Here is a 41,404-nt window from a genome sequence, read left to right on the forward strand (position 1 = left end):
CGGACGCTCCGCGTCCGCTTCGGCAGTGACGCAGAGCGTCACGGGCTGCATTCCCACGCAGAGCGTGGGAACGATCATTGGCGGATCTGACACCCAGTAATCAAAAAACAGGCGCCTCTGAGGTTGCCGGTTTTGTTTATGGTGCCATCTGCGCCCGTAGTCGCCGTCCGATCACGTTCAGCAGATCGCCGCCGTCGCGTAGCGGGATGGCGAGGACTCGGGCGAAGGAGTCGATCGTTCCCACGCTCTGCGTGGGAATGCCTCACTGGACGCTCCGCGTCCGCTTCGGCAGTGACGCAGAGCGTCACGGGCTGCATTCCCACGCAGAGCGTGGGAACGATCATTCGTAGCAGCTGCCGAAGGCTGCGTTCGAGTGCGCAGCACTCGTAAAATGGCAAACTTCGTCCTTTCAGAAGGACCGCATATCGCCTATTTGCGACCGCTTTGCAGCCGGACGCAGCCTTCGGCAGCTGCTACAGCAATAGGGCAAGCCTGCTCCAGCAACAAACCGCTATCCTTGGCCTCACCTCCCTCCAAACGAGTGTTCCCATGCTTGAGGTGCAAGGCGTGTTCAAGAGCTATGCAACACCGCAAGGTCCGTTGGCGGTGTTGCAGGGTGTCGACTTGCAGCTGCAACACGGCACCAGCCTGGCGCTGATGGGGGAGTCGGGCAGTGGCAAGAGCACATTGCTGCATCTGATTGCCGGGCTGGACAAGGTTGATCGCGGCAGTATTCGGATCGGCGAGCAGCGTCTCGATCAGATGAGCGAAGCGCAACTGGCGAACTGGCGCCGCACCGAGGTGGGCCTGGTGTTCCAGCAGTTCAACCTGATCAGCAGCCTGCGGGTCGAGGACAACCTGGCCTTTCAGGCGCGCCTGGCCGGGCGTTATGAGCCGGTCTGGCAAGGGCAGTTGATCGAGCGGTTGGGGTTGGGCGACTTGCTCAGGCGTTACCCGGAACAACTCTCTGGCGGTCAGCAACAACGGGTGGCGCTGGGACGTGCACTGGCTTCGCGCCCCGGTTTGCTGCTGGCGGATGAACCCACCGGCAGCCTCGACGAAACCACCAGTGATGAAGTGCTGAAGCTGCTCCTGGAGCTGCTCGACGACAGCCCGACCAGTCTGCTGATGGTCACCCACAGCCCAAGGGTCGCGGCCCGTCTGGCGCAAAGGGTGGTGCTGCATAACGGGCGTCTGGCCAGCGTGGGGGAGCGCTGAGGTGCGGGTTTTTTATGGAACATTGCGCGCGCTGCTGAGCCACTGGCGGCAGCACCCGGTGCAGTTTTTCAGTGTGCTGACCGGTCTGTGGCTGGCCACCGGCCTGTTGACCGGCGTGCAAGCGCTGAACAGTCAGGCCCGCGAAAGTTACGCGCGGGCCAGCCAGTTGATTGGTGGCGAACCCCAGGCCAGCCTGACTGCGCCCAATGGCGCGAGCTTTTCCCAAGCCTTGTTCATCAGCCTGCGCCGCGCCGGCTGGCCGGTGTCGCCGGTGTTGCAGGCGCGCCTGACGCTCAAGGGGCATGAAGATCAACGTCTGCAATTGATGGGGATCGAGCCGCTGTCGCTACCGGCCGGGTCTGCAGTGGCCGGGCAAGCGCTGCAGATGGCGCGGATTGTCGATTTCTTCAGCGCGCCGGGCAGCACCTGGATTGCTCCGCAAACCTTGCAGGTATTGGGCTATCGCGAAGGCGAACAACCGCTCGCGGCGAATGGGCAACGCTTGCCGCCGCTGCACAGCCAGGCCGACATGGCGCCCGGTGTGCTGCTGGTGGATATCGGTTTCGCACAACAGGTGTTGGGTATGCCGCAGCAGCTCTCGCGCCTGCTACTGCCCAAAGATTTCGCGGCGACGCAGCCGGTGTTGCCTGAAGACCTTGCCCGGCAGTTAGTGCTCAAACGCAGTGGCGAAGAAAACAACCTGTCGCGCCTCACCGAAAGCTTTCACCTGAACCTCGATGCCCTGGGCTTTTTGTCCTTCGTGGTGGGCCTGTTTATCGTGCATGCCGCCATCGGCCTGGCGCTGGAGCAACGTCGCGGATTGATGAGAACCCTGCGGGCCTGCGGAGTCAGTGCGCGCATGCTGATCTTCAGTCTGAGCATGGAGCTGGGTTGCCTGGCGTTGCTGGGCGGTATCGCCGGAGTTGCCAGCGGTTATCTGCTGGCCGGGATGCTGTTGCCGGATGTCGCTGCCAGCCTGCGCGGGTTGTACGGTGCCGAAGTGGCGGGGCAGTTGAGCCTGAGCCCGCTCTGGTGGTTGAGTGGTGTGGGCGTGAGTCTGCTCGGTGCGTTGCTGGCCGGCGCCAACAGTTTGCTGCGCGCGGCGCGTTTGCCATTGCTCGCACTGGCCAACCCGCAAGCCTGGCACCAGGCCTATGCCCGCTGGCTGCGACGCCAGGGCTGGGTGGCGGCGATGGCCGGTGGGGTCGCGGTACTGGCCTTGTTGCTGGGCGACAGTTTGACCAGCGGGTTTGTGCTGATGGCTTCTCTGTTCCTGGCGGCGGCATTGAGCTTGCCAGTGCTGCTCAATGCGCTGCTGAGTGTCGTGCTCAGGCGCAATCGCTCGGTGCTGGGCCAGTGGTTTATTGCCGATTGCCGCCAGCAATTGCCGGCCTTGAGTCTGGCGTTGATGGCGCTGTTGTTGGCGCTGGCCGCCAACATTGGCGCCGGCAGCATGACCGCAGGCTTTCGCCAGACCTTCAGTGACTGGCTCGAGCAACGTCTGACCGCCGAGCTGTACGTCAACCCGCAAAGTCCGGGGCAGGCGCGTGAGATTCAGGCGTGGCTGGGCCAGCAGCCGCAGGTCTCTGCGCTATTGCCCAGCTGGCAGGTGTCGATCCAGTTGCAGGGCTGGCCCGCGGATTTGTATGGCGTCATCGATCACCCGACGTATCGCCAGCACTGGCCATTGCTGCAAGTGCAGGGGGACAAACCCTGGGATCAGTTGGCCACAGACGACACGCTGATGCTCAGTGAACAATTGGCCCGTCGACTGAAGGTGCAATTAGGCGATCGGCTGACGATTCCAACGCCGCAAGGCCAATGGTCGCCGCGCATCGTCGGGATTTATGCCGACTATGGCAATCCCAAAGGCCATTTACTGGTCAACGCTGAACACCTGCAGCGCTTTTGGCCGCAACTGGCGCCGAGTCGTTTCAACGTGCGCATTGACCCTGCGTCCGCGCCGTCGTTGGTGCGCGCTCTGCAAGCGCGCTTTGCGCTGGACGACAACCGCATCGTCGAGCAGACGCAACTCAAGGGTTGGTCCACGCAGGTTTTCGAACGCACCTTTGCTGCCACCGCAGCGCTCAACAGTTTGACGCTGGGGGTTGCTGGCGTTGCGTTGTTTATCAGCCTGCTGACCCAGAGCCAGAGTCGTCTCGGGCAACTGGCGCCGTTATGGGCCTTGGGCGTAACCCGGCGTCAATTGATGCTGCTCAACCTGGGGCAGACCTGGTTATTGGCGGTGTTGACCTTGCTGCTGGCGTTGCCATTGGGGATGGTGTTGGCGTGGTGCCTGAACGCGGTAATCAACGTTCAGGCGTTTGGCTGGCGTCTGCCGCTGCGGATCTTCCCGTTGCAACTGTTGCAATTGATGGCCCTGGCGCTGTTGGCGACGTTGCTGGCATCGGCCTGGCCGCTGTTCAAGCTCTACCGCACTCGACCAGCCGATCTGCTCAGGACCTTTGCCCGTGAAGACTAAGTGGCTGCGGCTCAGTGTGCTGCTCTTGGCGCTGTGGCAATTGAGCGGCTGCGATGACGCGGCGCACAAAAACACCGACAGTTTTGCCGGGCTGGGCAATGAGGCGGCGGCTTTTACGCCCGTGATTCCCGGTAGACCGTTCATCTTTCCGGCAGATCACGGGCCTCACGATGGCTTTCGCATCGAGTGGTGGTACGTCACCGCCAACCTCAAGGACGATCAGGGACGCCGTTTCGGTGTGCAATGGACCTTGTTTCGCAATGCGCTGAACGCCGCGCCCGATCAACCCGGTTGGGGCAACCAGACCATCTGGCTGGGCCACGCAGCGGTGACTTCGGCCAGTCAGCATCACGCGGCCGAACGCTACGCTCGCGGCGGCGTCGGGCAAGCCGGAGTCAGTGCTGTGCCGTTCACTGCCTGGATCGATGACTGGAGTTTTGCCAGCCAGTCAGGCACCGAAAATCCATTGGCCGACCTGCAACTGCATGCCCGTGGGCAAGGCTTCAGCTATCAATTGCGCCTGATGTCGAGCAAACCCCTGGTGCTGCAAGGCGAGCAGGGTTTCAGCAAAAAGTCCGAACAAGGCCAGGCGTCGTATTACTACAGCCAGCCGTTTTTTCAGGCTGCGGGCAGCCTTGAAATCGACGGCAACGCCTATCAGGTCAGTGGCCCGGCCTGGCTGGACCGCGAGTGGAGCAGTCAACCGTTGACCGCCAGCCAAACCGGTTGGGACTGGTTTTCCCTGCACCTGGATAACGGCGAGCAGGTCATGCTGTTTCGGGTGCGCGAAAAGGACGGAACCTCGTATTTGACCGGGACCTGGATATTTGCCGATGGTCATGCGCAACCACTGCGCGGGGGCGACATCAGCCTCACGCCGCTGGTCACCTCTGATGTCGCGGGGCGCAAGATGCCGACCCGTTGGTCGGTGAAGATTCCCGGCAAAGGTCTGGACATCACCACTGTCGCGCTGAATCCCAACGCCTGGATGGCGCTGCGGATTCCTTACTGGGAGGGGCCGGTGCAGTTGAGTGGCAGTCATGCCGGCAGCGGTTATCTGGAAATGACCGGGTATTGAGCACGAGGGTTGAGGGTAGCTGCCTGACTGCCCATGGGCTCGACGCAATACGCTGACACAGTGCTTGTCAGAAATATTGTGACCAGATTTATTCAGATTTTGCTAACGGACAGATCGATCAGGTTCCATTAAAATCTACCCGTTCGCCCAGTGTAATGGCTCTTTACCGGTGCATGGATTGCCAGGCCAGTGCGCTGGGCGAACTCCCTTCTGATCGCTCAGCGACATTCAAGCGCACTCCAGATCCGGCACGCTTGATCCCATGGAACTCACTCACATCATGTCGATGACTGCACTGTCAGGCCAATGGCGGCAGATTCAGCGCGGCGCAGCACTCCAGGATCGAGCGCCGCTGGGTTTCGGCATACAGCGCCAGCTCATCGATGGTCGAACGGCCCAGGGCCTTCTCGAACTCTTGCCGGTTCGATTGTGAGGCGTAATGGCTTTGCGCGTCGTCCCCGAGGTTGGACTGGAAAATGCCCGCCGCACTGACCGGCAAAAAGTCCTCATACACCAGTGGCTCGACACGAAGGTAGTGCCCGCTGATCAAACCCTCCAACGTCGCCGGGTTCGACAGATCGCCTCCAGCAGCGAGGCCCTTTTCGGTGACGAAGTAGCGGAAGTACGCCAGGCCTTGTTGGCGCATGCCGGCGTAGGTGTCCGGGAATTCGCTGAAATGGGTTTGCAGCAGCGTGTTGTAGCGCTGAGCATTTTCTTCGTTGGGCAAATCCTTCAATTCATCGCGCGCGGCATTCAGCAAGCGGTCGTACAGCGCCCGGCCTGCCGGTGTCAGCGCCGCGCCACGTTGTTCGATTTCGCCGAAACGGGCGCTGTGGCTGCCGCTGGCCTGGCCCTGATCGACGAAGGCGATAGCTTCTTCCAGCGCCTTGAAGCTGGTCTGGCGCAGCAGAATCGGGCACTCACGGCGTGGCGGGCCTTCGATCACGGCTTTGGGGGTAATGCCGTGTCCGGGCATTTGCGCCTGGACCACATCGATGTCCAGGGTGCGCGGGGTCAGGTGATTGATGTGCGGCCCTTTGAAGGCCACCACGTCGGCCACCAAACGGTGCTGAGCGCTCAGTCGCTGGTACTGCTCGGCAGTGACGGTTGCGCTGTGATGCCAGCGAAACGTCTCCAGCGCCTGTTTGACGAATTCATCGGCGTCTTGTTCGTTGAGCCCGCCCTGGGTTTCGGACTTTTCGATCAGGGTCAGCGCGGTTGGGGTGAAGATCGAGCGCTTGGCCAGGACCGACTGGGCAAACTCGCGCAGCTCGGGATTTTCAATGAGTTCCAGCCTGAGCAACGAGGTGAACACCCGAAACGGGCTGATCTGCAACGACGCCTCATGCACTGCGCGGAACGCGGTGGAGTGCACCGGCACCCCGGCGGGCGTCAGGTCGTAATAGCCGACTGGCTGCATGCCCATGACCGCAAACAAGCGGCTGAGGGTCGCCAGTTCCTGGGCGGTACCGACGCGGATAGCGCCATGGCGCTCCAGGTCCAGGCGTTCGATTTCACCGGTGGTGCGCAGCTGTTGTGCAACGCTGCTGTCGGTGCTCAGCACCTGGGCGTTGGTCTGCGCTACCAGTTCCATCAGCGCGCCGTACAGCGGCACCTCTTCTCGATACATGTCCGACATCGCCCGTGAAAAGCGTTGGCGGATCAGGTCAGGGCTGACGAAGCTCTGGTTGCTCATAGACAGAATTCCCGGCGCAGTGAAATCGTGGGTTCAAGGAGGTATTTCGTTGCCCGATTCTGTTCGGGGCAGGGGGCACTGGCAAACGAAGTTTCTTCTGAACTTCATTCTGCAAATGACTGCACCCGCAATCCGCATTCCCCGTAGCAGCCTTCGGCAGCTGCTACGGTTCGCGTAACGGAAGCCCCCTCGCCACAAATTGACCACCGCGTATTGGCCAGCAAAACCGCTGCCGATGTCATGCCCAGAGCGCTCGCGGGTGCTTGCTCGAGGCGCTGACCGGTGATGGCTATTTGCCGTTCCCCTGATAGACTTCCAGCAAGCCCGCACGTAACAACCGGCGTCTCAGGATCCGTTCAGCAGCACAGAGGAGCTTTGGCCCCTATGCGACACACTGGAGGAAAGGGACTTTCACTGGCCAGGAGGCTGTACACCTCGCGAATGTTGGGCTTTGCCCTGGGCCTCCTTTGTGTGGGAGGCGCGATGTATCCGCTCAATCCATCGCGCTGGGTGTGGGGGCTCATGCTATTGAACGGCATTCTCTGGCCGCATCTGGGCTATCAATGGGCACGCCGGTCGAAAGTGCCCTACCACGCTGAACACCGCAATATACTGATCGACTCGTTTCTCGGCGGTTTCTGGGTCGCCGCCATGCACTTCAATCCCTTGCCCAGTGCGACCACGCTGTCGATGATGGCGATGAATAATGTCGCCATTGGCGGTATACGCTTTCTGCTGGCCGGTTGTGTCGCTCAGGTATTGGGTATCGCCACCGCGCTGCTGATTTTTTCACCGGCATTCATTCCCCAAACCAGCCCTGTGCAGCTGTATGCCTGCCTGCCGCTATTGATGCTTTACCCCTTGGTGCTGGGGTGGATCTGTTATCGGCAAGCCGACACGCTGGGGCGGCACAAGCGTGAGTTACTGGCGCTCAGCCGTACCGACAGCCTGACTGGCCTGCTGAACCACGGGGCCTGGAAGGACCAACTGGAGGTCGAGTTCCAGCGTTGTCAGCGCCAGCAGCAAGGCGGGGCCATCGCACTGATTGACATCGATCACTTCAAAGCCATCAATGACACTTACGGCCACGTCGCCGGAGACCTGGTGCTGCGTCAGTTGAGCAGAATTCTCAAGCAAAACCTGCGCGCCAGCGATCAGGCGGGGCGTTATGGTGGCGACGAGTTTTGCGTGATCCTGCCGGACGTGCCGCTGGCCAATGCCGCTCAGGCCATGGATGCCCTGCGTGATCGCTTCGCCTGCCTGGGCTATGAGCAAACCCCGGCGATGAAGGTCAGCCTGAGCATCGGGCTGGCCGCGTTCAACCCGGCGCACAGCGATGCAACCCTTTGGCTCAATGACGCCGACCAGGCGTTGTACGAAGCGAAAACCATGGGCCGTAATCGGGTCATTTGCTGCACGGATGGAGCGCTGCACCGGGTGTTGCTCAACCGGGTGTGAGGCGGGTTGAATGAAGCGAGTGCTACGGTACGCGGTGAGCCTCAGGCGGCGACGGCTTGTCGCTGATGCGCCGCCAGACGCACGGCGCGGACCGAGTTGCCCGGCTGCAGTTGCAGGCGCTTGGCGGTGAGGCGATCGATCACCAGGTGGCTGCCCACCAGCCGCGCCTTGGCGGCAGTGATGCGGCAGTTCTCAAGGCGGCGGTTGTGGATCAGCCAGACCGGTGCTTCGTCGTCCGGTGTGCCAATGGCCAAGGTCAGCGGCTTGCTGTCGCGCACTGTGCGGATATCTGCGATTTGCGCCTCAATGACTGGCCCGCCGTCAAAGATGTCGATATAGCCCTGATGGGAAAAGCCTTCGGCCTGCAGAATGTTCAGCGCCCGCTCGGTGTTCTTGTGCGCCTTGCCGATCACCGCCTGCGCTTGCTCGCTGAGCAGGCAGGTGTAGAGCGGTTGACGCGGCATCAGCTCGGCGATGAAAGACTTGTTGCCCAGCCCGGACAAGTGATCGGCCTGGCTGAAATCCATCTTGAAGAAGTGCCGGCCCACGCTGTCCCAGAACGGCGAGCAGCCGTATTCGTCGGCGCTGCCGCGCATTTCGGCGATCAGTTTGTCGCCGAACAGGTGCGGGAATTCAGCGACGAACAACAGGCGCGAAATGGACAACAGCCGACCGTTGCTGCCCTTGCGCTGATCGGGCCGCAGGAACAGCGAGCAGACTTCCGATTGACCGGTCATTTCGTTGTTGAGAAACAGCGTCGGTATCTGCCGTTGGATGCCGAGCTCTGGAGACGAATTGACGGTCAAGCCAACCCGGTAGTTGTACCAGGGCTCCCGCAGGCCGACGGCGCCGGCCAGCGCGCTGACACCCACCACTTGCTGATCGTCGTCTTCAAGCACGAACAGGTAGTCCGCGTCGGCGCGTTCGACCTGTTCGGCAAAGGTCCGCTGTGCCCAGCGCAGACGATGGGCCAGGCGCTCCTTGTTGGCCGGCAGGGTAGTGAACCCCGGGCCGGCACGTTGGACCAGGTCCAGCAGCGCGGGCAGGTCGGTGATACGAGCCGGGCGTACGATCATGGTGCAGCTCCTTCGTCGCGCCGAGTCCGGCACGGTGGTGTGGCGCGGTTCAAAGCGCAATCAGCCGGACCTGGCTGCCTTCAGCAAGCTTCAAGACGGCGAGCATTTCTGCGTTCAGGCTGACCGGCTGGCCCGGGGTCCAGTCCAGCTCGACAACAATCGCCCGATAGTTTTCCAGTGAGTCATTGCTCACCAGGTACGCAGCGCCGGTGCCAGCCTGTGGGCTGAGACGAGCACTCACCGTCTGGCTGTGAGCGATGGAGCGAATGCTCGAGGTCCGGGCAAAAAGCGTGGGACCGCCGTCGAAAATATCGACGTAGCTGTTGGCTTCGAAACCCTCGCGCAGAAGTATGTCCATTGCGTCCTGGCCCGCCGGATGGGCCTGGCCGATGCAGTCCTGGGCGGCCTGCGAAAGCATGGGGACATAGATCGGGTATTGCGGCATCAGCTCGGCCAGAAAGGTCCGGCTCTTCAAACCGCAGAGGCGTTCGGCCTCGGCATAGGGCAGGTCGAAAAAATGCTTGCCAAGCGCATCCCAGAACGGGGATTCGTCGTCTTCATTGCTGTAACCGACGATCTCGCTAATGGTCGCCTCGGCAAAGCGCCGGGAATGGGCGGCCATGAATAAAAGGCGCCCGCGTGAGCTCAACTCGGCGAAAGGCGTTTGCGCCAGCGTCGAATCAACATGAAAGCCACACAGCAAAGTCTGCCCGTTCAGGTCATGACACAGCGACAGGGCCGGTACCTCGTGCTGGATGTTCAGTTCATGCGAGGTGCTGGTGAACATCCGGTTGCGCAAGCTGTAAAACGGCTCTGACAAACCAGTGGTCGCGACGATTTCCGAGCAGCCCATCAGACGCTCGTTGGTCGTGTCCTCCAGAACGAACAGGTAGCTTTGGTCACCATGGGTCTGGACATCGCTGGCGAACGAGGTGCTGGACGCGAGAATTTTTCCGTGCAGGCGCCGGGTGTCGTCCGGCAAGGACGTCACGCCCACCAGGCTGTCACGGGCAAGGCGTTGCAAACCGGGCAGGTCGGTTAACTTGACTGGACGTAAGACCAGCATGGATGCACTCCTGTATCAAAGGGTTCAGCGCCGCCTCGCCCGAGGGCGATGAACTTCGATGAACTTGACTATCACTGTCGGTTTCCACGCGTTTCAACGCCTGCCGCTGGAACACTCTGCGGCTGCGTACTTTTTTGCGCTCTTGCTGGCGCTTGGTGATGGTTGCCCGAGACCTGTCCTGGTCTCGGATAACGGCTGGATCCGTGTTAAAGAGCCTCGGGCACTATTTTTCCTCCAGCAGATGAGTGGTGAATTCGGCCCGCAGCGCATCAATGCCCTCCAGACGATCACCGGGATTGGGGGTGTGCAATGACAGACAGGCGATCAGCGCCTCAACCTGGGCCAGCGCCGGGACCAGCGTATCGAATGCCGAAACCGACTCCACGGGAGAGCTGATCACCAGGTCGGCCATTTCACGTAGCGGTGAGGCGTAAATGTCGGTGAACAGCACCACCCGGGCATGCCGGCTCTTGGCCGCACTGGCAACGCGCAGCGCCAGGGACTGATAGCGGCGATAGTCGAAGAGCAGCACGATGTCCTGACGTTGCACCTCGAACAGGCGCTCGGGAAGCTGAGCATTGTCTTCCAGGGCGAAGCAACCGGAACGCAGCAGGCGCAGATGGTTGAGCAGGTAGTTGGCCAGAAAACTGCTGAAGCGTCCGCCAAAGCAATGCACTTGATGGCGCGGCTCGAGCAACCATTCAACCAGAATGCGCACGTCCTCGGGCTGGGTCAGTGCCTGGGTTTCGAGCAGGGCGCGATGGCTGTCCATCAGATAATGGGTCCAGGCATCGCCTTGTTTGATCTCTGAGCGGGGTTGTAACAGGGCGCTGGGGGAGCGCAGGCGATCATCCATGTCGCTGAGCAAGGCTTCGTGGAAATCGGCATAACCGTTGAAGCCCAGCTTCTTGACCAGGCGCACGATGGTGGGATCACTGACGCCGGCGCGTTCCGCCAGGCGTGACATCGGGCCCAGCCCATTACGCGGATACTGGTCCAGCAATGCGCGAATGACCTTGCGCTCCGAGGGCGTCAGATCAAGGGCGGGATCTGTGATCAGTTCTCTGAGAGAGGGCATCCAGGCTCCTGCAGGATGGATGTGTCGCTTTTATTTCATAGTCCGTTAAAACAGTATTTATGTAGCTTACGTTACATGTCTAGTGAATTTTTGTATGGGGCGAAAAGGCCAAAAATGGGGCGAAAGCCCTATCCGAAGGAGGCGGCGGACGTTTCGCTATCTGTTGTGGGCCAGTTCCCTGAAGGCCCACGAAAACCCCACGAGAGTCCTCACTTGATTCGACAAATTGGGAAAGTGCCTGCGACAAGTGATACAAACGCCCGGACAGCGTATCGATTGCCATAACCCGAGTGATTTCCCTTGCAAGCCACCCGCCTGACCCTGATCTGCCACGCCCGAACCGTCGCACAGAAACTGGCGCGTTTTGCGTTGGACGAGTCCCTGGAAATGGATTGGCAAGCGGCGCGGGGCTCGCGAGCCGGGAGCTTTAAACGCTTGCCACAATTGCTCAGCGCGCCGGAGACCCGGGCCAGGCAAACCGCCGAGCTGTTTGGGGCCCGGATGCAGATCGTACCTGCGCTGCGTGATTACGATGTCGGCCGTTGGCAAGGCCTGCGGATCGATGACCTGCAAAAGAATGAACCCGAGGCACTCCAGGCCTGGCTGACCGATACCACCTGCGCGCCCCACGGTGGCGAGTCAGTGGCGCAACTGTGCGAGCGGGTGGCTGATTGGCTCCAGACGTTGCGCAACACGCCGGGGCACGTGGTAGCGATCACTCATCCGTTCGTCATTCGCGCGGCGATTGTTCATGTCATGCAGTGCCCGCCCGCGGCCTTTAATGTGATCGATGTCGAGCCGTTGTCGGCGACCGAGTTGCGGTTTAATGGTCGGTGGCGGCTGCGTTTGCAGGAAAACGGCTCAGAGACGGAGACGATCACCCCATGAAGAAAATCCTGATCATCGGTATCGGTGCCGGTAACCCCGAATACATCACCGTTCAGGCCGTCAATGCGCTGAATCGGGTCGACGTGTTTTTCATCATGGACAAGGGCCAGAGCAAGGTAAAACTCACTGACCTGCGCCGTGACATCTGTGAGCGCTACATCACCGATCACGACTATCGCTTCGTCGAAGCCCACAGCCCCGAACGCGTCCGTGGCGACGTGGACTACAGCGCAAGCGTCCATGATCTGAATCGCGACAAGCAGCAGACTTTCGAGCGGTTGATCACCGGCGAAATGCAGGACAACGAATGTGCAGCGTTTCTGGTGTGGGGCGATCCGGCGCTGTACGACAGCACCATCAGAATTTTGCAGGCGATCCTCGCGAGTGGCCGTTGCACCTTCGATTTCGAGGTCATCCCCGGCATCACCAGCGTCCAGGCGCTGGCGGCACAACATAAAGTGCCGTTGAACAGTATTGGCCGATCAGTCGAAATCACCACCGGGCGCAGGCTTGCTGCCGGGTTGGTCAGCGATGCCGATAGCGTCGTGGTGATGCTCGATGCCGAAGATGCCTATCGGCAGGTTGCCGATCAGGATCTGGATATCTATTGGGGCGCCTATCTGGGTACGCCGGACGAAATCCTGATTGCCGGCAAACTGAAGAATGTTGCCGACGAGATCGAGCGGGTGCGTAAAGCGGCGCGCCAGGCCAATGGCTGGATTATGGATACCTACTTGTTACGCAAGCCTGAGGGTCCGCAGGACTGAAGGGGGTCACGGTCTTGCCGGTGGCGGTCACTGGCATTGCCCGGTGGCTGAACTATAAGAAGTACCAGGGAACGTTTCTGATGCGACGGACCCGCAGGCAGGCGGTGTATTCCTGACGCCGCTTAATCCAGCTCGAAACCCATCGCAGGTATCACCATGCAAACCCGTCTCGGATCCGCTCTCGCGCCGTTTCTGCTCGGTCTTTGCGCCGCTGCCATTCTGGGAGGCTGTGCCGGTTCCCAGGATCGATCCGCCGAAAACCGCCAGGCCTGTGTCAATGCCGGTTACAAGCCCGGCACCGACAGCTTCACTAACTGCATGATGCAATCGGACACCCAGCGCAGTAAGGCCACCGCCGACAGGCAAACCGACAAAAACCAGCCGCCTGACGCCGAGGTGGCGGTCCCGATCCCGGCCCCGGTCTCGAAAGGTTGCCAGACCACCGAAAGCACTGAAGTCAAAGGTGCTGCAACGCAGGCGGGGCAGACCACCAGCACGCGTACCTCATCGGTGTGTGGCGGTCAATGAAGAGACTGATCATCGCCAGGCCGATTTCTTCTGCGCCCCAACGTACCGCAGAGAGTCAGCCAGAGCTGGGGCCGACGTCGACCATTCAGCGCGCCGCCGAAGCCTTTATTCTGTTTAATCTTCTGGAGAACGGTTCATGGCTCGCGCATCAGAATTCATCGATATCCCGGCTTCGGCCGAACAGGTCTGGCGATTGATTGGCGGCTTCAATTCGCTGCCGGACTGGTTACCCTTCATCCCGAAAAGCGAACTCAGCGATGGCGGCCGCGTGCGCAGCCTGCAAACGCTGGACGGTCTGGTGATCGTCGAGCGCCTGGAGGCCTTCGACAATGCGGCGCGCTCCTACAGCTACTCGATCAGCCAGGCACCGTTTCCGGTCACTGATTACCTGGCCACATTGCGCGTCGAAAACCTGGAAAGCGGGCAGACCTCGCGAGTCACCTGGTCGGGCCGCTTCACACCGGTCGGCGTGAGCGACGAGGCGGCGGTGGAGCTGTTCACCGGCATCTACCGCGAGGGACTGGCGGCATTGCGGGCCAACTTTCCGGATTGAAGTGTGTTGTTTCAGATCGTTCCCACGCATGTCAGATCGTTCCCACGCTCCGCGTGGTAACGCATCCCGTGACGCTCTGCGTCACAGCCGAAGGCGGACGCGGAGCGTCCATGGCTGCATTCCCACGCGGAGCGTGGGAACGATCAACGACGCGGAGCGTGGGAACGATCTGACGATCAGAAGTCCTGCTTCAGGTCGCCGGAGTCGAGATGAACGCCTCGAGTTGCTCGGCATATGCCGTGAAACGACTGACCAGTGGGAACTGCGCAACATCGACCTGGTCGGCGATCACCAGTTGGGTAAAGCTCCAGGCGACGGCGAGGGTGATGCCGTCCTGAGCGATCGAGCCGTCCATTTTCAGCGGCTGTCTGAGCAGCTCTCGTTCCAGCTCGGAATACGCCGCCAGCAACTGCCCATGAACACGCTCCAGCCACGGTGCATGTTGTTTCTCGGCAGGTCGCAGGTTCCTCTCGTAATAGATCTGAACCGATTTCTCGTTGGCTGCCATTGCCAGCCCTATCAGCCGCAGGGAACGCAGGCGCTGCTTCAGGTCGGCGGGCATCAGGCTGTTGCCGGGGCCGGCCAACGCCTCCAGATACTCGATGATCAAGTTCGAGTCCATCAGCACTTCGCCGTCGCCCAGAACCAGCGTCGGAGCCTTGACCACCGGGTTGATCCGCTGGAATTCTTCGAACCCCCGGAACACCGAAATCGACGCATGTTCGAACGGGATATCCAGGCATTTCAGGGTAATGGCGACGCGTCGAACGTAAGGTGAATCCAGCATTCCGATCAGCTTCATGTACAGCTCCTTGTGATGAGCAACGGTGCGATGACGGGGGCTAATTTAGCGCTAAACCTTCCGGGTTGACCATCCTCTTGAACAGGGTGTTTATGCCCGGGTTGGGTGCCCATTCGCCAGCTATGCTTGCTAATCCAAAGGCTGAGCTGAAGCAGGAGACCTGATATGTCCGCCGTTAAAACTGCGCTGGTCCTGGCCGGTGGCGGCAGTCTGGGGGCTGTTCAGGTCGGCATGTTGCGGGCGCTGGTCGAGGCCGGTGTTTCTTTCGATCTGGTGATCGGCGCGTCGGTGGGGGCCATCAATGGCGCGTATTTCGCGGCCAAACCCAATGCCCGGGGCGTCGCCGAGCTGGCGGACTTCTGGCGAGGCTTGCACAAGGGGGATGTGTTTCCGTTCTCGCTGATCGATACCCTGGCCGCGATCCTGCGGCGTCGAGGTTTTTTGCTGCAGTCTTCGGCGCTGGAGCATTTGGTGCGCCGCGCGCTGCCGGTCACGTTGATCGAAGACACCGAGCTGCCCCTGTATATCGTCACCACCAACCTGCTCACTGGCGCCGAAGAACTGCTGTCGAGCGGCAGTGCCGAATCGACTTCAGCCAGACTGATCAATTGCTGCAACGGGCCTATCAGCAAACCCTGAGCTGGATCGAGAAGGGCGGGCTGGTGCGTACCGGGGTACCGGGTTCATTACAGGCCCACACTCACCACGCGAAGTAGTCAGCTTGCGCTAATCCTCAAACCCCACCTGCTCGTGAATCTCATCGACCTTCAATTCCAGTCGATAGGCCACGGCGATAAACAGCGCCTGGCACAAGCACAAGGTCGCACTCAGCGAGCGGAAGGCGAACGAGCTGCCCTCATTGACCAGCAGCACCGTATTGGCCCGCTTGGCCAGGGGCGAAAGGTTGCTGTCGGTGATGATCAGGGTTTTCGCCTGATGCAGCTGGGCGATACGCAGGCAGTGCTGGGTTTCCTTGCCGTACGGCGTGAAGCTGATGGCGATCACCAGGTCGTTGGCGCGCACGCTGCGCATCTGTTCGCGATAACTGCCGCCCAGCCCCGAGACCAGGTGAATACGTTTGTTGGTGTGTTGCAGGTTGTAGACCAGGTAATCGGCCACCGCGAATGAACGACGCACGCCGACGACGTAGATATTGTCCGCATTCACCACCAGATCCACGGCCTTGTCGAACGCCTGGTCGTCCAGTTCCAGGCCCAGACGCTCGATGCCCGACAGCGTGGCGTTGACGCATTCGCGCGCCAGATCGCCGCCGCTAGCTTTCTGCGACTTGTTGGCGATCATGCTGCGAATGCGCTGCTGGTAGTTCTGCACCGGCGTGGTTTTGTGGGTATAGGCCTCGCGAAACAGCGCCTGCATCTCACTGAAGCCACTGAAGCCGAAGCGCTGGGAGAAGCGCACGATGGCCGAGGGATGCACTTCGCATTCACGAGCAATGTCGCTGATGCGGTCGACCATGATCCGGTCGCTTTGCTGGCTCATGTAGCTGGCGATGCGTTTGAGCTGGCGCGGCAGGCTTTCGTATTCGTCGGTGATCAGCTGCAGCAGACGCTCGGCATTGATCGGGGGGCTGAGGAGGTCGCTCTCGGGCGGACTCTCGGGCGTAGCCGGCTGATCGGTGCGGGACATAAAAAATCCTTCTGGCTTGTTCTTATAGGGACGGCTAGTGAATGCCGGCCCTCGACAATAGGTTGGCTGTGCGCAGTCTACAGGGTAGGCGCAAATAAAATCTTGAGTGTGAAGTCAGGTGATGGATTGCTGAATCGATCCACTGTGTCTGGATCAGTCCTGGAAAAGTTTATTGGAAAAAATATTCCATGTAAAAAATTTATAGAATAAATATTGATTGGCGCCGCGAGACGTTTTAGTCTGGCCCCACACCAAGAGTGTTCGGCGCCTCCACAGCGGCGAACGCAGGCTGATAAAAATAACAGGAGCCAGCATGGGCCAGACTCGTTTTGCCAGTGGGCGTCAATTGGATCTGATCTGCCTCGGACGCCTTGGCGTCGACCTCTACGCACAGCAAGTGGGTGCGCGGCTGGAGGATGTCAGCAGTTTCGCCAAATACCTGGGTGGTTCATCGGCGAACATCGCCTTTGGTACCGCACGCCTGGGCCTTAAATCGGCGATGTTGAGCCGGGTAGGGGACGACCATATGGGCCGTTTTCTGCTCGAATCCCTGGCCCGCGAAGGCTGCGACATCAGCGCTATCAAAATCGATCCTGAACGCTTGACCGCCATGGTTTTGCTGGGGCTCAAGGACCGCGAAACCTTTCCCCTGGTTTTCTACCGTGAAAACTGCGCCGACATGGCGTTGCGCGCTGAAGACATCCAGGAATCCTTCATCGCTTCCAGCAAAGCCTTGCTGATCACTGGCACGCATTTCTCCACGGACGGCGTGTACAAGGCGAGCATCCAGGCGCTGGAATATGCCCGCAAGCACAACGTCAAGCGGGTGCTCGACATCGACTACCGCCCGGTGCTCTGGGGCCTGGCCGGCAAGGCTGACGGCGAAACCCGTTTCGTCGCCGATCAGAAGGTCAGCCAGCATGTGCAGAAAATTCTCCCCGGCTTTGACCTGATTGTCGGCACTGAAGAAGAGTTTCTGATTGCCGGCGGCAGCGAAGACCTGCTCACTGCGCTACGCACGGTGCGTTCGCTGACTGCCGCAACCCTGGTGGTCAAGCTTGGTCCGCAAGGTTGCACGGTGATTCACGGGGTGATCCCGGTGCGTCTCGAAGACGGCGCGATCTATCCCGGTGTGCGGGTCGAAGTACTCAACGTGCTTGGGGCCGGCGATGCCTTTATGTCGGGCTTCCTCAGCGGTTGGCTGGAGGATGCGAACGACGAGCGTTGCTGCCAGTTGGCCAATGCCTGCGGCGGTCTGGTGGTGTCGCGGCATGCCTGTGCCCCGGCGATGCCGACCCCTGCCGAACTGGATTACCTGTTCAACAGCCCGGTGCCGATTACCCGACCCGATCAGGACGTGGTGCTGCAACGCCTGCACCAGGTCAGTGTGCCGCGCAAAGCCTGGAAGCAACTGTTTATCTTTGCCTTCGACCATCGCGGGCAACTGGTCGAGCTGGCGCAAAAGGGCGGCCGTGACCTCAACAGCATTGGCCAACTCAAGCAGTTGTTCATCAAAGCCGTGGAGCGGGTCGAGGCCGATTTGCGCAAGCAAGGCATTGAAGCGGATGTCGGGCTGTTGGCCGATCAGCGCTTTGGTCAGGATTCGTTGAACGCCGCCACCGGTCGCGGCTGGTGGGTCGCGCGTCCGGTGGAAGTCCAGGGTTCGCGGCCATTGGCTTTCGAGCACGGTCGTTCGATCGGCAGCAACCTGATCGCCTGGCCTCAGGAGCAGATCATCAAATGCCTGGTGCAATTCCACCCCGACGACGAGCCGATGCTGCGTCTGGAACAGGAAGCGCAAATCAAGGGCCTGTACCAGGCGGCGCAAGTCAGCGGCCATGAATTGCTGCTGGAAATCATCCCGCCCAAAGATCATCCCTCGCCTCATCCGGACGTGCTCTATCGCGCCATCAAGCGCCTGTACAACCTCGGCATCTTCCCGGCCTGGTGGAAGATCGAAGCGCAAAGCGCTGCCGAATGGGAGCAACTCGATGCACTGATTCAAGAGCGCGACCCTTACTGCCGGGGCGTGGTGCTGCTGGGCCTGAATGCGCCGGCCGCAGCCCTTGCCGAAGGTTTTCAGCAGGCCAGTCAGAGCAAGACCTGCCGTGGCTTTGCTGTCGGCCGGACGATTTTTCAGGAACCCAGCCGGGCCTGGATGGCCGGTGAAATCGATGATGAAGCATTGATTCAGCGGGTGCAGGGCACCTTTGTCGAATTGATCGAGGCCTGGCGTGCTGCTCGCGCTTGAAACTGATTTGTGTGTGAACACTGGACCTGTGGGAGCGAGCTTGCTCGCGATGACGGCGGCACATTCAACATCAATGTGATCGTCATACCGCTATCGCGAGCAAGCTCGCTCCCACAGGGTTCTGCGCCACATTCAATGGTTAATGTAAAAACAATAAAAGGTGCAGCCATGCCCGCAATCCGAATTGGCATCAACCCGATCTCCTGGAGCAACGACGACCTGCCATCGCTGGGCGGTGAAACGCCGCTGAGCACTGCGTTGAGTGAGGGCAAGGAGATCGGCTACGAAGGTTTCGAGCTCAACGGCAAGTTTCCCAAAGACGCCAAGGGTGTCGGCGATGTGCTGCGGCCCTACGACCTGGCGCTGGTCTCCGGCTGGTACTCCAGCCGTCTGGCCCGGCGTTCGGTGGCCGAGGAAATCGACGCCATCGGCAGTCACGTCGAGCTATTGGCGAGGAACGGCGCGAAGGTGCTGGTCTATGGCGAAGTCGCCGATTCGATTCAGGGCCAGCGCATTCCACTGGTCGAGCGCCCGCGTTTGCATACCGAACAGGCCTGGCAGGAGTACGCCGACAAGCTCACGGAGCTGGCGCGTTTCACCTTGTCCCAGGGCGTGCGCCTGGCGTACCACCACCATATGGGCGCCTACGTCGAATCGCCGACGGACATCGACACGCTGATGAGCCTGACCGGCAGCGAAGTCGGCCTGCTGTTCGATTCGGGTCACTGCTACATGGGCGGCGGGGAACCCCTTGAGGTGCTGCGCAAACATATCGACCGCGTTTGCCATGTGCATTTCAAGGACGTGCGCAAACCGGTGGTGCAGCTGGCGCGCAACAACCTCTGGAGTTTCCCGGACTGCATCATCAACGGCACCTTTACCGTGCCCGGCGACGGCGATATCGACTTTGCCGCGCTGCTCGACGTGTTGCTGGCCGCCGATTATCACGGCTGGCTGGTGGTCGAGGCCGAGCAGGATCCGGCCGTTGCGCCGAGTTATGTCTACGCGAAAAAGGGTTACGACACGCTGCGTGGTCTGCTCAATGCCGCCGTATCTAACCGGAGCACTGGAAAATGAGTCTTTTGCTCAAAAGCAAGGCGCACGGCCAGACCATGGTCGAGCTGGGCGCCGGTGAGCTGGAGTACGTCGGGTTCGCCGCCTACCGCTTGAGCCTTGGCGAAACCCTGCCGGTCAGCGCTGGTGATAAAGAGCTATGTCTGGTACTGCTCAGTGGTCGGGTCACGATTCAGGGCGAAGCGCCGGGGCAGGGTGCGTTCAATTGGGACAACATCGGCGACCGGCAGTCGGTGTTCGAGGACAAGTCTCCGTTCGCCGCCTACTTGCCTCCGCAGAGTCAGGCGCAAGTGGTCGCCTTGAGCGATGTGCAGATCGCCGTCTGCGCTGCCCCCGGCTCGACCACCAACGGCCTCGGCCCACGGCTCATCAAACCGCAGAACATGAAGCGCAGCGTGCGCGGCAAAGGCGCCAACACCCGTTATGTCTGCGACATCCTGCCAGACACCGAGCCGGCCCATTCGCTGCTGGTGGTGGAGGTGCGTACGCCTTCCGGGCATTCGTCGAGCTACCCGCCGCACAAGCACGACACCGACGACTTGCCGCACCAGAGCTTTCTCGAAGAGGCCTATTACCACCAGATCAACCCGCCCCAGGGCTTTGTGTTTCAACGGGTCTACACCGATGACCGCAGCATCGACCAGGCCATGGCCGTGGAAAACAGTGATTTGGTGGTGGTACCCAAGGGCTATCACCCGGTCAGCGTGCCCTACGGTTACGAGTCGTATTACCTGAACGTGATGGCCGGGCCCAAACGCGTCTGGCAATTCCATAACGACCCGCAGCACAGCTGGCTGCTGGATCTGTAGGCCTGACTGCGCTTTCAACTTTCAGACGGAGAACAAGAACAATGAGTGACGCCCAGGTAATCGGTCATTACATCAACGGCCAGGTGCAGGACAGTGGCAGCGAACGCTTCAGCAATGTCTTCAACCCGGCCACCGGCAGCGTTCAGGCACGGGTCGGACTGGCGAGCCAGAAGACCATCGACGAAGCCGTCGCGTCGGCCTTGAAGGCGTTCCCGGCCTGGTCCGAACAATCGTCCCTGCGTCGCTCGCGAGTGATGTTCAAGTTCAAGGAACTGCTGGATCGTCATCACGACGAACTGGCGCAAATCATCAGCCGCGAACACGGCAAAGTCTTTTCCGACGCCAAAGGCGAGGTCACTCGCGGCATCGAGATCGTCGAGTACGCCTGCGGTGCGCCGAGCCTGCTCAAGACCGAGTTCAGCGACAACATCGGCGGCGGCATTGATAACTGGAACCTGCGTCAGCCGCTGGGCGTCTGCGCCGGCGTCACCCCGTTCAACTTTCCGGTGATGGTGCCGTTGTGGATGATCCCGATCGCGCTGGTGACCGGTAACTGTTTCATCCTCAAGCCGTCGGAGCGCGACCCTTCGGCCAGTTTGCTGATGGCGCGCCTGCTGACCGAGGCCGGTCTGCCGGACGGCGTGTTCAACGTCGTTCAGGGCGACAAGAGCGCGGTCGATGGTTTGCTGCAGCACCCGGACATCGAGGCGATTTCCTTTGTCGGTTCGACGCCGATTGCCGAGTACATCCACCAGCAAGCCACCGCGCGTGGCAAACGCGTGCAGGCGCTGGGCGGGGCGAAGAACCACATGATTGTCATGCCCGACGCGGATCTGGATCAAGCCGCCGACGCGTTGATCGGTGCTGCGTATGGTTCGGCCGGTGAGCGCTGTATGGCGATTTCGATTGCCGTGGCGGTGGGCGACGTCGCTGACAGGCTGATCGAAAAGCTGCTGCCACGCATCGACCAGCTCAAGGTCGGCAACGGCATGCAGGGCGACAGCGACATGGGGCCGCTGGTCACTGCCGAGCACAAGGCCAAGGTCGAAGGTTTCATCGACGAGGGTGTGGCCCAGGGCGCGCAACTGATTGTCGACGGTCGACACTTCAAAGTGCCGGGTGCAGAGAACGGCTTCTTTGTCGGCGCGACGCTGTTCGACAAGGTCACGACCGAAATGAGCATCTACCAGCAGGAAATCTTCGGTCCGGTACTGGGCATTGTCCGGGTCGCGGATTTCGCCAGCGCCGTGGCACTGATCAACGCTCACGAGTTTGGCAACGGTGTGTCCTGCTTCACCAGCGACGGCGGCATCGCCCGGGTGTTCGCGCGCAGCATCAAGGTCGGCATGGTCGGCATCAACGTACCGATTCCGGTACCGATGGCCTGGCATTCCTTCGGCGGCTGGAAGCGCTCGCTGTTCGGCGACCACCATGCCTACGGCGAAGAAGGCATCCGTTTCTACAGCCGCTACAAAAGCGTGATGCAGCGCTGGCCTGACAGCATCGCCAAAGGCCCGGAATTCAGCATGCCGACTGCCAAGTAATTCAGCGTTTACCCCGAATGCATAACCTTCAATGCGGAGAATAAGAAAAATGAGCCAGCCCCTGCGTTTCGCCCTGAACCGTATGGTCGCCCCACGGTTGTCACTGCCGGACTTCATTGACCTGGCGGTGACCTTGAAAGCCGATGCCATCGAGATCCGCAACGACCTCAAAGGTGTCGAGATCGAAGACGGTACGCCGCCGGCTCGGGTCCGTGAGTTGTGCGCGGCCCAAGGGATCAAGGTGCTGTCGATCAACGCGCTGTATCCGTTTGATGTGTGGAACGACGAACGCCGGGCGCAAACCCTCAAGCTCGCCGCCTATGCCCGCGACTGCGGTGCAGAAGGATTGGTCATGTGCCCGCTCAATGATCGTGCCGATCCGCGCACAGCGGCCGAGCGCAACGCCGGGTTGCGCACGGCACTGAGCGAATTGGCGCCGATCCTGCGCGAGTACGGGATTCTCGGCTTTATCGAACCGCTGGGTTTTGAGGAGTGTTCTCTGCGGCGCAAGCGCACGGCGGTGGATGCGATCAAGGCGATTGGCGGGCTGGATGTTTTCCGCCTGGTGCATGACACCTTTCACCATCACCTGGCCTGCGAGCATGAATTCTTCCCCGAGCTGACCGGGCTGGTGCACATCTCCGGTGTCGAGGATGCACAAGCACCACTGGCGACCATTCGCGACGGTCATCGGGTACTGGTGGGCGAGGCGGACATTTTAGGCAATGCCGCGCAGATCGATACCTTGCTCAGTACCGGCTACCAGGGCTACCTGTCGTTTGAACCGTTTGCCGAATGCGTGCATGAGCTGGCGGATATCCAGCAGGCGATTGGCGCGAGCATGGAGCATTTGAAGCACGCGCTGGCCTGACACGGTTAATGGATTACCCGGATCTAATGTGGGAGCGGGCTTGCTCGCGATGGGCGCGACACGGTGGCGCCTGGTACATCGACATCGCGAGCAAGCCCGCTCCCACACTTGATCCCGGTCAATCTCTGGATTTGCATTCACACAAGGTGCAAGCATGACTACTACAAGACTGACCATGGCCCAGGCCCTGGTGAAATTCCTCGATAACCAGTACGTCGAGGTGGATGGAGTCGAGAGTAAATTCGTCGCCGGGATATTTACCATTTTCGGTCACGGCAACGTGTTGGGCCTTGGCCAGGCACTGGAGCAGGACAGCGGCGAGCTGGTGGTGCATCAGGGCCGCAACGAACAGGGCATGGCCCACGCGGCCATCGGTTTCGCCAAGCAACACCTGCGGCGCAAGATCTACGCCTGCACTTCTTCGGTCGGCCCCGGCGCTGCGAACATGCTCACCGCCGCGGCAACAGCGACTGCCAACCGTATTCCGTTGCTGTTGTTACCCGGCGATGTCTACGCCAGCCGCCAACCGGATCCGGTACTGCAGCAGATCGAACAGTTCCACGACCTGAGCATCAGCACCAACGATGCGTTCAAGGCCGTGAGCAAATACTGGGACCGGATCAACCGCCCCGAGCAGTTGATGAGCGCAGCGATCCACGCCATGCGGGTGCTCACCGATCCGGCGGAAACCGGCGCGGTGACCCTGGCCTTGCCTCAGGACGTGCAGGGCGAGGCTTACGATTACCCGGATTATTTCCTGCAAAAACGCGTACACCGCATCGACCGCCGACTGGCCACCGAAGCGATGCTCGGTGATGCCCTGGCCTTGCTCAAAGGCAAGCGCACACCGCTGATTATCTGCGGCGGCGGGGTCAAATACTCAGGCGCCAATGCGGCGTTGCAGGCCTTTGCCGAGCGTTTCGATATCCCGTTCGCGGAAACCCAGGCTGGTAAGAGCGCGGTGGTTTCAGCCCATCCGCTGAACGTCGGCGGTATTGGCGAAACCGGTTGCCTGGCGGCAAATCTGCTGGCCAGGGAGGCTGATCTGATTATCGGCATCGGCACCCGTTACACCGACTTCACCACCTCGTCGAAATCACTGTTCCAGCATCCCGAGGTGCAATTTCTCAACCTGAACATCAGCCCCTGCGATGCGCTGAAACTCGACGGCGTGCAGTTGCTGGCCGACGCTAAATCCGGCCTGCAAGCCTTGTCCGATGCGTTGGCGCTAACCGGTTATCGCTCCGCGTGGGGCGATCAACCGCGCCAGGCCAAGGTACAACTGGATGCCGAGGTCGACCGTGTTTATCAGGTCCAATACCAGACTCAGGACTTCGTCCCGGAAATCAACGACCACATGGACCCGGCGGTACTGCGCGAGTTCATCGAGCTGACGGGCTCGTGCCTGACCCAAAGCCGGGTGCTCGGCGTGCTGAATGAAACCTTGCCCGGTGACGCGGTGATCGTTGCCGCCGCCGGCAGTCTGCCCGGTGACCTGCAACGCAGCTGGCGCAGCAAGGGCGTGAACACCTATCACGTCGAGTACGGCTATTCCTGCATGGGCTACGAGGTGAATGCCGCGCTGGGCGTGAAGCTCGCCGAGCCTGAACGCGAAGTCTATGCGCTGGTGGGTGACGGCTCGTACCTGATGCTGCATTCGGAGCTGGTCACCTCGATCCAGGAGCGACGCAAGATCAACGTGATCCTGCTCGACAACATGACCTTCGGCTGCATCAACAATTTGCAGATGGAACACGGCATGGACAGCTTCGGCACCGAGTTCCGTTTCCGCAACCCTGCTACCGGCAAGCTCGATGGTGGTTTTGTGCCGGTGGATTACGCCATGAGCGCGGCGGCCTATGGCTGCAAAACCTACAAAGTGAACACGGTTGAAGAGCTGCAGGCGGCGCTGGCCGATGCCCGTTTGCAGACGGTGTCGACACTGATCGATATCAAGGTTCTGCCCAAGACAATGATTCACAAATACCTGTCCTGGTGGCGCGTTGGCGTGGCGCAAGTCTCCACCAGCGCACGCACCGATGCGGTAGCCAAAACCCTGAATGAACGACTGGCCAAGGCCCGTCAGTACTGATTGCTCTGGATATAACAACAAACATTCCAATGGAGAACAGACATGTCTTTGCTTTCTAATTCGTTGCGGATCGGCGTCATCGGCACCGGTGCCATCGGTCAGGACCATATCCGTCGTTGCAGCCAGACCCTGCTCAACAGCCAGGTGGTGGCCGTTACCGATATCAATCTTGAGCAGGCGGCCAAGGTCGTCGCCGACTTGAAACTGACCGCCGAGGTCTACCCCGATGGCCATGCGCTGATCAAGGCGCCGGAAGTCGAAGCGATTCTGGTGACGTCCTGGGGCCCGAGCCATGAAGAGTTCGTACTCGCGGCGATTGCCGCCGGCAAACCGGTGTTCTGCGAGAAGCCGCTGGCGGTGACCGCCGAAGGCTGCCGCAAGATCGTCGAGGCCGAAGTAGCCCATGGCAAGCGTCTGGTGCAGGTGGGGTTCATGCGTCCGTACGATCAGGGCTATCGGGCACTCAAGGCGGTGATCGACAGCGGCCAGATCGGCGAACCGCTGATGCTGCATTGCGCGCACCGCAACCCGAGCGTGGGCGAGAACTACAAGACCGACATGGCGATCACCGACACGCTGATCCATGAACTGGACGTGCTGCGTTGGCTGCTGGCCGATGATTATGTGTCGGTCCAGGTGGTGTTCCCGCGCAAGACCAGCAAGGCCCACGCTCACTTGAAGGACCCGCAGATCGTCCTGCTGGAAACCGCCAAGGGCACCCGCATCGACGTCGAGATTTTCGTCAATTGCCAGTACGGCTATGACATCCAGTGCGAAGTGGTCGGCGAGACCGGTATTGCCAAACTACCTGAGCCATCCCAGGTGCAACTGCGCAGCGGCGCCAAACTCTCCAATGCGATTTTGATGGACTGGAAGGATCGCTTTATCGCCGCGTATGACGTCGAGTTGCAGGCGTTTATCGACGGCGTACGGGCCGGGCAAGTAGGCGGGCCGTCGGCCTGGGATGGCTTTGCGGCGGCGGTGGCGGCGGATGCCTGCGTTGCAGCACAGCAGAGCGGGACGATCGTGAAGGTCGGGTTGCCGGATCGTCCGAAGTTTTACGGCTGATCAAGGCGAGGACTGATCGTTCCCACGCTCCGCGCGGGAATGCATCCCGTGACGCTCTGCGTCACCTGGCGACGGACGTGGAGCGTCCAAGGCGGCATTCCCACGCAGAGTGTGGGAACGATCAAGCAGCTGGTGAAGGAGAAAAATCATGCGCATCGCACTAGATCCCTACATGTACCGCAACCTGTCCCTGGGCAAGATGGTCGACAAGGTTGCCGAGCTTGGCTACGAACATATCGAACTGTCCCCACGGGAAGATTTCCTGCCGTTCTACAAAGCGCCACGAGTCGACAAGGCGCGGATCAAGGAATTTCGCAAGGCCCTCAGCGACACCGGCGTGAAACTTTCCTCGCTGTTGCCGATGTACCACTGGGCCGCTGCCGACGAAGGCTTGCGCCAGGCGGCATTGCGCAACTGGAAGCGCGCGATCCAGATCGCCGTGGAAATGGACTGCGAGCTGGTCAATACCGAGTTCACCGGTCAATCGGACAACCCGCTGGTTTGTGAGAACCAGTTCATGCGCTCCATGGACGAGCTGATGCCGGTGTTCGAGCGTGAAGGCATCAAGCTCGATATCCAGGCGCACCCTTACGACTTCTGCGAACGCAACAACGAATCGGTAGACATCATTCGCGGGCTGGACCGCGACTGGATCAACTACCTCTACGCAGCGCCGCACACCTTCTTCTACGACGACGGCAAAGGCGACATCGCCTCGATGCTCAAGTACGCCGGCGATAAGCTGACCCACTTGATCATCGCCGACACCTACAACCACAAAGCCTCGTCGGGCCTGCGCTACATCGTCAACCCACCGGGCGTAACCGCCACCGTGCATCAGCACCTGGACATCGGTCAGGGCGAAGTGGACTGGGAGGCGTTTTTCAGCACCCTGCGCGAGATCAAGTTCGACGGCATTGCCACGGTCTCGGTGTTCGCCTGGGAAGACCGGCCGGATGAGTCCAACCGGATGATGCTGGAGCGGGTGACGCGCGAGTTGTGCCGCTGATCGTTCCCACTGATCGTTGATCGTTCCCATGCTCTGCGTGGGAACGCCTCACTGGACGCTCCGCGTCCGTTTCGATGTGACGCAGAGCGTCACGGGCTGCATTCCCACGCGGGAGCGTGGGAACGATCATCAGATGAAGGAAAACCTTATGCGAATCGGACTTGTCGGTTACGGCCATGGCGGTCGTTTTTTTCATGCTCCGCTGATCAGCAGTTTGCCCGCCGCAACCTTCGTCGGCGTGGTGACCCGCTCGGCCGAACGACGGCTATTGTTGGCAACGGACTATCCCGGCGTTGCGGCTTTCGACTCTATTGGCCAGTTGGTTGAAGCCGGGGTCGATGTGCTGGTGATTTCGACCACCCTGCAAGGGCGTCCGGCGTTAGTGCTGCAAGCTATCGAACACGGCGTGGCGGTGGTCAGCGACAAACCCTTTGCCGCCGACGCGCAGCAAGCAGCCGCGCTGATCGCGGCTGCCGAACGGCAAAAGGTTCCACTGAGCGTCTATCAAAACCGCCGCTGGGATTCGGACTTTCTGACGGTGCGCAAACTGCTGGAGGCCGGTGCGCTGGGACAGGTCACCCGCTTCGAATCACGGATTGAGCGCTATGCGCCGCAATCAGTAGGCAATGGCAGTGGCGGTGGTTTCCTGCGCGATTTGGGCAGCCATCTGGTGGATCAGGCCATGCAACTGTTCGGGCCGGTGGCGCGGGTCTACGCCGAACTGCAATACGCCAATCAAACGCAAGTGCTGGATAGCGGCTTCTTCGTTTCGCTGACCCACACCAACGGGGTGATTTCACATTTGTCGGGCAGCTGTCTGCAGAACAACCCGGCACCGCGTTTTCGGGTCACCGGCACAGCGGGTTGCTACACCGTCGAGGGGCTGGACGGGCAGGAGGCCGCTGCGCTGGCCGGTCTGTCGCCCAAGTCCGAGGGCGAGCGCTGGGGCGTTGAAGAGCATCGGCGCTGGGGGTGGTTCGAGCAAGGTGAAGAGCGCGAGCGGATTCCCTCTGAGCGTGGCTGCTGGAACCAGTTCTATTTACAGCTGCAAGAGGCGTTGCAGAGCGCTGGCCCGCTGCCGGTCGACCCTCGCGATGCACTGGCGAGCACCCGTGTTCTAGACGCTGCGCGCCTCAGTTCGCAACGGCATCAAGTGATCGAGCTGGGTGCCGTTTCCATTGATGGAATAAAATCAGAATAAAATTCTAAAATCAGTTGATATAGAAATTATTTTCCAATAAAGTCATTTCCAGGTTGCCGACTATCAACGTTCCGATCTGCCTCAAGCCACTTGAAGCAGTGGAGGACGAACCAACAAAAACAAACAGGTACCGTCGATGAAAACCTTCAGCACTGCTCTGCGAGTTTTACGTACCGCGTTCCAAATGCCCCGCGACCTGCATCACGGTCCGCGCCTGTCCATGCCCCTTTCTCTTTCCAGACTCCTGTGCGTCGAGCGCAAGGGCGCGTTGGTGTGCTGCATTCCCGGCGCGCCAATCGTTCGTTTGTCTGCGCAGGTCAGTTGATCCCGGTCCAACGCTTTATCCATAAAACCAACAAGAATGTGGAGACAGAGTTTCATGAAGACCAAGATCCGTTTTACCTCGCTTGCCTTGTCCCTGATGCTTGCCAGCGGTGCTGCCCTCGCTGACATGAAGATTGGCGTGAGCATGTCGCAGTTTGATGACACCTGGCTGACTTACCTGCGTGAATCCATGGACCAGAAAGCCAGGTCCATGCCCGATGGCGTGAAGCTGCAATTCGAAGACGCCCGCAGCGACGTGGTCAAGCAGCTGAGCCAGGTTGAAAGCTTCATCAGCCAGAAAGTCGATGCCATCGTGGTCAACCCGGTGGATACCGCGGCAACCAAAAAGATCACTGAAGCGGCGGTCAAGGCCGGGATTCCGCTGGTCTATGTCAACCGCCGTCCGGATGACCTGAAGCTGCCCAAGGGCGTGATCACTGTAGCGTCCAACGACCTGGAAGCCGGACAGATGCAGATGCAGTACCTGGCCGAAAAAATGAATGGCAAAGGTGACATCGTGATTCTGCTGGGCGACCTGGCCAACAACTCCACCACCAACCGCACCAAAGGCGTCAAAGAGGTGCTGGCCAGGTACCCGAACATCAAGATCGAGCAGGAACAGACCGGTACCTGGTCGCGGGACAAAGGCATGACCCTGGTGAACGACTGGCTGACTCAGGGCCGTAAATTCGACGCCATCGTCTCCAACAACGACGAGATGGCCATCGGCGCCTCCATGGCCCTCAAGCAGGCCGGAGTGGAAAAGGGTAGTGTGCTGATCGCAGGTGTGGACGGTACGCCCGACGGCCTGCGCGCGGTGAAGAAAGGCGATCTGGCGGTATCGGTGTTCCAGGACGCCAAAGGCCAGGCTGTAGGCTCCATCGATGCGGCGGTGAAGATGGCCAGGAACGAGCCGGTGGAGCAGGCCGTGTGGGTACCTTACCGTTTGATCACCCCGGACAACGTCGATCAGTTCAAGTAGCCGGTCCGTTCAATAACAACAATAAGCACGCAAGGTGGCTACGGCGACCTTGCTGATGGAGTACCTGATCATGTTCGCTTCAGCGACTGCTTCGAGCACCCCGTTGGTGGGTATCCAGCCAACTGCGACACTTGTCGATGAGCCGTACCTGCTGGAGATCATCAACGTCAGCAAGGGCTTTCCAGGTGTGGTGGCCTTGTCCGATGTACAACTGCGCGTGCGTCCGGGTTCTGTACTGGCCTTGATGGGCGAGAACGGCGCAGGCAAATCGACCCTGATGAAAATCATTGCCGGCATCTACCAGCCGGACGCTGGTGAACTGCGCCTGCGCGGTAAACCAGTGACCTTCGAGACACCGCTTGCAGCGCTGCAGGCCGGGATCGCGATGATCCACCAGGAACTCAACCTGATGCCGCACATGAGCATTGCCGAGAACATCTGGATCGGTCGCGAGCAGCTCAACGGCTTGCACATGATCGATCACCGGGAAATGCATCGGTGTACGGCGAAACTGCTGGAGCGGCTGCGGATCAACCTCGATCCCGAGGAGCAGGTCGGTAACCTGAGCATCGCCGAGCGGCAGATGGTCGAGATCGCCAAAGCAGTGTCCTACGACTCCGACATCCTGATCATGGACGAACCGACGTCGGCGATTACCGATAAGGAAGTCGCCCACCTGTTCTCGATCATTGCCGACCTCAAGGCTCAGGGTAAGGGCATCATCTATATCACTCACAAAATGAATGAGGTGTTCAGCATCGCCGATGAAGTGGCGGTGTTCCGCGACGGCGCCTACATCGGCCTGCAACGGGCCGACAGTATGGATGGCGACAGCCTGATCTCGATGATGGTCGGCCGTGAATTGAGCCAGTTGTTCCCGGTTCGCGAGAAGCCAATCGGCGATCTGTTGATGTCGGTGCGTGACTTGCGTCTGGACGGCGTTTTCAAGGACGTGTCGTTCGACCTGCATGCTGGTGAGATTCTCGGCATCGCCGGGCTGATGGGGTCGGGGCGGACCAATGTCGCCGAAGCGATTTTCGGTATCACCCCCAGCGACGGTGGTGAAATCAGGCTCGACGGTCAGCCGGTGCGCATCAGCGATCCGCACATGGCCATCGAAAAGGGCTTTGCGTTGTTGACTGAGGATCGCAAGCTCAGCGGCTTGTTCCCGTGCCTGTCAGTGCTGGAAAACATGGAGATGGCCGTGCTGCCGCATTACGTCGGCAACGGCTTTATCCAGCAGAAAGCCCTGCGCGCCCTGTGCGAAGACATGTGCAAGAAACTGCGGGTGAAGACTCCGTCGCTGGAGCAGTGCATCGACACCTTGTCCGGCGGCAATCAACAGAAAGCCTTGCTGGCTCGTTGGCTGATGACCAATCCGCGAATCCTGATTCTCGACGAGCCGACCCGCGGCATCGACGTTGGCGCCAAAGCCGAGATCTACCGATTGATTTCCTGCCTCGCCAGCGAAGGCATGGCGGTGATCATGATTTCTTCGGAACTGCCGGAAGTGCTCGGCATGAGCGACCGGGTCATGGTCATGCACGAGGGCGACCTGATGGGCACCCTCGATCGCAGCGAAGCGACCCAGGAGCGGGTCATGCAACTGGCTTCCGGAATGTCCGTGGTTCATTGACGGTTCAATGCATTTAAACGGTTTGCTGTGGGTGACGAGGGTGCTCGTCGCCGGCAACGCTATAGAAGGGTGAGTGGCTATGAACGCGATACTGGAAAACAAACCCGCGGCAGCGTCGGTCAAGACGCGCCGGCGGCTTCCGACCGAGCTGAGCATTTTCCTGGTGCTGATCGGCATCGGGCTGGTCTTCGAAATGTTTGGCTGGATCGTTCGCGACCAAAGCTTTTTGATGAACTCGCAACGTTTGGTGCTGATGATTCTGCAGGTGTCGATCATCGGCTTGCTGGCGATCGGCGTGACTCAGGTGATCATTACCACGGGCATCGACCTGTCCTCCGGATCGGTGCTGGCGTTGTCGGCGATGATCGCTGCCAGTCTGGCGCAGACCTCGGATTTTGCCCGGGCAGTCTTTCCATCGCTGACTGACTTGCCAGTGTGGATCCCGGTGATCGCCGGGCTCGGGGTCGGGCTGCTGGCGGGGGCGATCAACGGCAGCATCATTGCCATCACCGGGATTCCACCCTTTATTGCCACCCTCGGCATGATGGTCTCGGCTCGCGGTCTGGCGCGCTACTACACCGAGGGGCAGCCGGTGAGCATGCTCTCCGATTCGTACACGGCCATCGGTCACGGCGCGATGCCGGTGATCATCTTTCTGGTGGTGGCGGTGATCTTCCATATCGGCCTGCGCTACACCAAGTACGGCAAATACACCTACGCCATCGGTGGCAACATGCAGGCGGCGCGGACCTCGGGGATCAACGTCAAGCGCCATCTGGTGATTGTCTACAGCATCGCCGGGCTGCTGGCCGGGTTGGCTGGCGTGGTGGCTTCGGCCCGCGCCGCGACCGGGCAGGCGGGGATGGGCATGTCCTACGAGCTGGATGCGATTGCCGCGGCGGTCATCGGTGGCACCAGCCTGGCCGGCGGAGTAGGGCGCATCACCGGCACGGTGATCGGCGCACTGATCCTCGGGGTCATGGCCAGCGGCTTCACCTTCGTGGGGGTCGATGCCTACATTCAGGACATCATCAAAGGCCTGATCATCGTGGTCGCAGTGGTCATCGACCAATACCGCAACAAGCGCAAACTCAAACGCTGAATCCGGCTGGTAAAAAGCGGGGGCCTGTCCTGGTCCCCGTTCTGTAGGAGCAGCCGGTCGACGCTCGATTGCTCGTGATGGGCCGGGGTCGCGCTCGACCAACTCGGTTCGTCTGTCACACCGCGTTATCGTTCATCGCGAGCAATCGAGCGTCGACCGGCTGCTCCTACGGTTAACGCGCAATAAGACATCTCTCAACGTTGATAAAAACATCCTGATAACAATAAAGGGGAGCTTTGCCATGGGCGTTAGAAACACAAAATACTTCTCACCCTGCCTGCTGCTGGCGGCCTTGGGCTGCGTCGGCCAGAGCCATGCGGCGGACGCATTCTCGGCTGACTCCAAATGGCTGACCGGTGACTGGGGCGGTCTGCGTACCGACTTGCTGGACAAGGGCTATGACTTCCAGCTAGAGCACGGTGGGGAGTTCGCCAGCAACCTCAAGGGCGGCTTCAACAATGACAAGACTGCACGCTGGACCGAGCAGTTCGTGTTTGGCCTGAAAGTCGACCTGCAAAAGGCCATGGGCCTGGAAAACGCGCTGTTCAAGGTCGCGATCACTGAGCGCGACGGCCGCAGCCTGACCAACGACCGGATCACCGACCCACGAGTCGGTGGCTACACCTCGTCCCAGGAAGTCTTCGGTCGTGGCCAGACCTGGCGCCTGACGCAACTGTGGTTGAGCAAGGGTTTCCTGGAGGATGGCGCACTGGACGTGAAGGTCGGCCGCTTTGGTCCGGGCGAGGACTTCAACAGCTTCCCCTGCGATTTCCAGAGCCTGACCTTCTGCGGCTCCCAGGTCGGCAACTGGGCCGGCAGCATCTGGTTCAACTGGCCAGTCAGCCAATGGGCCGGACGGGTCAAGTACAGCCTCAATCCCGAAGTCTTCGTGCAGGTCGGCGCCTATAACCAGAACCCGTCGAACCTTGAGGTCGGCAACGGCTTCAAACTTGACGGCAGCGGTACCAAAGGCACGATATTCCCGGTGGAGCTGGTCTGGTCGCCTAAAGTCCAGGGGCTACCGGGCGAGTACCGCGTCGGCTACTACTACAGCACCGCCAACGCCAACGATGTGCTCAAGGACGTCAACGGCCAGCCGCAACCTTTGACCGGCGGTGAGTTTCGATCCCACAGCGGTAAATCCGGCTACTGGCTGGTGGCGCAGCAGCAGATCACCAGTCACGGCGGTGATACCAGTCGCGGTCTGTCGCTGTTCGCCAACCTGACGTTGCACGACAAGGACACCAATCAGGTCGACAACTTCATCCAGGCGGGATTGGTCTACACCGGGCCGTTCGACTCGCGGCCCAAGGACGCAATCGGCTTCGGCGTGGCGCGCGTCCACACCAACAGCGATTTCCGTAAGCGGGCAGAACTGCAGAACCAGGTTAGCGGTGCTACCGATTTCAACGACCCGGCGAGCATTCCATTGCAAAACAGCGAATACAGCGCCGAGGTGTATTACGGCTTTCATGTCACCAACTGGCTGACGGTGCGGCCGAACCTGCAGTACGTGCGTGATCCCGGTGGCGTTCGCGAAGTCGACTCGGCAATCATTGGTGGGGTGAAGGTAGAAACGGTGTTCTGATCGCGACTCAAAAGTGTGATCTGCGCCACGCCTGACCGCGTGGCGTAGCCGTTTGTCTTCTATATAGAGCCGTCCGATTGAATTTCTTGCTATAAACACTCTCCGATTACCGCCCGCAAAGCCTGCCATAGAGCACTTTCAAGCTTTGTTGGACAAATTCGCTGTCATTTCAGTTGCTGAGCCCTCAAACCGGCCTTAGACTGCCGCCCCTCGTAAATTGAGTGCCGGGTGGCGCTTGGAATGTATGGCGCCTTTCCGAAGATCTGAACAGGTCGGCCGGAACGCTCCCTTATTCGCCTTAATGCACGTATTTTTTATAGAGAAATCAATGACAAAGGAAAAGTTGCTGGCCATGCCGGCGGATGACTACATGAATGCCGAGCAACTGGCTTTCTTCACTGAGCTGTTGCAGGCCATGAAGGTCGAAACCCACGCGCGTATCGAGCAGAGCCGTATTGCCATTGAAAGCCTGGACACCCCTGCCGATCCTGCCGACGCAGCGTCCGTCGAAGAAGAGCGCCACTGGCTGGTCAACGTCATCGATCGCGACCAGCGTATGCTGCCGCAGCTGGAAATGGCTCTGGGCCGTATCGCTGAAGACACCTTCGGCTGGTGCGACGACAGCGGCGAGGCAATCGGCCTCAAGCGCCTGCTGATCAGCCCGACCACCAAATACTGCATCGAAGCTCAAGAACGTCACGAGCAAATCGACAAGCACCAGCGCCAGGCTTGACAGGCCTTTGTGGCGAGGGGGCTTGCTCCCTGGCCACAGGTTCGATGTTCGACACCCATTGTGCACTTCTATTGATCTGCTGCACCCCCCGACTAAGGGACCATAGATAATGGCCTTGTGCCGGCGTTTAATGCAGACACAATAAATAGAAGCGGTGGGGGTGACGAACATGACGAGAGACGGATCTCTGGCTGGCGCAGTGTCGCAATCTGTGGCACTGCCCAAGGCCGGGTTGCGCTGGCTGACACCTACAGTGCAAAGCATCGTCCTGATGCTGGTGCTCAGTGGCATGGCATTCGACGGCTGGTCGCTCTACCTTTGCCTGCCGCTGGTAGTGCTGAGCATCTGGCTTCCCCGGCTGCGTTCGCAACCCGACATCGATGCAACCTCTGTGGACAGCGGCAGTGCGATCGCTGAGTTGACTCGCGATCTTTCCTATACCACCAGTCACAATGCACTGTCCGCCGCCGGCGTGGCCTTTTCGGTCAAGCAACTGGCTGGCAAGCTGCAGTCGCAGCTGGATGCTGCTGCGCGGATTGTCAGCAGCGCCGAGGTGATGATCGACACCGAGAAAGCCACTTCACAACTCAGTCGACAAGCGCTGAACGCGGCCAGTGAGGCCCATCAGAGCAGTGCCGAGGGGCGTGTGGTGCTCGCTGAATCCATTACCCGCATGCATCAGCTCAGCCAGCGTGCCAATGACAGCCGTCTACTGATGGAAGCCCTGAGCGTGCGCAGCGAAGAAATCCAGCGGGTGACGCTGGTGATTCAGTCGATCGCCAGCCAGACCAACCTGTTGGCGCTGAACGCGGCCATTGAAGCGGCGCGCGCGGGTGAGCACGGACGAGGCTTTGCTGTGGTTGCCGACGAAGTTCGCGGTCTGGCCGGGCGCACCGCGACCGCTACCGACGAGGTCGGAGTGATGGTCGCCGATATTCAACAGCGCACGGCGCAAGTGGTAGAGCAGATTCGCCAGTTGTCCAGCGATCTGAACACCGGGGTCGAGCAGGTGGAACACACCGGCCAGTCTCTGCAGAACATCGCCCGGCTGGCGGCGGGCGTCGAGAGCCAGGTGAGCGACATCGCCAAAGGTACGCAAACCAATCGCGAACAGCTCGACAGTCTGTTTCACGCGGTAGCACAGATGCGCAGCGACGTGGCTGCCAGCGATCAACAGACCCGGCGGCTGGCTGAAGCAGCGGTGCAGATGGAAGGCCAGGCCGAGACCATCAGCGAACGTCTTGCTGAAGTGGGGCTGGACGACTATCACCAGCGGATCTACGACCTTGCCCGGGAAGGTGCGAGACAGATCTCGGTGCAATTCGAAGCCGATATCGAACAGGGGCGCGTCAGTCTGGATGACCTGTTCGACCGCAACTATCAGGCCATTCCCAATACCACGCCAACCAAGTACCAGACCCGTTTTGATCGCTACACCGATCAGGTATTGCCGGCGATTCAGGAGCCACTGCTGCCTCGTCATGAAGGCCTGGTGTTTGCCATTGCCTGCACCCAGCAGGGCTACGTGCCGACCCACAATAAGCTGTTCAGCCAGCCGCTGACCGGTGATGCGCAGGCCGATACGCTGCAAAACCGCACCAAACGAAAGTTTGCGGACAGAACCGGGATCCGCTGTGGCAGCCATCAGCAGGAGGTTTTACTGCAGACCTATACCCGCGACACCGGCGAGTTGATGCATGACCTGTCGGTGCCGATCATGGTCAAGGGCCGGCATTGGGGTGGACTGCGCTTGGGTTACAAACCCGAGAACGCGCCACAGGTTTGATGAAGCGATTGTTACTCGGCATGCAAAAAACCTGTGCAGGGCGATAGCTATTTCCCTCCGTGTTAAGTCATTAACATGCCGATACTGTTAGGCAGCTAATGAAAAAAACGGAGAGCCCTCATGCAGAGCAAAGTCGATGTCGCGGTGATGATTGGCAGTGGGGTGCCGGCCACCCTGCGGGCATTGGGGCAGAGTGTCTGCTGGGTCGTGCTGCTCAATGGCGAGCAGCGCGGCACGGCGTTTTCCAGTCGTGATGAGGCCGAGGAGTGCAAGGCTGCCTGGCTGGCTCAACTGAATGTTGAAAAAACCGGCAGCCTGCATTGAATTGTTCGCGCCAGTGCTTTCGAGATAAGTAGTGGCAATTGGCTATTGCTTATCCCTCCTGCAAGCTTTAACCTGCCGCCGCGTTTTTGGCGTCATAGAGCTGCCAATGTCGTCGCGCGCACATGGATGTAGTTGTTACACGCCATGGAGGGTTTTTCCCTTCGCTTGTTTCATTCTCGTCCCCGGCCTGATCCGCTCGAACGACCCCGCAGTGGGTGAGGCGATGATTGCCGGTGCATCGATTTCGGCCGCTCTCGCTGTGAAGCCTTTTTCGCTCCCCTGATCCTCTTTAGAACCAAAAAGGATGTAAGCAGTGAAGCGTATTTTCTATGCGATGGCCGTAGTTCTCGGCCTATCGTTGACCGGCTGTGTCTCTTTCACCCCATTGGGGCCGATCGGCGAACCCGCCAATCGCGCCACCACCACGCTGGATCGTGGTGCGCAGGTCAGCGATGTGGTGATTTCCGCCCCACGCCTGGACGACAACGTGCGTGCCGCTGGCAGCAAGCAGTTGACCGGTCAGATCAGCGCGTATGTCGAGAAAAGTGACTACTTCAAAAAGATCGTCGTGTTTCCGGTGAAGGCTGGAGAAGATGACGTCATCCTTAAATTCAATCTGACGTCCCTGGCAGGCAAACGCACCATGCACCCGGCCTACATCCCGGGATCTGTGATTACGCTGACCCTCTGGATCTGGGCCAATGGTCCGATTTACGTCGATAAATACGACCTGGCCGGTGAGCTGATCATTGAAGACCGTCATGGCAAGCAGCTGGCCAGGTCCGTCGAGCAGCTCAAGCTCGACAAGAACATCGGCCTGTGGAACTCCGACTATTTCAATACCCGCCTGGGCGCCACTCAGCTGCGCGATCTAATCGCTCAGTTGCTCGCAAGTGCCACTCCTCAACTGCGCAATCCTTCGACGAACTGAGCCTCTCATGAACAGACTTTTCCTGGCCGTAATGCTGCTGGCCAGCAGCTCGCTGACCGGTTGCATCTCTTATTCTCAGCATGATCTGGCGCCGGTCGATCAATGGCCACCCGCCCGGACGACTCAGACAAAACCAGACGTTTATCTGCGCGTTACCACCCAGAATCAGTTCAATGGCGAGCTGTCGGGTGGTGGTGTCAATCAAATCGCAGTGGAAAAAAACCTGCTGGAAACCTTCAAGGAGTCCGGCAAGTTTCAGGCGGTAACAACACAGCAGGTCGACTCTAACCTGTACGTGACCGCCAACTTGACCAATAACGAGCAAGGAAGTCTGGTCAGCGCTTACTTGACCGGGTTTACGTTTTTCGTCATCCCTACGACGTTCAGCAATACATTTACGCTGGAAACGGTCTTCAAGGACAAAGACGGCAATGTGCTTGGCAAAGTCGTCAAACAGGAAAACACCAGGACCTGGATGCAATTGCTGCTGATCGTCGGATTGCCTTTCAATGAACGTGGCGATGCGGTCATCAAACAACTGACCCAAAGCACGCTGGACGAAGCGATCAAGCGCAAGCTGATCTGACGCCTGTTTGAACGTGGTCGTGCTTTGCCTGTGCAAGGGCAGAGCACGTCAGGGAGGCATCAGGCCTTCAGCGCTCCTTCATCGACGGCCGCTTTAAGAGACTTGGCGGCCTGTCTGGCGGCCGTTTCGGCAACGTCTGAAGTCTTGAACCAGCGGTCCTTTTCCACCTGATGGACGGTAACGGTGGTTAGTGGCGGTTTGGCGCGCATCACGATCACTGCCTGAAACTCGCCTTCTACTTCCCTGGCCTCGCCATGGATGAAAAACTCGCCTATATCAAATTCCGTCACGTAACGCTTTCCCTTGGAAATTATTGTGTTTTTGAAGTACAGCCGCGCAGGCCGGTTTTCAATGGTTGGGCCAGTATGGCAGTTGTTGCCTGCCGGCGGCTGAGTTAAGTCATCGGTGTGACGAAACGACTACCACCGGCAAACGCTGGTCGGCGTGCCGAAGCTGCTCTAGAATTGTCTTCGACGCTTGAGGTTCAGGTGTATCTGAAGCATTTTTTCTGGCAATAGGCCGCAAGAGTGCTTTTTTAAAGAGTTTTCTCCCTGAAGTTGATAGTTCAGTATTCTCTGGCGCCTGGAAGGGCGATTTTCTTCAAGGTCTGACGACGGCATGGCGAGACAGCGTCAGCGTCGCTGTGCCGGGCTTCGCCTGCCTTGTGTTGAAGGGATGTTTAACGTTGTTCAGGGATTTGAGCGCTAGTCATTGTCGTGACAATACCGACGTGGCGGCTTTTTGTGCTGTCTGCTTTTCGTGCAGGCAGAGTCATTTTTAGATTCGGGGACGTTTCCTTGGCAGTAAGTAATCTCGATATGCACGCTTTGTTCGTGCTGGGTGATTTGCGCGCAAAGCTGGTCAAACAGTTTCAATCACGTTTCGTCTATATCACCGAACAGAGCGCTGAAGGCATCTACATCGCCGAGATCGATACCGAAACGGCATTGGTCGTCGATGACAAACCGCGTCTGGAACTCAAAGTGGGTGACCATTTCAGGGCTGCAGTATTGCCCAGCCGTGAAGGTGGCAAGTTTGAAATCAAGTTTCGCGAGATCAAGCTCACGGTCTATGGTCTGGGTGAATATGCGTTTGTCACCACGGCCGATGGGCACGCAATCCTGTTCAAGGAGGGGCAAACCGTCGTGACGGTGTTTGCCGCCAACGCGCAGTTGGAAGGCGGATTGACCAAGACCTTGAAAGCGGTGACGGGCAAAGCGGCGAAATGGCGCAAGGGCGAGCTTACGTTCAAGGCCAGCGAGTAATGACGCTGACCCGCGCCGACTTTCATGGGCAGAACCTTGAGAGTGCTCGCGCGCAGGCCCTTCGTCTGTTCACGCAGAAGGCCGTTCTGCAAGGTGCCTGGTTGGGTTGGGTGGCCTCAGAGATCTACAGCTTGCGCCCGGCGGAGTACGCCAGCATGGTTCGACGGGAGTTAAAACGTTTGCAGGAATCCTGCGAAACGTAACCGTCATACCTCGAATGCAGGAACCTCTACTACAGTCAGTTGATTGATTACGAGAGGCTTGCGGTCTTCCTGTGGAAGATCATCCTGCTGTTGCTGTGAAAAGCACGAGGTGCAAAAGCATGAAAGGATTTAGGGTGCTGCTGGCCAGCACATTGACCACACTCGGTTTGTTGACTGCGTCCGTCCCGGTATCTGCTGCCCCGGCGCCCATTCATTTTGCTGACCTGAACTGGGAAAGCGGCAGCCTGATCACCGAGATCCTGCGCATTATTGTCGAGAAGGGGTATGGACTGCCTACCGATATGCTTCCCGGCACGACCATCACGCTGGAAACTGCGTTGGCCAACAATGACATTCAGGTCATCGGCGAAGAGTGGGCCGGACGCAGCCCGGTATGGGTCAAGGCCGAGGCCGAGGGCAAGGTGGCGAGCCTTGGCGACACGGTCAAGGGTGCGACCGAAGGCTGGTGGGTTCCGGAGTATGTAGTCAAGGGGGATCCGGCCAAAGGGATCAAGCCCCTGGCGCCGGACTTGCGCAGCGTGTCCGATCTGCCGCGTTACAAGGAGGTCTTCAGTGATCCGGAAAGTCCGGGTAAAGGGCGCTTCCTCAACAGTCCGATCGGCTGGACCTCGGAAGTGGTCAACCAGCAGAAGCTCAAGGCCTATGGCCTGACCGACAGCTATGTGAATTTTCGCAGTGGCTCCGGCGCGGCGCTGGATGCAGAAATCAGTTCCTCGATTCGTCGTGGCAAACCGGTGCTGTTTTATTACTGGTCACCCACGCCGTTACTGGGGCGTTTCAAGCTGATTCAACTGCAAGAGCCGCCATTCGACGCCGAGGCGTGGAAAACCCTGACCGACGCTGACAACCCGAATCCCAAGCCAACACGCTCCCTGGCGTCGAAGCTGTCCATTGGCGTCTCCACGCCGTTCCGCAAGCAATACCCGCAACTCACCGAATTCTTCACCAAGGTCGATTTGCCTATCGATCCCTTGAACAAGGCGTTGGCCGGCATGAGCGAAAAACACACGGCGCCACGTCAGGCCGCCGAAGCGTTTATGAGGGCGCATCCAGATGTGTGGCAGGCGTGGGTGCCCAAGGATGTGGCTGACAAGGTGTCATCGGCTTTAAAGTGAAGGGATTGGAAAAGGATGGCTGGTCATGACGCTTTTGGTTGCTCAAGGGATTGCCGGTATTTTTGCGTTGATCAGCCTGATCCATCTGTATTGGGCGCTAGGCGGCAGGACCGGCAGTGATGCGGCAGTGCCGCAGGTGCCGGGCACGTCTGGCGGGGAGTTGGTACCGGCGTTCAAACCCTCTGCGCTCGGCACACTGTTGGTGGCCGCAGGGTTGGCGGTGATTGCGGTGCTGGTCTGTCTGCGAGTCGGGTTGTTTGTGTCAGTGGTTTCCCATTGGTCGCTGCAATGGGCGATCAGCGCGATTGCGCTGTTGATGTTCGCTCGTGCAATCGGCGACTCCAACCTGGTGGGGTTCTTCAAACAAGTCGGTGGTTCGAAGTTTGCCCGGCTGGACACTTGGGCGTTTTCACCGCTGTGCGTGGTGTTGGGCTTTGGGTTGTTGGTGGTGGCCTGGGGTTGATGGGCGGCTTCAAAATTTTTCGCGGGCAAGTCGGATCGCCGCACCGCTCGCTCCTACAGGTTTTATGCGGCCCTTGTAGGAGCGAGCGG

At 59.7% G+C, this 41,404-nt stretch carries 38 protein-coding genes and 1 pseudogene; 32 read left to right on the plus strand and 7 right to left on the minus strand.

Going from position 1 to position 41,404, the window contains the following annotated elements; all coding sequences use genetic code 11:
- The first annotated feature begins 549 nt into the window (after positions 1–549).
- Genes AC07O1_RS17005 through AC07O1_RS17015 form a run of 3 tightly spaced genes read left to right on the plus strand, consistent with a single transcriptional unit; the run spans position 550 to position 4,778 of the window.
- Positions 550–1,218: an ABC transporter ATP-binding protein gene (locus AC07O1_RS17005; protein WP_495089454.1), complete on the plus strand. Its 669-nt coding sequence runs from the start codon at positions 550–552 to the stop codon at positions 1,216–1,218.
- Position 1,219: 1 nt separating this feature from the next.
- Positions 1,220–3,700 carry an ABC transporter permease gene (locus AC07O1_RS17010; protein ID WP_495089455.1) on the plus strand — a complete coding sequence of 827 codons (2,481 nt, stop codon included), beginning with the start codon at positions 1,220–1,222 and terminating at the stop codon, positions 3,698–3,700.
- Positions 3,690–4,778 carry a lipocalin-like domain-containing protein gene (locus tag AC07O1_RS17015; protein ID WP_495089456.1) on the plus strand — a complete coding sequence of 363 codons (1,089 nt, stop codon included), beginning with the start codon at positions 3,690–3,692 and terminating at the stop codon, positions 4,776–4,778. The genes AC07O1_RS17010 and AC07O1_RS17015 overlap by 11 nt, the downstream gene beginning before the upstream one ends.
- Before the next feature lie 298 nt (positions 4,779–5,076).
- Here the strand turns inward: AC07O1_RS17015 and hglS are convergent, their stop codons facing one another.
- Entirely contained in the window at positions 5,077–6,474 is a 1,398-nt protein-coding gene (hglS, locus tag AC07O1_RS17020; protein WP_495089457.1) for a 2-oxoadipate dioxygenase/decarboxylase HglS, read from the minus strand.
- 384 nt (positions 6,475–6,858) lie between these two features.
- Between hglS and AC07O1_RS17025 the strand changes: the two genes are divergently transcribed.
- Positions 6,859–7,932 carry a diguanylate cyclase gene (locus AC07O1_RS17025; RefSeq protein WP_495089458.1) on the plus strand — a complete coding sequence of 358 codons (1,074 nt, stop codon included), beginning with the start codon at positions 6,859–6,861 and terminating at the stop codon, positions 7,930–7,932.
- Positions 7,933–7,973: 41 nt separating this feature from the next.
- Here the strand turns inward: AC07O1_RS17025 and astA are convergent, their stop codons facing one another.
- The 3 genes from astA to AC07O1_RS17040 form a co-directional block, all read right to left on the minus strand.
- Positions 7,974–9,008 carry an arginine N-succinyltransferase gene (astA, locus tag AC07O1_RS17030; RefSeq protein WP_495089459.1) on the minus strand — a complete coding sequence of 345 codons (1,035 nt, stop codon included), beginning with the start codon at positions 9,006–9,008 and terminating at the stop codon, positions 7,974–7,976.
- Positions 9,009–9,057: 49 nt separating this feature from the next.
- Positions 9,058–10,074: an arginine N-succinyltransferase gene (locus tag AC07O1_RS17035; protein ID WP_495089460.1), complete on the minus strand. Its 1,017-nt coding sequence runs from the start codon at positions 10,072–10,074 to the stop codon at positions 9,058–9,060.
- Between the two features lie 223 nt (positions 10,075–10,297).
- Positions 10,298–11,152: a MurR/RpiR family transcriptional regulator gene (locus AC07O1_RS17040; protein ID WP_494995723.1), complete on the minus strand. Its 855-nt coding sequence runs from the start codon at positions 11,150–11,152 to the stop codon at positions 10,298–10,300.
- A gap of 300 nt (positions 11,153–11,452) precedes the next feature.
- Between AC07O1_RS17040 and AC07O1_RS17045 the strand changes: the two genes are divergently transcribed.
- The 4 genes from AC07O1_RS17045 (at position 11,453) to AC07O1_RS17060 (ending at position 13,888) form a co-directional block, all read left to right on the plus strand.
- A complete protein-coding gene (locus AC07O1_RS17045; RefSeq protein ID WP_495089461.1) occupies positions 11,453–12,040 on the plus strand; it encodes a histidine phosphatase family protein in 588 nt (195 codons plus the stop codon).
- Positions 12,037–12,807, plus strand: a complete 771-nt coding sequence (cobF, locus tag AC07O1_RS17050; RefSeq protein ID WP_495013345.1) for a precorrin-6A synthase (deacetylating) — start codon at positions 12,037–12,039, stop codon at positions 12,805–12,807. The genes AC07O1_RS17045 and cobF overlap by 4 nt, the downstream gene beginning before the upstream one ends.
- Positions 12,808–12,963: 156 nt before the next feature.
- The gene (locus AC07O1_RS17055) at positions 12,964–13,335 is read left to right on the plus strand and encodes a hypothetical protein (RefSeq protein ID WP_495089462.1); all 372 of its coding nucleotides are present in this window, start codon (positions 12,964–12,966) and stop codon (positions 13,333–13,335) included.
- A 136-nt stretch (positions 13,336–13,471) separates the two neighbouring features.
- Positions 13,472–13,888, plus strand: coding sequence for an SRPBCC family protein (locus tag AC07O1_RS17060; RefSeq protein ID WP_495089463.1), 417 nt, complete (start codon positions 13,472–13,474; stop codon positions 13,886–13,888).
- A gap of 190 nt (positions 13,889–14,078) precedes the next feature.
- On the opposite strand, the gene AC07O1_RS17065 is transcribed toward AC07O1_RS17060, so the two are convergent.
- Positions 14,079–14,690 (minus strand): glutathione S-transferase, encoded by a 612-nt coding sequence (locus tag AC07O1_RS17065; RefSeq protein WP_495089464.1) that lies wholly within the window; start codon positions 14,688–14,690, stop codon positions 14,079–14,081.
- A gap of 165 nt (positions 14,691–14,855) precedes the next feature.
- Here AC07O1_RS17065 and AC07O1_RS17070 point away from each other — a divergent pair.
- A pseudogene (locus tag AC07O1_RS17070) lies at positions 14,856–15,275 on the plus strand (patatin-like phospholipase family protein); the annotation flags it as partial.
- A gap of 141 nt (positions 15,276–15,416) precedes the next feature.
- On the opposite strand, the gene AC07O1_RS17075 reads toward AC07O1_RS17070, so the two are convergent.
- Positions 15,417–16,337 carry a MurR/RpiR family transcriptional regulator gene (locus AC07O1_RS17075; RefSeq protein ID WP_494995589.1) on the minus strand — a complete coding sequence of 307 codons (921 nt, stop codon included), beginning with the start codon at positions 16,335–16,337 and terminating at the stop codon, positions 15,417–15,419.
- A 313-nt stretch (positions 16,338–16,650) separates the two neighbouring features.
- Here AC07O1_RS17075 and AC07O1_RS17080 point away from each other — a divergent pair, with 313 nt between their 5' ends.
- The 19 genes from AC07O1_RS17080 (at position 16,651) to AC07O1_RS17170 (ending at position 38,248) form a co-directional block, all read left to right on the plus strand.
- Positions 16,651–18,588 (plus strand): bifunctional 5-dehydro-2-deoxygluconokinase/5-dehydro-2-deoxyphosphogluconate aldolase, encoded by a 1,938-nt coding sequence (locus AC07O1_RS17080; RefSeq protein ID WP_495089465.1) that lies wholly within the window; start codon positions 16,651–16,653, stop codon positions 18,586–18,588.
- A gap of 168 nt (positions 18,589–18,756) precedes the next feature.
- Complete coding sequence (gene iolE / locus AC07O1_RS17085; RefSeq protein ID WP_495023624.1) at positions 18,757–19,665, plus strand: myo-inosose-2 dehydratase; 909 nt, start codon at positions 18,757–18,759, stop codon at positions 19,663–19,665.
- Positions 19,662–20,471: a 5-deoxy-glucuronate isomerase gene (iolB, locus tag AC07O1_RS17090; RefSeq protein ID WP_495089466.1), complete on the plus strand. Its 810-nt coding sequence runs from the start codon at positions 19,662–19,664 to the stop codon at positions 20,469–20,471. The genes iolE and iolB overlap by 4 nt, the downstream gene beginning before the upstream one ends.
- Positions 20,472–20,512: 41 nt before the next feature.
- A complete protein-coding gene (locus AC07O1_RS17095; protein ID WP_495089467.1) occupies positions 20,513–22,015 on the plus strand; it encodes a CoA-acylating methylmalonate-semialdehyde dehydrogenase in 1,503 nt (500 codons plus the stop codon).
- Positions 22,016–22,064: 49 nt separating this feature from the next.
- The gene (locus tag AC07O1_RS17100) at positions 22,065–22,886 is read left to right on the plus strand and encodes a TIM barrel protein (RefSeq protein WP_495089468.1); all 822 of its coding nucleotides are present in this window, start codon (positions 22,065–22,067) and stop codon (positions 22,884–22,886) included.
- A 154-nt stretch (positions 22,887–23,040) separates the two neighbouring features.
- Entirely contained in the window at positions 23,041–24,978 is a 1,938-nt protein-coding gene (gene iolD / locus AC07O1_RS17105) for a 3D-(3,5/4)-trihydroxycyclohexane-1,2-dione acylhydrolase (decyclizing) (protein WP_495089469.1), read from the plus strand.
- Between the two features lie 42 nt (positions 24,979–25,020).
- Complete coding sequence (gene iolG / locus AC07O1_RS17110) at positions 25,021–26,046, plus strand: bifunctional inositol 2-dehydrogenase/D-chiro-inositol 1-dehydrogenase (protein WP_495013334.1); 1,026 nt, start codon at positions 25,021–25,023, stop codon at positions 26,044–26,046.
- 148 nt (positions 26,047–26,194) lie between these two features.
- Positions 26,195–27,055 (plus strand): sugar phosphate isomerase/epimerase family protein, encoded by an 861-nt coding sequence (locus tag AC07O1_RS17115; protein WP_495023619.1) that lies wholly within the window; start codon positions 26,195–26,197, stop codon positions 27,053–27,055.
- Positions 27,056–27,203: 148 nt separating this feature from the next.
- On the plus strand, positions 27,204–28,256 hold the full coding sequence (locus AC07O1_RS17120) for a Gfo/Idh/MocA family protein (RefSeq protein WP_495089470.1): 1,053 nt from the start codon (positions 27,204–27,206) through the stop codon (positions 28,254–28,256).
- Between the two features lie 136 nt (positions 28,257–28,392).
- Positions 28,393–28,581: a hypothetical protein gene (locus AC07O1_RS17125; RefSeq protein ID WP_495089471.1), complete on the plus strand. Its 189-nt coding sequence runs from the start codon at positions 28,393–28,395 to the stop codon at positions 28,579–28,581.
- 54 nt (positions 28,582–28,635) lie between these two features.
- Positions 28,636–29,562 carry a sugar ABC transporter substrate-binding protein gene (locus AC07O1_RS17130; protein ID WP_495013330.1) on the plus strand — a complete coding sequence of 309 codons (927 nt, stop codon included), beginning with the start codon at positions 28,636–28,638 and terminating at the stop codon, positions 29,560–29,562.
- A gap of 70 nt (positions 29,563–29,632) precedes the next feature.
- The gene (locus AC07O1_RS17135; RefSeq protein WP_494995601.1) at positions 29,633–31,198 is read left to right on the plus strand and encodes a sugar ABC transporter ATP-binding protein; all 1,566 of its coding nucleotides are present in this window, start codon (positions 29,633–29,635) and stop codon (positions 31,196–31,198) included.
- Positions 31,199–31,277: 79 nt separating this feature from the next.
- Positions 31,278–32,300 carry an ABC transporter permease gene (locus AC07O1_RS17140; RefSeq protein ID WP_495089472.1) on the plus strand — a complete coding sequence of 341 codons (1,023 nt, stop codon included), beginning with the start codon at positions 31,278–31,280 and terminating at the stop codon, positions 32,298–32,300.
- A 241-nt stretch (positions 32,301–32,541) separates the two neighbouring features.
- Complete coding sequence (locus AC07O1_RS17145) at positions 32,542–33,888, plus strand: carbohydrate porin (RefSeq protein ID WP_495089473.1); 1,347 nt, start codon at positions 32,542–32,544, stop codon at positions 33,886–33,888.
- A gap of 328 nt (positions 33,889–34,216) precedes the next feature.
- Positions 34,217–34,621: a TraR/DksA family transcriptional regulator gene (locus tag AC07O1_RS17150; RefSeq protein WP_150644317.1), complete on the plus strand. Its 405-nt coding sequence runs from the start codon at positions 34,217–34,219 to the stop codon at positions 34,619–34,621.
- Positions 34,622–35,177: 556 nt separating this feature from the next.
- A complete protein-coding gene (locus tag AC07O1_RS17155) occupies positions 35,178–36,407 on the plus strand; it encodes a methyl-accepting chemotaxis protein (RefSeq protein WP_495089482.1) in 1,230 nt (409 codons plus the stop codon).
- Between the two features lie 120 nt (positions 36,408–36,527).
- Positions 36,528–36,731: a hypothetical protein gene (locus AC07O1_RS17160; RefSeq protein ID WP_494995605.1), complete on the plus strand. Its 204-nt coding sequence runs from the start codon at positions 36,528–36,530 to the stop codon at positions 36,729–36,731.
- Positions 36,732–37,044: 313 nt separating this feature from the next.
- Complete coding sequence (locus AC07O1_RS17165) at positions 37,045–37,662, plus strand: hypothetical protein (protein WP_495089474.1); 618 nt, start codon at positions 37,045–37,047, stop codon at positions 37,660–37,662.
- Positions 37,663–37,669: 7 nt separating this feature from the next.
- A complete protein-coding gene (locus tag AC07O1_RS17170) occupies positions 37,670–38,248 on the plus strand; it encodes a hypothetical protein (RefSeq protein WP_495089475.1) in 579 nt (192 codons plus the stop codon).
- Between the two features lie 59 nt (positions 38,249–38,307).
- On the opposite strand, the gene AC07O1_RS17175 is transcribed toward AC07O1_RS17170, so the two are convergent.
- Complete coding sequence (locus tag AC07O1_RS17175; protein ID WP_494995608.1) at positions 38,308–38,538, minus strand: hypothetical protein; 231 nt, start codon at positions 38,536–38,538, stop codon at positions 38,308–38,310.
- A gap of 507 nt (positions 38,539–39,045) precedes the next feature.
- Between AC07O1_RS17175 and AC07O1_RS17180 the strand changes: the two genes are divergently transcribed.
- From AC07O1_RS17180 to AC07O1_RS17195, 4 genes are all read left to right on the plus strand, one after another.
- The gene (locus AC07O1_RS17180) at positions 39,046–39,513 is read left to right on the plus strand and encodes a hypothetical protein (RefSeq protein ID WP_494995609.1); all 468 of its coding nucleotides are present in this window, start codon (positions 39,046–39,048) and stop codon (positions 39,511–39,513) included.
- Positions 39,513–39,716, plus strand: a complete 204-nt coding sequence (locus AC07O1_RS17185) for a hypothetical protein (protein WP_494995610.1) — start codon at positions 39,513–39,515, stop codon at positions 39,714–39,716. Before AC07O1_RS17180 ends, AC07O1_RS17185 begins: the two co-directional genes overlap by 1 nt.
- A 119-nt stretch (positions 39,717–39,835) precedes the next feature.
- On the plus strand, positions 39,836–40,852 hold the full coding sequence (locus tag AC07O1_RS17190; protein ID WP_495089476.1) for an ABC transporter substrate-binding protein: 1,017 nt from the start codon (positions 39,836–39,838) through the stop codon (positions 40,850–40,852).
- Positions 40,853–40,877: 25 nt separating this feature from the next.
- Positions 40,878–41,315: a DUF3995 domain-containing protein gene (locus tag AC07O1_RS17195; RefSeq protein ID WP_495089477.1), complete on the plus strand. Its 438-nt coding sequence runs from the start codon at positions 40,878–40,880 to the stop codon at positions 41,313–41,315.
- Positions 41,316–41,404: the final 89 nt, after the last annotated feature.

The sequence above is a fragment of the Pseudomonas sp. GW821-FHT07G10 genome, assembly GCF_059418545.1.

Bases quoted from the DNA above. Each gene is read 5' to 3' on its own strand.
- AC07O1_RS17005 (WP_495089454.1), top strand. From the start codon at position 550: ATGCTTGAGGTGCAAGGCGTGTTCAAGAGCTATGCAACACCGCAAGGT.
- hglS (WP_495089457.1), bottom strand. From the start codon at position 6,474: ATGAGCAACCAGAGCTTCGTCAGCCCTGACCTGATCCGCCAACGCTTT.
- AC07O1_RS17025 (WP_495089458.1), top strand. From the start codon at position 6,859: ATGCGACACACTGGAGGAAAGGGACTTTCACTGGCCAGGAGGCTGTAC.
- astA (WP_495089459.1), bottom strand. From the start codon at position 9,008: ATGATCGTACGCCCGGCTCGTATCACCGACCTGCCCGCGCTGCTGGAC.
- AC07O1_RS17035 (WP_495089460.1), bottom strand. From the start codon at position 10,074: ATGCTGGTCTTACGTCCAGTCAAGTTAACCGACCTGCCCGGTTTGCAA.
- AC07O1_RS17040 (WP_494995723.1), bottom strand. From the start codon at position 11,152: ATGCCCTCTCTCAGAGAACTGATCACAGATCCCGCCCTTGATCTGACG.
- cobF (WP_495013345.1), top strand. From the start codon at position 12,037: ATGAAGAAAATCCTGATCATCGGTATCGGTGCCGGTAACCCCGAATAC.
- AC07O1_RS17055 (WP_495089462.1), top strand. From the start codon at position 12,964: ATGCAAACCCGTCTCGGATCCGCTCTCGCGCCGTTTCTGCTCGGTCTT.
- AC07O1_RS17060 (WP_495089463.1), top strand. From the start codon at position 13,472: ATGGCTCGCGCATCAGAATTCATCGATATCCCGGCTTCGGCCGAACAG.
- AC07O1_RS17065 (WP_495089464.1), bottom strand. From the start codon at position 14,690: ATGAAGCTGATCGGAATGCTGGATTCACCTTACGTTCGACGCGTCGCC.
- AC07O1_RS17075 (WP_494995589.1), bottom strand. From the start codon at position 16,337: ATGTCCCGCACCGATCAGCCGGCTACGCCCGAGAGTCCGCCCGAGAGC.
- AC07O1_RS17080 (WP_495089465.1), top strand. From the start codon at position 16,651: ATGGGCCAGACTCGTTTTGCCAGTGGGCGTCAATTGGATCTGATCTGC.
- iolE (WP_495023624.1), top strand. From the start codon at position 18,757: ATGCCCGCAATCCGAATTGGCATCAACCCGATCTCCTGGAGCAACGAC.
- iolB (WP_495089466.1), top strand. From the start codon at position 19,662: ATGAGTCTTTTGCTCAAAAGCAAGGCGCACGGCCAGACCATGGTCGAG.
- AC07O1_RS17095 (WP_495089467.1), top strand. From the start codon at position 20,513: ATGAGTGACGCCCAGGTAATCGGTCATTACATCAACGGCCAGGTGCAG.
- AC07O1_RS17100 (WP_495089468.1), top strand. From the start codon at position 22,065: ATGAGCCAGCCCCTGCGTTTCGCCCTGAACCGTATGGTCGCCCCACGG.
- iolD (WP_495089469.1), top strand. From the start codon at position 23,041: ATGACTACTACAAGACTGACCATGGCCCAGGCCCTGGTGAAATTCCTC.
- iolG (WP_495013334.1), top strand. From the start codon at position 25,021: ATGTCTTTGCTTTCTAATTCGTTGCGGATCGGCGTCATCGGCACCGGT.
- AC07O1_RS17115 (WP_495023619.1), top strand. From the start codon at position 26,195: ATGCGCATCGCACTAGATCCCTACATGTACCGCAACCTGTCCCTGGGC.
- AC07O1_RS17120 (WP_495089470.1), top strand. From the start codon at position 27,204: ATGCGAATCGGACTTGTCGGTTACGGCCATGGCGGTCGTTTTTTTCAT.
- AC07O1_RS17125 (WP_495089471.1), top strand. From the start codon at position 28,393: ATGAAAACCTTCAGCACTGCTCTGCGAGTTTTACGTACCGCGTTCCAA.
- AC07O1_RS17130 (WP_495013330.1), top strand. From the start codon at position 28,636: ATGAAGACCAAGATCCGTTTTACCTCGCTTGCCTTGTCCCTGATGCTT.
- AC07O1_RS17135 (WP_494995601.1), top strand. From the start codon at position 29,633: ATGTTCGCTTCAGCGACTGCTTCGAGCACCCCGTTGGTGGGTATCCAG.
- AC07O1_RS17140 (WP_495089472.1), top strand. From the start codon at position 31,278: ATGAACGCGATACTGGAAAACAAACCCGCGGCAGCGTCGGTCAAGACG.
- AC07O1_RS17145 (WP_495089473.1), top strand. From the start codon at position 32,542: ATGGGCGTTAGAAACACAAAATACTTCTCACCCTGCCTGCTGCTGGCG.
- AC07O1_RS17150 (WP_150644317.1), top strand. From the start codon at position 34,217: ATGACAAAGGAAAAGTTGCTGGCCATGCCGGCGGATGACTACATGAAT.
- AC07O1_RS17155 (WP_495089482.1), top strand. From the start codon at position 35,178: ATGATCGACACCGAGAAAGCCACTTCACAACTCAGTCGACAAGCGCTG.
- AC07O1_RS17160 (WP_494995605.1), top strand. From the start codon at position 36,528: ATGCAGAGCAAAGTCGATGTCGCGGTGATGATTGGCAGTGGGGTGCCG.
- AC07O1_RS17170 (WP_495089475.1), top strand. From the start codon at position 37,670: ATGAACAGACTTTTCCTGGCCGTAATGCTGCTGGCCAGCAGCTCGCTG.
- AC07O1_RS17185 (WP_494995610.1), top strand. From the start codon at position 39,513: ATGACGCTGACCCGCGCCGACTTTCATGGGCAGAACCTTGAGAGTGCT.
- AC07O1_RS17190 (WP_495089476.1), top strand. From the start codon at position 39,836: ATGAAAGGATTTAGGGTGCTGCTGGCCAGCACATTGACCACACTCGGT.
- AC07O1_RS17195 (WP_495089477.1), top strand. From the start codon at position 40,878: ATGACGCTTTTGGTTGCTCAAGGGATTGCCGGTATTTTTGCGTTGATC.